Origin of the sequence: Hansschlegelia sp. (genome assembly GCF_035538955.1) — a bacterium.
Taxonomy (GTDB): Bacteria; Pseudomonadota; Alphaproteobacteria; order Rhizobiales; family Methylopilaceae; genus Methylopila.
In genome coordinates this window covers 224708-280343 of sequence record NZ_DATLJK010000017.1, presented here as the reverse complement: position 1 = coordinate 280343, position 55636 = coordinate 224708, and the positions used below count along the sequence as shown (strand labels likewise).

The following is a 55636-nucleotide window of genomic DNA, read 5'->3' as shown; positions in this document are numbered from 1 at the left end:
TTTCAGGCCGGCCGGCTGGTCATGGACCAGCTCCAGGAACTCGTAGATCCCGCCCTGCTCGACGACGAGCCGGCCATCCATGTAGAGCTCGCCAAGCTTGAGATCCGGATCAAGGACCAGAGCGAGCGCCGCCCGTCGATCGGCGAACCGGATGGCGACGGGGGCGCCCTGTCCGTTTCCGAAGGTGAGCGTTCGTCCGGAGGGCGCCCGGACAATCAGTGATCCACGTTCGACGAGCTGATCAAAGGCGAGCTTAAGCAACCAATCCATGATGACCCCTCCATCACGGCGCTATTATGTGCAGTTTCCGTGCCGCAAGCACTTCCCTTCCGGCAGGGCAGACGGCTACATATCGAAGCTCTCGCACCGTCGGCGAGCAGAGGTCAAAGCTTGACGACCGGCGCGTGCGTGGGCGACGGGATTGGGGGCGGCGGACCGCCCCCTTGCCGGCTCAGTCGGCGGAAACGTAGAGCGCGCCGCCCTGATTCAGGAACTCGCGCGACTTCTCCGCCATGCCCGCCTGCGCCTCCAAAGCTCGCGCCTCAGCCCGAAGTTCCTGGGTGATCTGCATCGAACAGAATTTCGGCCCGCACATGGAGCAGAAATGCGCCACCTTGTGCGCTTCCTTGGGCATGGTCTCGTCGTGAAAGGCGCGGGCGGTGTCGGGATCGAGCGACAGGTTGAACTGATCCTCCCAGCGGAAGTCGAAGCGCGCCCGCGACAGCGCGTCGTCCCTCAGCTTTGCGGCCGGGTGGCCCTTGGCGAGGTCGGCCGCATGCGCCGCGATCCGGTAGGTGATGACGCCGGTCTTCACGTCGTCCCGGTTCGGCAGGCCGAGATGCTCCTTCGGCGTGACATAGCAAAGCATCGCGGTCCCGAACCAGCCGATCATGGCCGCGCCGATGCCTGAGGTGATGTGGTCGTAGCCGGGCGCGACGTCGGTGGTGAGCGGGCCGAGCGTATAGAACGGCGCCTCGCCGCAGACGGCGAGCTGCTTGTCCATGTTCTGCTTGATCTTGTGCATCGGCACGTGGCCGGGACCTTCGATCATCACCTGGCAGCCCTTGTCCCAGGCGACTTTCGTGAGTTCGCCCAGGGTGTCGAGCTCGGCGAACTGCGCGGCGTCGTTGGCGTCGGCGATCGAGCCCGGCCTCAGGCCGTCGCCGAGCGAGAACGACACGTCGTATTTCCGCATGATGTCGCAGATGTCGCCGAAGCGCTCATAGAGGAAGCTCTCCCGGTGCCCGGCGAGGCACCAGCGCGCCATGATCGAGCCGCCGCGCGACACGATCCCGGTGACGCGGTTCGCGGTCAGCGGCACGTGGGCGAGCCGCACGCCGGCGTGGATGGTGAAGTAGTCGACGCCCTGCTCGGCCTGCTCGATCAGCGTGTCCTTGAACACCTCCCAGTCGAGCTTCAGCGGATCTCCGTCGACCTTCTCGAGCGCCTGGTAGATCGGCACCGTGCCGATCGGCACCGGCGAATTGCGGATGATCCAGGAGCGGATGTTGTGGATGTTCCGCCCGGTCGAGAGGTCCATCACCGTGTCGGCGCCCCAGCGGATCGCCCAGACAAGTTTTTCGACTTCCTCGGCGGCGCCGGAGGTGACGGCCGAATTGCCGATGTTGGCGTTGACCTTGACGAGGAAGTTGCGGCCGATCGCCATCGGCTCGAGCTCAGGGTGATTGACGTTGGCCGGGATGATCGCCCGGCCGCGCGCGACCTCGTCGCGCACGAATTCAGGCGTCACGAACTCCGGAATAGAAGCTCCGAAGCTGTCGCCGTCGGCATGGCGTTCACGCGCGCCGTCGCGCGCCGCCTCGCGGGCGAGGTTTTCGCGGTGGGCGACATAGATCATCTCCTCGGTGACGATCCCGGCCTTCGCGAATTCATACTGCGTGACCATCTGGCCCCGCGCCGCCTCGCGTATCAGGCGGGTCGCCGGGCATGGCGCGACCAGCCTGTCGGCGGAGACGTTGCCATTGTCCTCGGGCTTCACCGCACGGCCGGGCGCCACGTCGAGCCCGCGCGCCGCGATCCAGCTTTCGCGCACCGGCGGCAGCCCGGCGGCGAGGTCGATGCGGGCGGCGTCGTCCGTGTAGGGGCCGGACGGGTCGTAGACGCGGACCGGCTGCTCATTGGGATCGCTCAGTGTGATCTCGCGGAACGGCACCCGAAGTTCGGGATGCGACTTCGGCGCGGCGTAGACCTTGCGGGAGCCGGCGATCGGCCCGGTGGTGACGCTTTCGGGCGCGGCTTTGGCGTCCTTCGGCGGGATGTGGACGTTCATCGGGAATCTCCTCGAGCGCTTCTCGTTGGGAGATCCGGATTCTGACGAAATGTCAGGGAGACCGGGCGCGGACGCCCTTTGGCCTTCGGTTCCCGTCCCTTCGCCGGCATGACCCGGATCAGGTTCAAAGGGATCGGCCTCTGGCCATCTCAGCCCCGCATCGCAGCGGGACGCCCCTCGGAATGGGCGCAGGTTAGGAGCGATCGAGGGTGGTGTCGAGTGCGGAGGAGCGTCAGGCGTTGAAGGTAATGCGGCTCGCCAGGGCCTCGGCGTCGATCTCCTCGCCGTCGAGAATGTCGCCGAACGAGAAAGGGCTCTGCTTCGACGGTTCGCCCGGCAACGCTTCGCCGCGTCTCCGCAGAATGGTGCGGGCGTTGGCGACCGCGTGCCGCCAGACGCTGTGGACGTCCGACCGCTGGAGCATCGATGGCGTGACCGCGCTTTCGGCCTGCGACTTGAAGTTGTCGATCTCCTCAGCCCATTTGAGGCGAAGGTCAGGATCGGAAACGGCGGCCATCTTCAGAAGATGGACGAATACTTGTTTGACGTAACTCTCGAACGCCCGCTGTTCCGACCGCCCCACGCTTTCGATCTCCTCGGCGACGTTTTCGAGATCGAGTTCGTTCGGCAAACCCGATGCGCGAGTCTTGAGGTCGCGCAGCAGCGCGGCTTGGCGTTCTGACCAGAGCAGGATGTCGGTGTCGTAGTCGGCGACGTCACTCATGCGCCGAATGTCGCGCTGAGGTCTGGCGTTTGCAACTCGTCAGGCGCGGGACGACGGCTCCGCCAGATCGGCGGCCGGAAGGTTCGTCTTGACGAGACGCCGCCCGTCCTCGGCCAGCGCGTAGACTAAGGCCTGCGCGGTGCCGATGTTCACGTCCTCGATGGTCGCGGCGTCGATGCCGTCGAGGCGCATCAGCATCGAGCGCAGCGCGTTGCCGTGGCCGACGAGCAGCGCGCAGCCCCCCGCTCGCACGACCGGAGCGATCTCACGCTCGTAGAATGGCCAGACGCGAGCGGCCGTCATCGCCAGGCTCTCCCCGCCCTCCGGAACGGCGTCGTAGGATTTACGCCAGATCCTGACCCGCTCCGCCCCGAAGCGCTCGCGCGCCTGGCTCTTGTTCAGTCCTGCAAGGCCGCCATAGTCGCGTTCGTTGAGCGCGGCGTGCCTGCGCACCGGAAGATCGGATTGCCCGAGTTCGTCGAGGATCAGCTCCATGGTCTGGCCGGCGCGGGTCAGCATGCTCGTGAAGGCGTGCGTGAAGCTCAGCCCCAGGCGCCGCAGTTCCCGGCCCGCCGCGCGCGCCTCCTCCACGCCGCGGGGCGTGAGCGCCGGATCGCGGAGCCCGGAGAACAGATCCTGGGCGTTGTCCTCGCTTTGTCCGTGCCGGACGAGCACGAGCAAGCCACGGGCCGGCGTGGTCATAGGGTCTCCATCACCGGGGCAGCGCAAAGGCCCGTCATCCCGAAAATCCGCTCCTGGAATGGAAAAGGCCGGACGCTCCGGTCCGGCCTTTCCTGCCCTGCAATCGCGACGGCCGGAGGTCACAGCCCCCTGACGATCGCCTCCGTCATCTTCTTGGCGTCGCCGAACAGCATCATGGTGTTGTCGCGGAAGAACAGCTCGTTCTCGACGCCGGCGTAGCCGGAGCCCATGCCGCGCTTGATGAACAGCACGGTGCCGGCCTTCTCGACGTCCAGGATCGGCATGCCGTAGATCGCCGACGTCTTGTCGGTCTTGGCCGCCGGATTGGTGACGTCGTTCGCGCCGATCACGAAGGCCACGTCCGCGCCCGAGAACTCGGAGTTGATGTCCTCGAGTTCGAACACCTCGTCGTAAGGCACCTGCGCCTCGGCCAGCAGCACATTCATATGGCCCGGCATGCGGCCCGCCACCGGGTGGATGGCGTACTTCACCTCGACGCCCTCCTCCTTGAGCTTGTCGGCCATTTCACGCAGCGCGTGCTGCGCCTGCGCGACCGCCATGCCGTAGCCGGGCACGATGATGACCTTGGAGGCGTTCTTCATGATGAAGGCCGCGTCCTCGGCCGAGCCCTGCTTGACCGGCCGCTGCTCGACCTGTCCGCCGGCGCCTCCCGCCACCTCGCCGCCGAAGCCGCCGAGGATGACCGAGATGAAGCTGCGGTTCATGCCCTTGCACATGATGTAGGACAGGATCGCGCCCGACGAGCCGACCAGCGCGCCGGTGATGATCAGCGCGAGGTTGCCGAGCGTGAAGCCGATGCCGGCCGCAGCCCACCCCGAATAGGAGTTCAGCATCGAAACGACGACCGGCATGTCCGCGCCGCCGATCGGAATGATGATCAGGAAGCCGAAGACCAGCGCGACCAGCGTGATCAGCCAGAAGAGCGCGATGCTCTGGGTCAGCACGAACAGGATGACGAGCACCACCAGCAGGGCCGCGAGGCCGATATTGATGGCGTGCCGCATCGGCAGGATGATCGGCCGGCCGGACATGCGGCCGTCGAGCTTGGCGAAGGCGATGATCGAGCCCGAGAAGGTGATCGCGCCGATTGCGACGCCGAGCGACATCTCGACGAGGCTCTGCCCGTGGATGGCGTCCGGCGTTCCGATGCCGAAGGCCTCAGGCGCATAGAGCGCCGCCGCGGCGACCAGCACGGCCGCGAGGCCGACCAGCGAGTGGAAGGCGGCGACGAGCTGCGGCATGGCCGTCATGGCGATGCGCTTCGCCGTGACCGCGCCGACGGCGCCGCCGATGCCGAGGCCGAGCAGCACCAGGATCCAGCCGCCCGCGCCGTGCGGCGGCGAGACGAACAGCGTGGTGGCGATGGCGAGCGTCATGCCCGCCATGCCCATGTAGTTGCCGCGCCGCGACGAGGCCGGGCTCGAGAGGCCCTGCAGCGCCAGGATGAAGAGGACGCCGGCGACGAGGTAGAGGATCTGGACGAGGTCTGTCACCGGCCTCAGCCCTTCTTCTTGTACATGCCGAGCATGCGCTCGGTGACCAGGAAGCCGCCGAAGATGTTCACGCTGGCGAGCACGAGGGCGATGAAGCCGAAGGCGCGCGCCCACCAGGGGCCGGCGCCGCCGGCGAACTCGACGCCGACGGCGAGCAGGGCGCCGACGACGATGACGGAGGAGATCGCGTTGGTGACGGCCATCAGCGGCGTGTGCAGCGCGGGCGTCACGCTCCACACGACGTAGTAGCCGACGAACACCGCGAGCACGAAGATCGCGAGCCGGAACACGAAGGGATCGATCACGCCGCCCGTCGCGCCGTGCACGGCGACCCCGGCGGCGTCGGCGATCTGGTCCGCATAGGCCTGGGCGGCGTTGGCGGATTCACGGGCGGCCTCGGCCGCCGCGCGGGCGCGTTCGAGCGCCTGGTCGGGAGAGAGCTCGGCCATTTACTGGGCTTCCTGAACGGGCGAAACGTCAGAGGGCGCTTCCGCCGCAGGAGCGGGCGTCGGCGCGTCGGCTGGCTTGACGATCGGGTGAACCAGCGCGCCGTCCCGCGCGAGCGCGGTCGCCTTCACGAGTTCGTCGTCCCAGTTGATCGCAAGCTCCTTGGTCTCCTTGGAGACCAGCGTCTCGAGGAACGCCGCGAGGTTCTTGGCATAGAGCGCCGAAGAGGACGCCGCGAGCCGGCCGGCGACGTTCGCGTAGCCGACGATCTTGACGCCGTCGACCTCGACCACCTCGTCGGCCCTGGAGCCCTCGACATTGCCGCCGCGCTCCACCGCGAGGTCGACGATCACCGAGCCCGGCTTCATCGACCTCACCATGGCGGCGGTGACAAGCCGCGGCGCAGGACGCCCCGGGATCAGCGCGGTGGTGATGACGATGTCCTGCTTGGCGATGTGGCTTGCGACGAGCTCGGCCTGCTTGGCCTTGTAGGAGTCCGACATCTCCTTGGCGTAGCCGGCGGAGGTCTCGGCCTGCTTGAACTCGTCGTCCTCGACCGCCACGAACTTGGCGCCGAGGCTCGCGACCTGCTCCTTGGCGGCGGGCCGGACGTCGGTCGCCGAGACCACGGCGCCGAGGCGCCGCGCGGTCGCGATCGCCTGAAGGCCGGCGACGCCGGCGCCCATGACGAAGGCTCGCGCCGGAGGCACGGTGCCGGCGGCGGTCATCATCTGCGGGAAGGCGCGGCCGAACTCGGCGGCCGCGTCGATCACCGCGCGATAGCCGGCGAGGTTCGCCTGGCTGGACAGCACGTCCATGACCTGCGCGCGGGTGATGCGGGGCATCAGCTCCATCGCGAAGATCGAGACGCCGGTCCGCGCGAGTTCGGCGATCTCGGCGCCCTTGCCATAGGGGTCCATGATGCCGATGACGAGCGCGCCGGGCTTGAGGCCCTGGAGCCCTCCCGCCGCGGGGCGTCGGACGGTCAGGAAAACGTCGGCGCCCGACAGCGCCTCGCTGCGCGAGCCGGCGATGGTGGCCCCCGCTTCCCGGTAGGCCTCATCCGTGGCGCCGGCCGCAAGGCCCGCGCCGCTCTCGACCGTCACCTGAGCGCCTGTTCCCACGAGCCGCTTGACGACGTCTGGCGTCAGCGCGACTCGGGTTTCGGCAAGGTCGGTCTCTTTGGCGACGGCGATCCTCATCGCCTCAGCCGAACAGCACGTAGAGACCCAGGAGCACCACCCCGGCGATGGCCACCGGAACGACCGAGCCCTTAGGGGTCATGGCGCCGATCACGCCCGCCACGATGGCCATCACGATGCCGAAGCCGCAGAGCGCCCAGTCGCCCTTCACGCCGCCGATCGCGAGCGCGATCAGGATGACCACCAGATGGGCGGTGAACACCTTCGCAATCTTCAGAAAGGCGGTGTAGGTGCGCTCGTGCTCGGCGTAATCGTTGCCCGTCGCGGTGGCGTATTCAACGGCGTGCTCGGCCATGCTGGTTCCCCCTTGCGGCGTCTGGAAGCGTCGTTGTGTCGCCATGTACCGGAAAGGCGCGGATGCGGCAATTGCGCCGATAGTCTGGCATGCCACATACCAAACACGACGTTAGCAGCGTAGCGCCTAGAGCCCGACGGCTCCCAAAGCGCTCGCCTGGCGCTCCGCGACCTGCGCCACCGAAAAGCCCGCGATCGCCTCCCGGAATAGGGCCGAGAAGTTCAGCTCGGCCTGCAGGTGAAGGAATACGGCGCCGAGCCCGATCGCCGCCCGGTCCATGAACACGAACTCGCGCGGCACCGTGATCGGGCCCTTGCGCTTGAGCTCCTGCTGAACCTCGAAGGCCTGCTTGCGGCCATATTCGCCGGGCGAAACGCCGTCCGCGATCGTCCTCACCCGGTCATCGAGCAGCGGGCCGTAGATGAAGCGCGCCCAGATGTTCAGCACGTCGATCAGCTCGCGCTTCAGATTCTTGAAGCCCCAGACCTCATAGGCGTGGACCACCCGGGCGTCGTCGCCGTCGCGCAGGCCTTCGTAGAGATCGACCACGCCGCCGACGAAGGACGGCGGAAAGATCCGGATGCAGCCATAGTCGAGCAGGTTGATGCCCTGCGGCTCGCCGCCCTCGGCGAACGCCGTGTAGTTGCCGAGATGCGGGTCGCCATGGATGACGCCATGCGTCGAGAACGGGCCCCACCACGCCTTGAACATCGCGACCGCCAGCCGGTTGCGGATTTCGAGCGGCGCGTCCTTGTGGGCGAGCAGCCTTGTCCCCTCGAGCCAGTCGAGCGTGAGCAACCGGCCGGTCGAGAGCTCCGGCCGCACGCCCGGCACGCGCACCTCCGGGGTGCCTTTGAGCATCAGCCCGTAGAGCGCGGCGTTCTTCGCCTCGTGGCGGTAGTCGAGCTCCTCGCGGATGCGGGCGCCGATCTCCTCGACGATCTGGCTGGTGTCGATCGAGGCGTCGAACCGGCGGCGCAGGTCGAACAGCAGCCGGAGCTGGCCGAGATCGGCCTCGACGGTGGAGGCCATGTCCGGATATTGCAGCTTCACCGCGAGCGGCGCGCCCTTAAGGTCTGTGGCGCGGTGCACCTGGCCGAGCGAGGCGGCGGCGGCCGGCTCCTTTTCGAACGACCCGAACTTCTCCAGCCAGTCCGGCCCGAGCTCGGCGGCCATGCGGCGGCGCACGAAGCCATAGCCCATCGGGGGCGCGTCCGACTGGAGCTGCGCGAGCTCGGCGGCGTATTCGGGCGGAAGCGCGTCCGGAATGGTCGCGAGCAGCTGCGCGACCTTCATGATGGGACCCTTGAGGCCACCGAGCGCAGCCCGCAGATCCGCCGCCCGGTCGGCCCGTCCGGCGGCGCGCCCAAACAGCTGCGCCTGCGCGATCCTGGCCGCCACCCCGCCGACATTGACGCCGACGCGCGCATAGCGCCCCACGCGGGCGGAGAGGCGGTTACGTTCGAGATCGCGGTCTGAAGGCATGCCGGGCTTACGTCGTGCGCGTCTTGCCGGATGCAAGAGCGGCGACGCGACCCGACGTGGGCTCAGCGGAGTCTCTCAGAAGCAGATGATCGCTCCTCAATCGGGGAGCCCCCAGGTCGCCGCGGAGAAAGCTTCTGGAGGATCAAGCAGAGTTCGGAACGAAACGGGTGCGCGCTTCACCGTGACAGCGCTCAAGACCGTCCCATCTCCCCGCGACCAGGGCGCGCGCTTCAGCGTCACACCGTCCTTCGCAAGGCATCGTTTCTCCCCACCGTCCATCAGGCGCGGCGTCATGTCGTACCAGTCGCAGGGCTCTCTCAGGATGAGTTCCGAGCGACCGAGAGGAACCGGCTGCATAGTTGCTCCTGAAGCAGCCGACCCATCCCTCCTGAACAAGGCCGAGAACTGCAGATAAGTCCCATCCGACGCGATCTCGGCCGAAAGGAATGACCAAGCCGCCCCGTCCTTCAGAGTTATCCGCTGGCCGCCGTCGCCGTACTTTGAGAGGCTCAAAGTCCATGATCGGAAACGCTTTATCGTCTCACGAACTGGAAAGGTCTTGGCCGCCGCACCGGGCCGCTCAGCGACCAGGCTCACGACGGAGCCATCAGCGATCTCATCAGTGTCGGGCAAAGGCCAGTTGTCGCGATTCATCAAGCCAGGCGGCAGGTCCACCTCCCCCGACGCCACGCTCCGTCTATCAATCTTAACCGCCTCGTAGAGAGTGGGGCCGCCAGAGAACCCTCGCCAGAGCTCGATTCCGTCCGCCGTGACGCATCTGAGATCGACTATCTCGCTCACGCTGCTCTGGGAGCTCTCCCATATCTCGCAACGTTCACCGGCGATGACCTTGAATCGGCCGGTCCGAACGCTGCGACTGACGACTCCAACGGTCTGACGCCGACCTTGGGCATCGAAGTCTCTATCAATCGCCAAGCTCCTTAAGGCGCCGTCCTCGTGACGCCCGACTTGCACCAGCCTTGGCGCATTATAGTCGAAGTACGCCATTTGGATCCTTCCGGCGCGCACGGTGTCGATCCGAAGGCGGGAGCCTGAACGCGTCACCGTTCGCGACGCGTCGATCGGAGGCCCTGTTATCTCGAAGACCTTCAGCTGGACGACGTAGTCTGGAACCTGCGGCAATGGAGAGAATGGAGGTTCGTCCGCCAAAACTGAGGCAGGGGACACCAAGGCCGCCAAGACTAGGCCGCAGATCGACTTTGCCATCCGTCGTCACAGTCGATTGCAAGTTTGTCGATCGCAGTAACTTGCTATTCTCAGAGAGTCACCGCCGCTCCGACGCCTCGTAGGCTCAGCCGGCCCGCTTGATCCGGATCAGCTGGAAGAACGGCGCGGGGAAGATCGGCTGGACGTCGACCACCGCCATGTCGGGCGTGGTGGCGGCCCAGGCGCGCAGGCGCGACACCTTGAAGTCGGTCGACCAGCCGACCTTCTTCACGAGCGGCGCCAGCGCGGTCTCGAGCGTCATGCGCAGCCCGCCTTCCGCGCCCATCTTGGAGGCGACGATGATCTCGCCGCCCGGCCGCAGCACGCGGCGCATCTCGTCGAGCGCGCCTTCCGGGTCCGGCACCAGGGTGATGACGAAGGGCACCGTCACGGCGTCGAACGACGCGTCCGGCAGGCCAAGATTGCAGGCGTCCATGCAGACGAGGCCGCGGACCTGAGACAGGCCTTCGGTCACGACCTTCTCGCGCGCCTTTGCGAGCATGTGGGTCGACAGGTCGACTCCAACCACGCGGGCCTGCGGCGGGTAGTAGCGCAGCACCAGGCCGGTGCCGACGCCGACCTCGAGAATGTCCGGCCCGCACGCCGCGGCGGCCGCGGCCGCCTTGCGCTGCCCGTCGGCCAGGAACCGGACATAGACCTTGTCGTAGAACGGGGCCCAGCTCTCATAGGCCTTCTTCTGGCCCGCCAGATCGTACTGGACGCTCACGCCGCCGCCTCGCTCAGCCGCTTCTCCGGCCGCGCGCCGCTCGCGGCGGCTCGGATGATCCCGCCGCCGAGCACCCGCTCGCCGGTCGCGTCGTCGTAAAGCGCGCAGGCCTGGCCGGGCGCGACGCCACTCTCGCCGTCGAGCAGTTCGACCTCCGCCTCTCCCGCCCCCATCGGCCGCAGCCGCGCCGGCGCCGCGGCGCGGGTCGAGCGCACCTTCGCCCGGACCGCGAGCCCCTCCTCGGGCAGCGCCTCGAAGGGGCCGTCGCCGAGCCAGTTCAGATTGCGCAGACGGATCGTCCGCGCCGCCAGCGCGTCGCGCGGGCCGACGACTAGCGTCTTCGACGCGGCCTCGATGCGCACCACGAACAGCGGCTCGCCGCCATCATTGAGGCCGAGGCCGCGGCGCTGGCCGACCGTGTAGCGCAGCACGCCCTCGTGCCGGCCGAGCTCGCGTCCGTCGACGTGCAGGATCGGCCCCGGCTCGGCCGCGCCGGGCTTCAGCTTCTCGATCACGTCCGAATAGCGGCCCTGCGGCACAAAGCAGATGTCCTGGCTGTCGGGCTTGTCGGCGACCGTCAGCCCGAGTGCGCGCGCATGCGACCGCACCTCGGGCTTGGTCATGTCCCCGAGGGGGAAGCGCAGCATCGAAAGCTGCTGGGCCGTGGTGCCATAGAGAAAATAGCTCTGGTCGCGGTCGCCGTCCGCCGCGCGGAACAGGCCGCGGCCGCCGCCAGACAGCGCCCGGGAGGCGACGTAATGGCCCGTCGCGAGCGCCGCCGCGCCGAGATCGCGCGCCATGTCGAGCAGGTCGAGGAACTTGACCGTCTGGTTGCAGGCCACGCAGGGGATCGGGGTCTCGCCCGCCAGATAGCTCGCCGCGAAGGGCTCGATCACCGCCTCGCGGAACCGCGCCTCATAGTCGAGCACGTAATGCGGGATGCCGAGCCGGTCGGCGACGTCTCGCGCGTCATGGATGTCGCGGCCGGCGCAGCAGGCGCCTTTGCGCGCGGTCGCGGCGCCGTGGTCGTAGAGCTGCATCGTCACGCCCACGACGTCATAGCCGGCGCGCTTCAGCAGGCCGGCGACGACGGAGGAGTCGACGCCGCCCGACATCGCCACGACGACGCGGGTCGACCGAGGGTCGCCGGGGAGTTCGAGATCGAGCGTCATGGGGCTTGAAATGGCGGCCGCTATCCGGAAATCGAGGCGGTCTTAACCCGCGCGGCGGCGCGGCGAAAGCCCACGAGGTTCAGCTCTCCTCGATCAGCGTCAGCCGGGCCGGCTCGAAGCCCGCTCGCTTCTTCCAGGTCACGAGCCCGTCCCCGCCCTGCTCGGCCGCGCCGTAGAGCACCGCCCGCACGCCCTCGACGAGTGGGTCCTCGCGATCGAGCAGCCAACGCATGATCTCGAAATGCAGCAGCGCCATGACGTTCTCGTTCAGATGATCGCCATGGCCCATCAAGTCCGCATAGTGGATGAAGTCGCCGCGGCGGACGAGCTTCACATAGGCGACGAGCCGCTCGTCGACCGTGACGGCGCCCTGGGCGTGGCCAGGCTCGCTGACGAATACGCCCCACCACATCGTCCAGTGCCGCCGACAGGGCGGCGTCCGCCACGCGACCGGCTTCACGGCCGGTTTGCCGACGTCCTCAAGCCGCAGCAGCCAGTAGTCGAGAACCAGCCCGAAGGCGCGCCGCTTCATCGACGTCTTGACCGCATGGACGTCGTGGACGTGGCGCGCCAGCGGAAAACGCTTCGCCTGGTAGCCGAGCCGCTGCGCTCGGCGCACCTTCGGCAGCGTGCGCGAGGAGCGCTTTCTGACATAGCTCTCGAAGGCGGCGTTCGTCGGATAGCGATCGAGATCGACGATCAGCGGCGTCAACCGGGAGGGACGGCGGCGTACGCCGAGATAGCGCGCCACGACGCCTTCGATCCTGTGCGGGTCCGCCTTGCAGCGCGGCGGGCAGTCGCGGGCGCGCAACGCCCGGACGGCGATTTCCGGCGGCCAGGCCTCCCCTCGCCTCTCGAACATCGCCAGCCGCTTGCGCCGCCGCGCGAGCGCCGCGAGGGGCTCGACGGCGGCGTGATAGATTGCGAGCACGATTTGCTTGACGGTCCGCGGCATCCAGCCTCGCCGCGCGCGCTCAAGGATCCGGGCCGCGCTTCCAAGAAGCGGCGGACGCTACTTCAGGGCTCCCGCGCCCGCAATTCGCGATGGCTAGGACGCCGTGCGCACCGACTTCAGCGAGCCGAGCGGGATTCTCAGATCGCCCATCAGCAGCACCGCCTGGCCGGTCGACAGGTCCACGCCGTCGACGACGCCGCTAACCTCCGACGTGACCGTAACGGCGTTGCCCGCGACGTCATGGGCGTCGATGGAAATGCTGTAGAGGCCCCCCGTGGCGCGGGAGCCGTCGGCCTTCCGGCCGTCCCAGGTGAAGTCCTGATCGCCATAGGCGAGTTCGACCTCCTTGGTCGCGACCACCGAGCCGTTCGCGTCGCGGATGGTGATCGTGCCGGCGACGCCGTCCTTCGGCGCGTTGATCCGCCACTTGGCGGAATCGCCCGACAGCAGCGACGTGTCGCCTTCGGCGGTGATGGACTTGCCGACGAGGCCCAGCGCCGTGCCGGCCTGACTCGTCTGCGTCGCCGACAGCAGCGCCGTCAGCGTGTCGTTGGTCTTGAGCTGCTGCTCGACGCCGGCGAACTGCACGAGCTGCTGGGTGAACTGATTGGTGTCGAGTGGATCGAGCGGGTTCTGGTTCTTCAGCTGCGTGGTCAGCAGCGTCAGGAAGGTGTCGAAATTGCTCGCGAGGGTGGTGCGCGTCGTAGCGGTCGCGCTGCTCGTCGAGGCTGCGCCGGAGAGTGGATCGACCGCCATCAAACCTGTCCTCAGACCGTCATGTCGACGCCGCCGGCGCCTGTGCGCGCCGGCCGGTGATAGGGAGCGGGCGCGGCTTCTGAGCGCGCGTCAGGCGTGTCGACGACCCCCGCCGAACCGAACGACTGCGCAGCCTGCTGGTCGCGCCAGGAATCCTGCCGGCCGTCGCGAAGCTGGAACGAAAGACCCGCGTCAGGAAGCTGGAAACCCGCCTGCTCAAGCGTGCGGGTGAGCTCGCGCGCATCGTGGCGCAGCATGTTCAGCGTCTCGGGCCGGTCGACGATCAGCCGGGTCGCGACCCGTCCGTCATGGGCGATGTCGAGCCGGACATCGACCCGGCCGAGATCGTCCGGATCGAGCCGCACCTCGAAACGGGTCCGCCGGGCGCCGGCGTTCGCCGCGATGGCGTTGGCGACCGCCGCGACCGCAGCAGAGGCGACCTGGGGCGAGGCCGCCAGGCTCGGCGCCGGCGCGGCCGCGCCGGACGACGCGCCGACCGTTCGGTCGGGCGAGGCTGCGGGCGCGGTCGGCTCGCCGTGGCGCGCGGCGACCGGCTGCGCGACGTCCGGCGTCGCCGCGGCGGCGTCTGTCCCTGACGTCTCGGCCGCGTTTGCGGCGTCGGACGCAGGAGACGGTTTGGCTTTCGTCTGTGCGGCGACGGAGGCGGTTTTGGGAGAGAGCTCGCTCGTCGCCTGAGCCGCGTTCGTCGGCGGCTGCGGCGCGCCGCCGACCGCGCCCGCGAGCTCGGGCGCTCGCGGCTGCTCTGGACGCGCGATCGCGAGCGCGGCGGCCTGCGCGCCCTTCTGAATGGCCTCCGGGATCGTGGCAGGTTTGGCGTCGCCGCCCTCATCCGACGCCGCGGCGTCGGCCGCGTCCGACGGGACGGCTGTCGCGGCGTCCGGGGCGTCGGCGTCCGGCTTGGATTTGCCGGTGATGGCCTTGGCCGAGACCGCGAGCGCGGCCGCTACGGTGTTGCGGCCCTGGTCTGGCGTGGCGGCCGCAGCGGGCGCGGTCGCGACGGGCGCCTGCGCGGCGCTGGCGGGCGTCACAGGGATTTGCGGCGCGGCGCCGCTTGGGGCCGGAGCAGTCGCGCCGGACTGTGGCGGAGGCGCGGCGTCGGCGAGAGCTGGATCCGGGACGCCAGCCGCCCTCAGAAGCTCCTGCGTAAAGGAGGGGGCGGCGGAAGCCTGCTGCGAAGGCGCGGCGGCGGCGGGCGCGGCCGGCCCTTCCGATGCGATCGACCCGAGACCTCCGGCCTCGCCGGCGGCCATGAGTTCGGCCTCCCCATTGGGAACGGCCGCGGGGCTCGGCGCGGGGAACGGCGGCGGGACCACCATCGCCGCCGCTACCGGAGCGCCAGGGACGCCCGACGCCAGAGAGGCGACGTCCGGCGCCTCCCGCTCCGTCTTGCGACGGCCCGGGGTCGGCTCGATCGCCGCTTCGATCACGTCCGAGACCGCCGTCGAAGCCTCCAGAAGCGCGCCGAAGAGCGCAGCCGGCGCCGAGTCGGTCGGGCGCAGGGACGCGGCCGGCGTTAATGCGGCGAGGCTCGCAGCGGCGTTCGCGAGAATGACGGTCATTCTGGTCTCGGTGGTCGGACGCCTCTCAGCAGCAATCGACGTGCCACCGAAAACGCCTCAATTCAGAGGGCGTCAGCCCCTTTCGCGCCCGGCCGTTTCTGCCTGCGCGGGCAAATTCTGCCGCCTTCGAGAAGGTACTTGGGAGAGGCCGAAGATCATAAATCGTTAGTATTCAAATTACTCTCTCTTAACCTTTGGAACTTCCTCGAAAACAGCTTTTCCGCTTAGCCAAATGTTAAATCGAGGCTCGTAACGTCAGCGTGTAAGGGTCAGACGCGCGTGAGAGTATCGATGACCGAAGTGCATCGCGGACGAACCAAATACGTGATCGGACCGGACGGCAGTCCGCTCACGATCGCGGACTTGCCGCCGTCCGACACGAAGCGCTGGGTCATCCGCCGCAAAGCAGAGGTGGTCGCGGCGGTTCGCGGCGGCCTGTTGAGCCTTGAAGAGGCCTGTCAGCGTTACACGCTCACGGTCGAAGAGTTCCTATCCTGGCAGGCTTCCATCGACCGCCACGGCCTGGCGGGGCTCCGGACGACCCGCATCCAACAGTATCGCGCCTGAACAAGGCAAGCATTCGGAACCGTTAGCGCGCCGGCCCTCGTGGCCGGCGCGCTCGTTTCCGGCGCCGTCGCGGTCGTGGTTAACGCCCCGTTTACCATGCGCCGGGCAATTCTTGCCGGGCGCCGCCTTCCTCGGAGTCGCGGCGACGGGGGATTGCAGTTGACGGGTCTGCTCCAGTTCTTGCGCACGTTCGGTCCCGGCCGCATCGCAGCGATGGGCGCCGTCACGCTCGCGCTCATCGGCTTCTTCGCCTTCGTCATCATCCGCTTCACCACTCCGGAGATGGTCCCGCTGTTCACGGACCTGTCGCTCTCCGACTCCGCGGCGATCGTGCGGGAGCTCGACCAGCAGAACGTGCCTTACGAGCTCCGGCAGGACGGCGCCGGCATCCTGGTGCCCAAAGACCGCGCCGCGAAGCTGCGCATGCAGCTCGCCGAGCAGCGGCTGCCTTCCGGCGGCGGCGTCGGCTGGGAAATCTTCGACAAGGGCGATGGCTTCTCGGCCACGAGCTTCGTCCAGAACGTCAACCATTTGCGCGCGCTCGAGGGCGAGCTGGCGCGCTCGATCGCCTCGCTCGACCATGTCGCCTCGGCGCGGGTCCATCTCGTGGTGCCGGAGCGCCCGCTGTTCACCCGAGACGCGCCGAGCCCCTCGGCGTCGATCGTGATCCGCACCCGCGGCGAGCTCGGCGCCGGCGAGATTCGCGCGATCCGACACCTGATCGCGTCGGCGGTGCAGGGCCTCACGCCCGAGAAGGTTTCGCTGATCGACGACGCCGGCAAGCTTCTGGCCGACGGGGCGAGCTCGGAGGACCCTGCCGGCGCGGCCGACGACCAGGCCGCCGCGCTTGAAAAGCGCTTGCGCGACCGCGTCGAGGCGATCGTCGGCCGCGTCGTCGGCGCCGATCGCGCGCGCGTCGAGGTGCGGGCCGAGATGGATCGCACCAAGTCGACCCTCACCTCCGACACCTACGATCCGGAAAGCAAGGTCGTCCGCTCCACCCAGACGCGCGAGGAGACTTCGCAGTCGAGCGAACCCGCCGAGCAGGGCGTCACGGTCGCCAACCAGCTTCCGAACGCGCAGCAGAACCAGACGGCGCAGCAGACGAAGGACGCCTCCAACAAGAGCGAGGAGGTCGTCAATTACGAGATCTCCCGCACCACCCGCACGGAGGTCCGTGACGGCGGACGCCTCAAGCGGATCTCGGTCGCGGTGCTGGTCGACGGCGTCTATGCGCATGCGCCGAACGGCGACGTCAGCTATGCCCCGCGCCCTCAGGAAGAGCTCGACCGGATCGGCGCGCTGGTGCGGGCGGGCGTCGGCTTCGACCAGGCCCGCGGCGACACGGTCGAGGTCGTCAACCTCCGCTTCGCCGAGCTGCCGGGCGCAGGCGCAGGCGAGCTGCCGGCCCCCGGGATGTTCGATTTCACCCGCGATGACGTGATGCGCTTCGCGGAGCTCGCGGTGCTCGCCCTGCTGACGCTGCTGGTGCTGCTGTTCGTGGTCCGGCCGCTGATGCGCAAGGCGCTGTCGTCCGAGGTCTTCCTGCCTGCGCCGGCGGCGACCGACGCCGCGGCGGGCGGCGCCGCCGCGCCGCAGCTCGCGGCCGGATCGCCCGCCACGCTGGTGGCGGCGCCTCTCGGCGCGGAGGGCGCGCTGGCCGGCGACGGCAGCCCCGCCGCAGGCCGGCGGCTGACGGCGGCCGAGATCTCCGGCCGCAAGTCCGAAAACGTCGAGCGGCTCGGCGAGCTGGTCCGCGGCAACCCGGCCGAGAGCGTCGCGATCATTCGCCAGTGGCTGCAGGAGCCCGCCTGAGATGGCGTCTCGCGCTCTCACCGCCTCCTCCGGCCGCCGGCTCAGCGGCGTCGAGCGTGCGGCCATACTGATGCTGGCGCTCGGCGAGACGCATGGCGAGGAGGTCTGGAAGCTGCTCGACGACGACGAGATCCGCGACCTGTCCGCCGCCATGTCGTCGCTCGGCGCGGTGGAGGTCGAGACCGTCGAAGACCTGATGGTGGATTTCGCCACGCGGCTGTCGAGCAATGGCGGCATCGTGGGCGACGTCGACTCCACCGAGCGGCTGCTCAAGCAGTTCCTGCCGAAGGAGCGCGTCGGGTCGATCATGGAGGAAATCCGCGGTCCGGCCGGCCGCAACATGTGGGAGAAGCTCTCCAACGTTCCCGAGGCGGCGCTCGCGAACTACCTGAAGAACGAATATCCGCAGACCGTCGCGGTGGTGCTGTCGAAGATCCGCGCCGAACAGGCAGCCCGGGTGCTGGCGATCCTGCCGGAGGACTTCGCGCTCGACGTCGTCCGCCGCATGCTGGCGATGGAGTCCGTCCAGAAGGACATTCTGGAGCGCGTCGAGCAGACGCTGCGCTCGGAGCTGATGTCGAGCCTGTCGCAGACCTCGCGGCGCGACGCCCACGAGGTCATGGCCGAGATCTTCAACGCCTTCGACCGGCAGACCGAAACGCGCTTCCTGACCAAGCTCGAGGAGGCGGCGAAGGAGAGCGCCGATCGCATCAAGCAGCTGATGTTCACCTTCGACGACCTCGCAAAGCTCGATTCCGCCGGCATCCAGACGCTGCTCCGGGACGCGCCGCGCGACCGGCTGACCGTCGCCCTGAAGGGCGCGAGCCAGATGATGCGCGATTTCATCCTCGGCAATCTGTCCGGCCGCGCCGCCAAGATGCTGGCCGACGACATGGAGGCGATGGGCCCCGTGCGGCTCAGGGACGTCGACGAGGCGCAGGCGGCCCTCGTCAATCTCGCGAAGGACCTCGCGGCCCGAGGCCAGATCACGATCTCCAAGAGCAAGGGCGAGGATGAGCTTGTCTACTGACGCGATCCCCGCCTCGGCCCGGGAGGCCGCGCGATGAGCCGGCCGGTCCCGTTCCTGTTCGACCTGGACTTCGGACGGCCGACGCAGTCTGCGGCTGCGGGCGCCGCCGCGTCCGCTCCGGCGCCGGGTTCGGTTCCGCTCGACGAGCATGAGGCGGCGCTCGCCGAGGCCGAGGCCTCCGGCTACCGCCGCGGCGAGGCCGACGGCCGCCGATCGGCGCGCGAGGCGGAGGCCGCGCGGCTCGTCTCGGCCGTCGAAGCGCTGGGCGCGCGGCTCTCCGAAGTCTTCATGGAGGCGGACGCCAGAGCCGTCTCCGCCGAGCGTGAGGCGGTCGCGCTGGCGCTCGCCTTCGCACAGAAATTCGCCGCGGCCGCCGCGCGGCGCTTCCCGCTCGCGGAAATCCGGGCGGCGGCGGAAACATGCTTCGCTGAGCTGCGCAGCGCCCCTCACCTCGCGGTCCGGGTGGCGCCGGACTTCGTCGAGGCGGTGCGGGCGGAGCTGACTGCGGTCGCCCAGGAGCGCGGCTTCGCCGGCCGGCTGGTGGTGCTCGGCGATCCGGACGTCGCTGAAGGCGACGCGCGGCTCGAATGGGCGGACGGCGGCGTGGTCCGCGACAGCGCGGCGGTGGCGCGCGCCGTCGAGCAGACGATCGCGCTGCACTTCGAAACCCAGACCCTCCCGGCGGACGATGAAGGAGCTCAGCCATGAGCGGCGACAAATCGATGCCCTTGCCGGAGTTCGGCGCGGAGGACGGCGACCTCGCGATGCTGGAGGACCGGGCGCCGCCGGCCTCCGCCGAGGCGCGCAGCGCCGCTGACCTCGAGGCGGTGTTCGACGTGCCGGTCGCGGTCTCGGCCGTGCTCGGACGCGCCAGGGTCGAGGTTCATCAGTTGATGCGGCTGAAGCCCGGCGCGGTGATCGAGCTCGACCGCAAGGTCGGCGAGGCGATCGACATCTACGTCAACGACCGCCTCGTCGCGCGCGGCGAAGTGGTGCTCGTCGAGGACAAGCTCGGCGTCACCATGACTGAAATCATCAAGCCCGACAGGGCCTGAGACGGAGCGAGAGGAGAGCCCTATGCGCCTCACAATCGTCGGCCACCTGAAGGGCCAGCTCACGCAGGCCACCCGCATCGCGATGGACCGCGGGGCGGCCGTGACGCATGCCGAGAGCGTCGATCAGGCGATGCGAAGCCTGCGGGCCGGCCGCGGCGCCGACCTGATCATGATCGACGTCGCGCTCGACGTGCGGGAGCTGATCGAGGCCCTGGAGACGGAGCGCTTTCATGTGCCGGTGGTGGCCTGCGGGGTGGAGCACGACGCGCGCGCCGCGGTGGCTGCGATCCGCGCCGGCGCCAAGGAGTACATTCCGCTCCCGCCGGACCCGGAGCTGATCGCGGCCGTGCTGTCGGCGGTCGCCGACGACGCGCGCGACTTCGTGTTCCGCGACCCCGCGATGGTGTCGCTGATCAAGCTCGCGACCCAGATCGCGGCCTCCTCGGCGAGCGTGCTGATCACCGGCGAGAGCGGCTCCGGCAAGGAGATGCTCGCCCGCCACGTCCATTCCGCGTCGCCGCGCGCCAAGGCGCCGTTCGTCTCCGTGAACTGCGCCGCGATCCCGGAGCAGCTTCTGGAGAGCGAGCTGTTCGGCCATGAGAAGGGCGCCTTCACGGGCGCCACCGCCCGGCGCATCGGCAAGTTCGAGGAAGCCTCCGGCGGCACGCTGCTGCTCGACGAAATCTCCGAAATGGACGTGCGGCTGCAGGCGAAGCTGCTGCGCGCGCTGCAGGAGCGCGTGATCGATCGGGTCGGCGGCGGCAAGCCGGTGCCTGTCGACATCCGCGTCATCGCGACCTCGAACCGGACCCTTGCGGACGAGGTCCGCAAGGGGACGTTCCGCGAGGACCTGCTCTACCGCCTCAACGTCGTGAACCTGAAGATCCCGCCGCTGCGCGAGCGTCCAGCGGACATCATCGAGCTCGCGACCCACTTCGCCAAGAAATATGCGGTCGCCAATGGCCTGCCGGTGCGGCCGCTCGCAGCGGAGGCGCGGGTCGAGCTCGCGCGCGGCCGGTTCCCCGGCAATGTCCGCGAGCTCGAGAACACCATCCATCGGGCGGTGCTGCTCGCGACCGGGGCCGAGATCGGGGCCGAGGCGATCCGCACGCCCGACGGGTCGCCGCTCGACGCGACGCCGCGCGGCGCCGCGGCGCGCGCGGCCGAGACCGCCGAGACCGTGGCGCGCGGCTTTGTCGGCCGCACGCTCGCGGACGTCGAGCGCGACCTGATCATCGACACGCTCGGGCACACCCGCGGCAACCGCACCCATGCGGCCAACATTCTCGGCATCTCGATCCGGACGCTGAGGAACAAGCTCAACCAGTATGACGACGAGGGCTTCCCGGTGCCGCCGCCGCAGGCCGGCGTGGCGGCCGCCTGAGCTTTCCGCGCCTCAGCCGGCAGGCGAGCGCCGGGGTGCCGTTTCGCCGATGACGCGATTCCGGCCGAGGCGCTTGGCCTGGTAGAGGCGCTGGTCGGCCCGGTCCAGCAGGCTGCGCAGGTCGCCGCCGCCGAACGCCGAACTCGCGACTCCGACGCTCACCGTCACGGCCTCCCCGCTCATCGAGCGGACGTCCGAGGCTACGGTGCGCCGCAGGCGCTCCGCGAACGCCATGGCCTCGTCGGGAGAAAGCCCCTTGAGCACCAGCGCGAACTCCTCGCCGCCATAGCGGAACACGAGGTCGCCGGCCCGCATGTTCGCCTCCAGCGTCCGCCCGACGCTGCGCAGCACCTCGTCTCCCGCCGCATGCCCGAGGCCGTCATTGATCGCCTTGAACCGGTCGATGTCGATCATCGCCAGCGTCACCGCCTGGCCGTCGGGCGCCTGGCGGGCGAGCCAGTCGCGGCAGGTCTGCTCGAAGGCGCTGCGGTTGCGGACGCCGGTCAGTTCGTCGATCAGCGACCGCCTCAGCAGGTCTTCGTAGCGGTTGCGGTAGGTCAAGGTCTCGAACACGTCGCGGATACGGCGCGAGCCGCGCCCTTCGCCGTCCGGCTCGACCCAGCGCAAATAGACCCCGATCAGGAGACTGTAGAGCGCCGCCGCGCCCATCTTGGCCACCCAGCCTCCGGTCAGGGCGGAGAATGGCACGCCGCTCGTGATCCTGAGGGCGGGATAGAAGGCGATCTGGTCGAAGCTCAGCACCGCGGCGGCGCTGAGGAACGCCGCCAGCACGGCGTTGCGCCCGAGCCGGCGCGCGAACTGCTCGTAAAGCAGGATGAGCGCGATGCAATCGATGAAGAGCAGCAGCGTGCCCCACACCATCAGCACGCCCATCTGGTCGACGAACTGCAGGTTCGGCCCGTCGCCCGGCAGGTGCACCACAGTGGTGTGAAGCCTCAGGATCAGCGCCAGCACGACCAGCAGCAGATTGCCGATGAACAACCCGTAGATCGGCTGCCGCACCGTCTCCGCGTCTTCGCGGATGTAGAGCAGCAGGAACATCATCAGTTTGCCGGAGAACAGCACGGTCGAGCCCGGCGACAACAACCCGAACGGCAGCTCGATGAAGAACACCGCCGCCAGGTAGGTCTCGAGGAAGTGCATCACGCCGAGCGCGCAGACGAACAGGCCGACGCCATAGACCCGACGGGCGCGGAGCAGCGCGGCCATCACGCCGAAATAGACGGTCGCCTGAAGCGCCAGGAGAGCGACGCCGCCCATCCGCACTCCCTCCCAAGCCGGCTTCCGGCGCGGAGGCCGCGCCGCGTTCCAAGCCCTTGCGGCGGTCAGATGGACCGATTCGCAGCTGAGATCACAGAGCCCGGTGGTGTGTCATAATGAGACGGAGGGCGTCTGCCGGCGTTCTCGCCGCAACCTGAAGGCGAGCACGAGCAGGAAAGCTCCGAAGGCGAGTGCATACCCGGCGAACCACCAGGTCAGCACGACGGCGCCGATGAGCGGCGCGATCAGCAGCGCCACGCCGAACAGGATCGAGACCACGCCGGACAGGATCATCCACCAGCGCCCGTGCGCAGGCGTCAGCGCGAAGGCGGAGGCGAGCAGCAGGGCGCCGGTCGCCAGCGCCCAGAAGGCCGCGAGCAGCGCGAACGCCACCACGGCGGCGAGCGGGAAGAACGCCGCCACCACGCCGATCACAAGGTTGAGCGCGCCCTCCGCGAGCAGCAGGCCCCAGCGTTCATGTTTCTGCGCGGCCCAGATCGCCCCGGCGACGCCGAACAGGCCGTCGGCGATCAGATAGGCGGCGAACATCAGCGCAAAGGACAGCAGCGCGACGCCTGGCGCGGCGAGCGCGATCAGTCCGACGACGATCGCCAGGACGCCGCGCAGCGCCATGGCCCACCAGTTCTTCGCGAGCAGATCGCTCATCTCGCGGTTTTCAGTCAGTGCGCCGGCCATTCCTGCCTCCCTCCCCTCGGCCGCAGCTCACGCCGAGCGGCGGCGCCGGATCCTGATTGCGACGTAGAGCGCTGCGGCGCCGATCAGAGAAAAGAACACGATGTTGAACCAGGGAACCACCGTGTCCGCCGGGTCCCAGCGCCGCACGCTCGTGACGTTCGGAAACATCGAGAAGACAGTCAGCCGCCAACCGTATTTGGTGATCAGGGCGATGCCTTTCTCCGACGCGATCGAGGACGCCACGGCCTGGACGTCCGCGCTGTTGAACTTGAAGTAGAACGGGAAGCCCCAGCCGGTGTCCTCGTTACGGTAGACGTGCGGTTTCTTGGTCTCGATGTCCTCGGCGTAGATGTAATAGACGTCCGCGCCGGGCTCTCGCTGGTCGCCGACCGAACCGCCTCGCGGATCGACGCGCTTCACCTCCGTATTCACGATCCGGACCACATCGTGCCGCGGCAGCACGTAGTCCAGGAACAGCACGCAAGGCAGCGCGACCAGGCAGAGAACGACGACATAGGCGCGCAGCGACATCGAGGGCGTTCTCCAGCTTTCGCGACCGAGCGGGCGCATTATACACGCCGCGATAGATGGTGCGGCGCGTTCGAGTAGCGAAGGGGAACGCCTTGGAGAGCTGGAGGCGACATGGACTGCGCCTGGCGTGCTGCACGGCGGTCGGACTGCTCGTCGGCGCCGGCGCCGGGCTGATCGCGCCGCCCGAGGCGGCGGCCGTGACGGGATGGGACGCCGGCGCGCTCGCCTATACGGCGCGGGTCTGGTGGACGCTGCTGCCGGCCTCGGCCAGCGAGGTTCAAAGCTGGTCGGCGCAGGAGGACGAAGGGCGCTGGGCCCTGATGCTGATCCTGACGGCGGCCGTCGCGGCGAGCTTCGTCGCGATCTTCTCGATCGTGTCCGACAAGTCGAGCCCGATCATCCTCTCGCTTGCGGCCTTCACGATCGCATGCTCGTGGACCCTGCTGCACACGGCCTTCGCCGCGCATTACGCGCACCGCGCCTTCAGAGATGGGCCGAAGGAGCCCGGCATCGATTTCCCGGGCGACGAGCCGCCGCGCTTCACCGACTTCGCCTATTACGCCTTCACGGTCGGCATGACGTTTCAGGTGTCGGACACCGACACCCGGTCAAGCGACATGCGCCGCCTGACGCTCGTCCACGGCGTGATCTCTTTCGTGTTCAACACCGTGATCATCGCCTTCAGCGTCAGCGTCGGCTCCAGCCTGCTGAGCGGCTAGACGTCAGCCGCCCGCCGCCGAGGCGAGCCGCGCCCGGCGACCTTGCGTCTCGGGCGCGCAGATATTGGGCGCGGCGAAGGAGGTCGCGTCTTCGAGCTTCACCTGCCCGGGCGTGCCGTCTCCCAGAGGATCGAAGCGCAGCGCGCCGTCCATGTCGGCGGCGAAGATCGTGTCGGACGGAAAGTGCATGTAGGGCCCCTGAGCGAGCGCTCGGACAAAATTCCCGGAGTCGGGCGGATAGCCATAGGCCGCCAGCAGATCCTGCGTCCGATAGACGCCAGGCTGCATCGCCGCATGCATGTAGCCGGTCCGGAGATAGACCGGCGCGGCGCGCGGCAGCGCCGCGATGTCCTCCGGCACGTCGAGCACCACGTCGTGCGCCTTCCTGCCCGCGAAAGCCTCGATCGCCTCGCGCTCCTCCGGCAGGCTTGCGCCGCGAAGCTCGACGCCGTGTCCTCCGGTGACGCTGACGCCCTCCGGGGTCTCGCAGCACCACATAGCCGTCGCTCCAGGCGGACACGAGCTCCGGCATGCTGGTGTAGGCGGTCCTGCGCCCCTCCGGGTCGAGCGCGCCGATGGCGTAGACCCCGTCCGACAGCGCGAGCACGTTGAACAGGTCGTCCGGCGCCGTGTTGCCAGCGGCGACGAAGACCGGCACGCCGGCGCGCCGCAGCCGGCTCAGCTGGCGGTCGATCTCCGCATAAGGGTTGCCGGGCGCCCCGTCGTCGGTCACCAGCGCGCGCAGTTCTCCGCGGCGGGCGGCGACGTCCGAAGCGGAGAACCGGCGTGCGGCGGCCACGCGCGCATTCGCCTCGCCAAGCGAAACGGGCAGCACGATCGAGCTCACCACGGCGGCGGGTCTTGCGATCCGGCCGGCCTCGAGATCGTCCGCCAGCCGGCCGAAGTCGCGCGCGAGCGTCCGCACGTTGAACACCGGATCGATCTGATACGGCGCGATCGCGGGGTGCGACGCCGAGACGATCGCCGCAACGACGTCGCCATGGCCGATCCGCGCCTCGCCGGCGTCGTTCCGCGCATCGATCTCGTCGTCGATGTTGACTGGCTTCAGGAAAGCGAAGGTGTCGAGCACCACAAACGGCGCGGACGACGCACAGGCCGTCCTTACGGTCCGCTCGGCGTCGGCGGAGGCGTAGCGCGACGCGGAGGAATCCGGCTGCTCGCTCGCGTCCCCCCTCGGAATCCAGATCAGCGCCGCCGCAATGGCGGCGGCGAGCGCTCCGAAAACGACAAGTCTGGAGCTCGAGCTTCCCGCCATGTCCGACCTGCTCCGGGTGAGGGCGAGAGCCCAGGAGAAGGAGTCTTGTCGCGAATGCTGCGGGACGAACCGGACTTATGCAACTCTCAAACTCGCCGCCGGCCCGGCGCTGCGCACGCCCCTATCGCCACCCCGCGGCAATCACGTCCCGGCGCCGTTAACCTCCCGCTAACCATGCGCTCGGCAGTTTCTGCCTAGCAGGTCGCAGGATGCGGGGGCGTGGATGTCGGACGTGACGATCGTCGGCGGGGCGAAGACGCCCGCCGCGAGGAGTTCGGGCGTCACGTTCCCGGCCGGCCTCGCAAAAGCGTGGGACGTGGTGCGCCGCGGCGACATCGGGCTTGCGGTCGGCGTCCTCGTCATCCTGTGCGTCCTGATCGTCCCGCTGCCGGCGATCCTGCTCGACCTGCTGCTGGCGATCTCGATCATCCTGTCCGTGCTGATCCTGATGACCGCCCTGTTCATCGAGAAGCCGCTGGAGTTCTCGGCGTTCCCGACGGTGCTGCTGGTGGCGACGATGCTGCGGCTGGCGCTCAACCTCGCCTCCACCCGCCTGATCCTGGCGCACGGCCATGAAGGAACGGACGCCGCCGGCCACGTCATCGAGGCCTTCGGCGCCTTCGTGATGGGCGGGAATTTCGTCATCGGCATCATCGTGTTCGCGATCCTGGTGATCGTGAACTTCGTGGTCATCACCAAGGGCTCCGGCCGGATCGCCGAGGTCGCGGCGCGCTTCACCCTCGACGCCATGCCGGGCAAGCAGATGGCGATCGACGCGGACCTGTCCGCCGGCCTGATCGACGAGACCACCGCCAAGACGCGCCGCAAGGAGCTCGAGGACGAGAGCACCTTCTTCGGCGCAATGGACGGCGCCTCCAAATTCGTGCGCGGCGACGCCGTCGCCGGCCTGCTGATCGTTTTCGTCAACGTGCTCGGCGGCATGATCGTCGGCATCGCGCAGAACGGGCTTGGCTTTGCGGCGGCCGCGCATTCCTACACGCTGCTCTCGGTCGGCGACGGCCTCGTCAGCCAGATCCCTGCCCTGGTGGTGTCGACCGCCGCCGGCATGCTGGTCTCGAAGGCCGGCGTGTCCGGCTCGGCGGACCGGGCGCTGGTGCGACAGCTCTCGAGCTACCCCAAGGCGCTGGCGCTCGCCGCCGCCGTTATGGGCGTGATGGCGCTGCTGCCGGGCATCCCGCTGATTCCGTTCGGCGGACTGGCGGCGGGCGCCGGCTGGCTCGCCTACCGCGCCGAGCGGGCGAACCGCGCCGCCGAGACCGAGCGCGTGGCGAAGATCGCCCGGGACGCCACGGGCGGCGCGACGGCCGAGGAGCCGATCGCCGCCGCGCTGCGGATGGACGACCTCAAGATCGAGCTCGGCTACGCGCTGCTGCCCCTGGTCGACGCCTCGGACGGGCCGGACAAGCTCACCGAGCAGATCAAGGCGCTGCGGCGGACGATCGCGGGCGACATGGGCTTCCTGATGCCGCAGGTGCGGCTGCTCGACAATCTGCAGCTCGCGCCGAACGCCTATACGGTCAAGGTCAAGGAGGTCGAAGCCGACGCCGGTTCCGTCTATCCGAGCCAGTTCATGGTCATGGATCCGTCGGGCGGACAGGTCGACCTGCCGGGCGTCCACACCGTCGAGCCAACCTTCGGCCTGCCGGCCACCTGGGTCGACGCCTCGCTGCGCGAGGAGGCCAATATCCGCGGCCATACCGTCGTGGACGCCACCACGGTGCTCTCGACGCATCTCAGCGAGATCATCAAGGCCAACATGCCGGACCTGCTGTCCTACGGCGAGGTGGCGAAGCTCCTGAAGGAGCTGCCGCAGGAGCAGCGCAAGCTGGTCGACGACCTGATCCCCAGCCAGATCTCGACCACCGTCGTGCAGCGCGTGCTGCAGCTGCTGCTGGCCGAGCGGGTCTCGATCCGCGATCTCGGCGCGATCCTCGAAGGCGTGGCGGAGGCGGTCGGCTACACGCGCGCGCCGGCCCAGATCGTCGAGCATGTGCGCTCGCGCCTGTCGCGCCAGCTTTGCGCCCAGCACCAGTCCTTCGGCGGCTACCTGCCGCTGATCGCGCTGTCGCCCGCCTGGGAGCAGGCCTTCGCCGAGTCGATCGTCGGAACCGGCGAGGAGAAGAGCCTCGCGATGGCGCCTTCCAAGCTGCACGAGTTCATCGCGACGGTGCGCGACCGCTTCGAGGACGCGGCGAAGATCGGCGAGTCGCCGGTGCTGCTGACTTCGGCCGCCGCCCGGCCGTTCGTGCGCTCCATCATCGAGCGTTTTCGCGCTCAGACGCCGGTGATGTCGCAGAACGAGGTGCATCCGCGGGCGCGGCTGAAGACGGTCGGGAGCGTGTGAGCGGGGCGCCTCACGCCGGCCCCGCCCGCGTCTCCCCCTCCGTCAGCGCGAGCGCGGCGGCGGCGATGACCGCAGGGGCGATGAAGCAGAACGCCGGCTGCCAGGCGTAGAAGGCCGCTCCCAGCGCGCAACCGACCGCGAAGGTGACGACGGCGAAGGCCATGCGCTTCAGTCGGCCTCTGGCGAGCGCGCGCGCCTCGGGACTCATTCCGCCATGCATCAGTTCGCCGACATCGATCATGATCTGCGTCGTGGTGCCGGTCATGATGGTGGTCGGGGGCAGCGCCGACATGTGGATGCGCTGCGCCGCGTTCTGGATCGCCATGGCGGCGATCAGCGCGCCGCCCATCATCAGCGCGCGCGGCGCGTCGCCGTCCGGAAACGGCGCGAGCTGGAGCGACAGCACGGCCGAGCCGATCAGGAAGACGAGTTCGAGCGCCAGCATCGCGCTCAGGCCCGGGACCCTCAGCCGGACGAAGAGTTTTCCGAGCAGCGTCACCAGCGTGACCACCACGCAGAACAGCGGCAGCGCGAGCAGCTTGGCGAGCGCGCCCGAGGTGCCGAGGACGAGCGCCGCGCCGAGCGTCACGAAGTTGCCCGTGACGTGGGTGGTGAACAGCCCGTGCAGGGCGAGAAAGCCCGCCGTGTCGACGTAACCGGCGATCAGGCTGAGCAGGGCCGGCAAGGCAGGTCGCATGCGCACGCGCTCCGGCGGGCGCGCCAGCCCCTCCAGCGCGCGCAGCGCCGGGACGAGGCGGACGCGTCGCCCCGCCGCGACCCGCCCTACCGCCAAGCTTCAGAGGTTGAGCTGGTAGGTCAAGGGCAGCCAGCGATAGGCCGCGCCGGCGCGCTCCACATAGCCGGCTGACGGAAAGGACGTGTGGTAGCCGATCACCGGCAGCCGCTCCGTCGCCGCCATGTCGTAGATCCGCTTCCGCGTCGCCGCGCCCTGCTGCTTGTCGGTGTCGAAGAAGGCGCTCCATTCCGGATGGGCGAGCGAGGCGACCTCATGGTGGGCGCAGTCGCCCCAGATCAGCATCCGACGGCCGTCGCTCTCGACATGGTAGGCGAGATGTCCGGGGGTGTGCCCGAAGGCGGCGATCGCGTGGACGCCCGCCGCGACCTCCTGTCCGGGCTTGAGGAACGTCGTGCGGTCCGCGAACGGGGCGACGTTGCGGCGGAACATCTTGGCCGAGGCCAGTTCGTTGCCGCCCTCGGGCGCCTGCAGCCGCTCCTCCTTCGACCAGAAGGCGTGCTCGTCGGCGCCGACCACATAGCGGGCGTTCGGGAATACTGGTTTGCCGCCTTCCATCAGGCCGCCCATGTGGTCGGGGTGGCAATGCGTCAGGGCCACCACGTCGATCTGCTCTGGCCTGAGACCCGCCTGCGCCATCGACTCGGCGAGCCGTCCGCCGGCCGGGCGCGGCACGAAGCCGTCAGGGCCGTTGCCCGTGTCGAACAGGATCAGCTCCCGGCCGGTGTTGACGATCGTCGGGGTGAAGCCGGGCTGAAAGCGCTTCTCGGGCAGCAGATTGTCCCGCATCAGCGCCTCGACTTCCGCCGCGGGACGGTCTTCCCCGACGATCGGCCACGGCCCGTCGATCATCGCCGCGGCGTCCGACAGGGTGGTGACCTCGAACGCGCCGAGGCGGAACCTGAGATAGGCGGCCGACGCGGGGCCGGAGAGCGGCGCCTTGGCGTCCGCCGGAGCGACGAGACCGCGCAGGAGCGCAGGCGCGGCGAGCGCGGCGGCGGCGCAGGCGACAGCGCCTCTGCGGGTCATGATGATCTTCTGGCGAAACATCGTTAGCGTCCCTCTCGTCGCCGGCTCATCCGGCGGACGCGAGGTTAGGAACGGCGGAGGCGCGGCGCTTGTACGGACCTGCTGCGACAGGCGAGGCCCCGCTCGCTCCGCTCTGGCGGCTCGACGCCGGGCGGACGCTGTTCATCGGCTCGCTCGACCACAACGCCTTCCACCAGCACGGCGCGCCGGTGTTCCTGTCGAGCCTTGGCGGCCCGTTCGGGCTGCGTCTTCCGGGCGGGCGCTGGCAGGCCTGCGAGGCCGCCATGATTCCGGCCGGCCGCCTGCATGAGCTTCATCTCGGCGGCGACCCGCTCGCGGTGTTCTATGTCGAACCCGACGTGGCCGGCGCGGGCGAGCTCGCGCCGCTGCTCGGCGACGCGCGGGAGGTCGACGGCGCTCTGCTCGGCCGCTCGCGCGTGATCCCGCTGATGCGCGAGCTTTACGAGGACCGGGCGAGCCTCGGCTGGGCCGACGCCGCGCTGGACGATCTGATCGCCTATTCCGCCCCCAGAGCGCGCCGCAGCATCGACCCGCGCGCCAGCCGCGCGGTCGCCGCATTGTCCGCAGTTCCCGAGGACCGCCTCAGCGTGCCCGAGCTCGCGCGGCTCTGCGGATTGTCGACGTCGCGGCTGCAGCACCTGTTCGCGGCGGAGATCGGCGTGCCGATCCGTCGCTACCGCGCCTGGCGACGGATGCGGGCCGCGATTGCGGAGATCGTCGCCGGGGCGAGCTTCACGCACGCGGCCCATGCGGCCGGCTTCGCCGATCAGGCCCATTTTGCGCATGATTTCCGCCGAACCTTCGGCGCGGCCGCCTCACGCAGTCTGCGCGGCGTCCGACGGTGAACCGACCGGCCGCGCGGCGCGTAAGCCCGCCGGTCAGCAGCTTCGACTGCCGACCATCCGCGGCTGCGCTCGCCCCCTAGCAGCCGCACCAGGAGGGCGAACGTGTCTCAAGGAGCGTTCGCCCTCCTGAGGAGCTTTGGGCGATCGCCCGCAGAAATGCGGTTTGATTCTGACGGAGCCACGCTCTGGCCGCATTTCGGAGCGACCAAGGCGGCTCGCGCGGCGACGTGGGGACGGGGACTTGAAGGCAACTCTGACGGGGGTCGCGCTTGCGGTCGCATGCGCGTCGAGCGCTCAGTGCGGCGAGACCGCGGCTCCGGCGCAGTACGACGCCATCATCGCAAAGCACGCCCGGGCGAACGCCGTTCCGGAATCGCTCATCCGCCGCGTCATCGTACGCGAGAGCAAATACAATCCGAAAGCCATGCATCGCGGCCATTACGGCATGATGCAGATTAAGCCCGCGACCGCGCAGGCTATGGGCTACCGGGGGTCCGCGGCGGGCCTGCTCGACGCCGACACCAACCTCGCCTACGCCGTGCGCTACCTGGCTGGCGCCTACAAGGTCGCCGGCGGCGACAGCGACCGCGCGGTCCGGCTCTACGCCAGCGGCTATTATTACGACGCCAAGCGGAAAGGCATGCTGGCGCAGGTCGGGCTCGGCCGCGATGGCAAGTTCTCGCCGGCGCCGATCACGCCGGCAGCCGGCTCCTTCGAGCTCGCAAGCGCAGAGCCCGCGGCCGCCGCAGCCGTTCCGCTGCCCCCCGTGCGGGACGTTCCGCAGGTCGTAGCACAGGCCGCGCCGGCGCCGCGCAAGGGCTTTGTCCTGTTCGGCCGCGCCGAGCCGGCGCAGGGTCCGGCGGTCGCGCCAGCCCCTGCCCCCGTCGAAGTCGCGAGCGCCGCAGTGCCGCTGCCGCCGGTCCGCGACGCCGCCGTCGCTTCGCCGACCGGCGCCGGGCCGAGGGTCGCCATGGCGGCGGCTGTGCCGCTGCCGCCCGTGCGGCAGGCTCCCGCCTCGCCCGCCTCGTCTCAGATCAGCCCGATCGTGACCGCCGCCGCAGCTCCGGGCGTTCCGCTGCCGCCGACCCGCGTCGCCCCGGCCAAGCCTGCCGCTCCCGTCGCGGTCGCGACCGCAGCGCCGGTCAAGCCGCGCGTCATCTCCGCCGACGCCGCGCCAGTGCTGGCTTCGGCCGGCCCGGTCGCGCCCGCGCAGCCCCGCCGTCCGGCGACGCCCGAGGCGCCTGCGCTGGCCTTCACCGGCGCGTCGACCCCGCCGCTGCCGCTCGCGCGTGACGAGGTCACCGGCAGCATCAGCGGTTCACTGCGGCCCAGCGCGCGATAACGCGTCCGCTGCCTCGGATTTGACGGATAGGGTTGCGCGCGGCTGCGACACAGGGCTCCGCGGCATAGCCGCGGCAGCCGGACCTGTTTTGTGGGCGTCAGCTTGCGCGGAGCGCGGTGCGCTCGGCGCCAATCCGGTCCATCTCGGCCTGATCGCGCGCGGCTTCGGCGATCCGCTCGCGGGCGCCATCGCGCTCCTCGAGCAGCTCCACCTTCTTGAGCTCTTCGAAGGCTTCGGCGAGCGCATCCTGCGCCTCGGCGAGCTGCCCGGCGAGTTCCGCCGCCGAGCGCTTGAGGTTGTCGCGCCGGGTCATCGCGGCCTTGGCATAGGTCGGATAGGCGTAATGCGCGACGTCGTGGATTCCGGCTTTCTCCTGCTCGTGCAGGATCTCACGGTCTAGCTCGGCCGCCATGCGTTCGAATTCGGCGACCATCGTTTCGATCTGGACGACCTGACGACGTTTCTCGTCGACCTGGAACCGCTTGAGCCGAAGAAGGGTGTCTCTGGACTTCATGTCGGTCATTTACGCACACGCGGGTTAGCGTCCGGTTTCCGGAACGTCTAAGATCGAACGCAGTCGCGCGTAGCTTTCCTCGAGTCGCGTTGCTTCTTCCTTACCCTGCGACAGAAACCGCTCGAACGCGCCGTTGAGCGCGATCGCCTCATCGACCTCCGCGCTGGATCCTGCGCGGTAGGCGCCGAGACGGATGAGCTCCTCCATGTCCGCATAGGTCGCCATGATGCGGCGGGCGCGCTGCAGCACCGGCCGCTCCTCCTCCGGGGCCGCGCCCGGCAAGGTGCGCGAGACCGACTTCAGGATGTTGATCGCCGGATAGCGGCCGCGCTCCGCGATCGCGCGCTCCATCACGATATGGCCGTCCAGAATGCCGCGCACCGCGTCCGCGACCGGCTCGTTGTGGTCGTCGCCGTCGACCAGCACGGTGAACAGACCGGTGACGGTCCCCTGCCCGGCCCCGGGTCCCGCCCGCTCCAGCAGCCGCGGCAGTTCGGCGAACACTGTCGGCGTGTAGCCCCGCGCGGTCGGCGGCTCGCCGGTCGACAGGCCGATCTCGCGCTGGGCCATCGCGAAGCGCGTCACGCTGTCCATCATGCACAGCACGTCGTCGCCCTGGTCGCGGAAATACTCGGCGAGCGCGAAGGTCAGGTAGGCCGCCTGGCGCCGCTTCAGCGCCGGCTCGTCGGAGGTCGCGACCACAACCACGGAACGGGACAGGCCCGCCTCGCCGAGATCGTCCTGAAGGAACTCCTGCACCTCCCGGCCGCGCTCGCCGACGAGGCCGATCACCGCCACGTCGCTTGCGGCGTTGCGGGCCAGCATCGCGAGCAGCACCGACTTGCCGACCCCTGAGCCGGCGAAGATGCCCATGCGCTGTCCGCGGCAGCAGGTCAGGAAGGTGTTGAGCGCCCGCACGCCGAGATCGAGCGGCGGCCCGACGCGCCGGCGCGCGTGAGCCGGCGGCGGCGACGCGCGGAAAGGATAGACCAACGGCCCGTCTTCGATCGGCCCCTTGCCGTCGATCGGGACGCCCATCGCGTCGACCACGCGGCCAAGCCAGGCGCGGCTCGGCCGCACGCCCGGCTCCGCCGCCCCGACCGTCGCGCGGCAGCCCCGACGGACGCCTTCGAGCGGACCGAACGGCATCAGCAGCGCGCGCTCGCCCTCGAAGCCGACCACCTCGCATGCCGTCGGCCGACCGCCGGCGCCCTCGATCACGACGCGCCCGCCGATCGCCATTGCGCCGAGCGGGCCGGCGACCTCGACGAGCAGGCCGCGCACGCCCACCACCCGGCCGTAAACCTCAAGCTCCGGCGTGGCTTCGACGCTCTGCAGCAGCCCTCGCATCGCGCTCATCGCGAATCCCTAGCGAATCGTGACCGGGGAACCGTCACCGTAACGCTTCATTTACCCCCTCGGCCAATTATGGACGCATCGGTAAAGAGATCGGAAACCGTAGCTTGTCGCGAAACGATGAGTCTTGAGAGTCGGTTAGCTCATTTTGTTAAACATGTTCCAGAGCATGCGACTTTCGTAAAAATCGTTTGGTTTCAGCTGGTTACTATAATTTTACGAAACATCGAGATCGAGCTTGCGACGCAGAATCAGATTCTGTTAACCTTTCGTCGTTAAGCTTGAATCGGACTGGAAACGATCGGTTCACCGTGGAGCCCGGCCCTTGTGGCAGGTCACGCGGGCATCGGTGGAGGCTCGCATGCGCGTTCTTCTTATAGAAGACGACAAATCTACTGCTCAGAGCATCGAGCTGATGCTCAAGTCCGAGAGCTTCAACGTCTATACGACGGAGCTGGGCGAAGAGGGCATCGACCTCGGCAAGCTCTACGACTACGACATCATCCTCCTCGACCTGAACCTGCCGGATATGTCCGGCTATGAAGTGCTCCGTGCGCTTCGGCTGGCGAAGATCAAGACGCCGATCCTGATCCTGTCTGGCCTCGCCGGCATCGAGGACAAGGTTCGCGGGCTCGGCGTCGGCGCCGACGACTACATGACGAAGCCGTTCCATAAGGACGAGCTGGTCGCCCGCATCCACGCCATCGTCCGCCGCTCCAAGGGTCACGCGCAGTCGGTGATCACGACCGGCGACTTGATCGTCAATCTCGACACCAAGACCGTCGAAGTCGGCGGCGCCCGGGTCCATCTGACGGGCAAGGAATACCAGATGCTGGAGCTGCTCAGCCTCCGCAAGGGCTCGACGCTCACCAAGGAGATGTTCCTCAATCATCTCTACGGCGGCATGGACGAGCCGGAGCTCAAGATCATCGACGTCTTCATCTGCAAGCTGCGCAAGAAGCTCGCCAACGCCACCAACGGCAAGAACTACATCGAGACCGTCTGGGGCCGCGGCTACGTGCTGCGCGAGCCTTCCGAGGACGAGGCCCGGGCGATCGCCTGACCCCTCCCCTTTGGCCTGATACGAAAAACCCCGCGTCGGCGACGCGGGGTTTTTTCGTTGGCGGCGACTTCGCGATCAGATCGCGGCGGAGAGCGCGCCCGGAAGCCGCGGCGCGGGCACGTTGAGCAGCCGGTGCTGCGCGTGCGGCCCGAACGGCGCGCCGGTCCCGACGAGCGATTCCGCCGAGCCGAGCACCAGATAGCCGTCGGGCGCCATCTGACGCGCGATCCGCGTGAGGATGTCGGCCTTGGTGGCCTCCTCGAAATAGATCAGCACGTTGCGGCAGAACACGATGTCGAACCGGCCGAGCGCGGAGAAGTCGCGCAGCAGGTTGAGCGTGCGGAACTGCACCCGGGCGCGCAGCGCCGCCGAGATGCGCCAGCGGTCGCCCTCCTGCACGAAGTGCTTCAGCAACTGCCGGATGGGCAGGCCGCGCTGCACCTCGAACTGGCTGAACAGGCCGGACCGGGCGCGCTCGACCACCTCGCTCGAGAGGTCGGTCGCGACGATCTCGACGGTCCAGCCGGCGAGCCGCGCCGCCCAGTCATCGAGAAGCATGGCGAGCGAATAGGCCTCCTGGCCGGAGGAGCAGGCCGCCGACCAGATCCTGATCCGGCGCTCCCTGGCCCGCCGGACGAGCAGCTCGGGGAGCATCACGTCGGTGAAGGCCGTGAACGGGCCGCTGTCGCGGAAGAAGAAGGTCTCGTTGGTCGTCATCGCCTCGATGACGAGGCGCTGGCTCTCGAGATCGCCAGCCGAGACGCGTCCGACCAGATCGGCGACCGTCGCGAGGCCCAGCCGGCGGGCGAGCGGCCCGAGCCGGGCCTCAACCAGATAGCGCTTGTCCTCGCCGATCGCGATGCCGGAGCGCTCCTTCAGGAACTGGGCGAGATACGCGTACTGGGCCGGCGTCAAGAACGTTCCCCCACGATTACGCGCGCGATGCGCGGGCCCATCTCGGAGAGCGGCAACACGGCGGAGCAGGCGCCGGTCGCCACGGCCGCTCCCGGCATGCCCCACACGACGCTGCTCGCCTCGTCCTGCGCGAACACGCGACCCCCGGCGGCCGCCACCACCGGCGCGGCGCTCGCGCCGTCGGACCCCATGCCGGTCAGGATCACCGCCAACAGTCCGGCGCCGTAAACCTCGGCGGCCGAGCGGAACAGCGGATCGACCGACGGCTTGCAGAAATTCACCGGCGGGCCGTCCTCGACCTTCGCGACGACCTGCGCGCCGGAGCGTGCGACTGAAAAGTGCTTGCCGCCGGGCGCGACATAGATCGCCCCGCCGGTGAGCGGCTCCCCGTTCTGCGCCTCGCGCGCCGGAATGCCGCTTGCGGCGGCGAGGTGATTGGCGAGCGCGGCCGTGAAGCCGACCGGCATATGCTGGGTCACCAGAACCGGCACGCGGCCGGTGACCGGTCCCACCGCCTTGAGCACGGCGGAGAGCGCCTGCGGGCCGCCGGTCGAGGAGCCGATCGCAAGCGCACGGACAGGGTTCCACGATGCGGCCCCGGTGCGCACCGAACGGGCGGCGTAGCGCGCGAGCGCCGCGGCCTCGTTGGCGACGCGTGACGCGGCCGCGGAGCGGCGCCACGCGACCTCGCCCAGCGCGCGCACCTTTCCGATGAGCTCGCGCCGGTAGTCCTCGGACTGCGCCTGGTCCTTCGTCGGCTTGGCGAGCACGTCCATCGCGCCGAGCGCCAGGCAGCGCAGCGACAGGTCGGCGCCGCGGGTCGTGTAGCTCGAGGCCATCACGACCGCGAGCCCGGGCTTCGCCCGCAGCAGCAGCGGCAGCGCCTCGACGCCGTCCATCTCCGGCATCTCGACGTCGAGCACGACCACGTCGGGCCGCGCCCAGGCGATGCTCTCCACCGCCTCCCGGCCCGACCGGCAGGTGGTCACGACCTCGAGCCCGGGCTCATCCTGGAGCCAGCGCGAGGTCAGGTTCCGCGCCACCACGGAGTCGTCGACGATCATCACGCGGACCCGCTCGGCGAGCCCCATGTCAAGCGCGGCTGTCACCGGCTTTCTCCCGCGGTCCAGGGTTTCAGAGAAGCCCGACCTCGGCGAATTTCGACGTGATGATCTCCTTGTCGAAGGGCTTCATCACATACTCGTCGGCGCCGGCCCGCATTGCGCGCGCGATGTGCGCGACGTCGTTCTCGGTCGTACAGAACACCACCTTCGGCGCGTCGCCCCCGGGCAGCGAGCGAAGCTCGGCGAGGAAGTCGAAGCCGTCCATCACCGGCATGTTCCAGTCGAGCAGGATGCCGTCCGGCATCGCCTGCTTGCACAGCGCAAGCGCGCTCTGGCCGTTCTCGGCCTCCGAGATGCGGAGGTCGTGGCCTTCGAGGATGCGGCGGGCGACCTTTCGGATGACGCTCGAATCGTCGACGATCAGGCAGTGTTTCATCGCATTCGGCTCCGGATGGCGCGCCAGCGGCGGACGCAGCCCTTCTCAAATGTCTTCAGGCGGCGATCGCGGCGGCGGCGGGCGGCTCCAGCGCGCGATCGACGTCGAGCACCAGCAGGAGACGTCCGTCCAGCCGATGCACGCATTCGGCGACCGCCGCCCAGCGCGGCGCAAGCGTCGCGGGCGTGGTCTCCCGTCGGCTTTCCGACAGTTCCAGGACGTCGCCCACGGAGTCGACGAGCAGCGCGAAGGCTTCCTGCTTGTGGTCGATGCCGATCGCCATCGGGCGCAGTTCGGGCGCGCGCGGCGGCAGGCTGAGGCGCAGCCGCATGTCGATCGCGGTGACGATGCGGCCGCGCAGATTGAGCACGCCGGCGACGTCGGGCGGCGCCAGCGGCACATGCGTCAGGCGGTCGGGAAGGAACACCTCCCTGACCCGCTCGATGGCGATGCCGAAGATCTGGCCCGCGACATCGACCGTGACATAGCTGCGGGTTTCGACGCTCTCGGTCATGCGGCGTTCCTGTAGCCTGGCGCGAAATGCTGGAGGGCGGCGATCAGGCCGGGGCGGTCGAACTTCGCGACATATTCGCTGAAGCCGGCCTGCCGGGCGCGCTGGACGACCGCTGCGCCGGTCAGGGACGACAGCGCGAGGATCGGGATGCCGGCGGCGAGCGGCTCGGCGAGCAGCGCCTGGGCGAGCGCGAAGCCGTCCATCTCGGGCATCTCGATGTCCGAGACGATCACGTCGAAGCGGCGCCCGCGGCCGAGCAGGTCGAGCGCCTCGGCGCCGCCGCCGGCGCAGGTGACCCGGTAACCCGCGGAGGTCAGCACCGGCGTCAGCATGTTGCGGAAGAAGGCGCTGTCATCGACCAGCAGCACGCAGGGCTGCGAGACCGACTCGGTCGGCCGGTCCTTGCGCTTCAGCCAGTCGTCGAAGGCGAGCGTCAGGTGATGGCCGACGTCGAGGATCTCGGTGGCGCGGCCGGCGATCACGGCCGTGCCCAGCACGCCCTGCGCCATCGAGGCGACGCCGATCTCGATGCGCTGCTCGACGATGTCGATGATCTCGTCGACGATGAAGCCGCAGGAGCGGCCCTCGTCGCAGAACACCAGCAGCGGCTGGTCGCCGCTCTCCTTGAGCTGGACGCCGGGACCGGCGGGCACGAGCGGCATCAGCGCGCCGCGATACTGCACCATCGCGCGGCCGTCGGCGATCTCGACTGAACTCACGTCGATCATCTCGAGACGGGTGACGAGGGCGAGCGGCGCGGCCTTCGGCGCGGCGCCGCCGGCGCGGAACAGCAGCAGCGGCACGACCGAACCGGTGTCGGCGGCTTCGGCGCCCTCCTCCTTGTCGAGGCCGGAGTCGTGGGCGCTCGCCGGACCCGCGGCCTGGGCGACGCCGTTCGGATCGAGGATCAGCACCACCGAGCCGTCGCCCAGTATCGTGGTGCCGGCGAACAGCGTGATCTCCTTGAGCCGCGAAGCCATTGGCTTGACGACGATCTCCTCGGTGTGGAGCACGTCGTCGACCACGAGGCCGAAAGCGTCGTCGCCGGACTGCAGCACCACCACGAAGGCGTCGTCGTCCTGTTCGGCCTCGGGCTGCGACAGGCCGAGCAGGCCACGCAGCCGGACCAGCGGCAGCAGACGGTCGCGCAGCCTGAGCAGCGGCGCGTCGCCGATGCGCTCGATGCGCTGCTCGCCGCCCGGACGGGCGCGCACGAGCTCGAGCACCGCAAGCTGCGGGATCGCGAAAATGTCCGAGCCGAGCGTCACCATCAGGGCCGACACGATGGCGAGCGTCAGCGGAATGCGGATCACGACGGCCGAGCCCTTGCCGGGCGTCGAGCGCAGATCGACCGAGCCGCCGATCAGCTCGATGTTGGCGCGGACTACGTCCATGCCGACGCCGCGGCCGGAAACGCTGGTCACCGCCGCGGCGGTCGAGAAGCCGGGCGCGAAGATGAACCGGTAGATCTGCGCGTCCGACATCTTCTCGATTTCGGACTCGGTCGCGAGCCCGTTGGCGATCGCTTTTCGCTTGATGCGGTCGAGGTCGAGGCCGCGCCCGTCATCGGCGATCTCGACAATGATGCAGCCGCCCTGGTGGTAGGCCGAGAGGCGGATGACGCCCGCCTCCGGCTTGCCGGCCGCGACGCGTTCCGCCGGCCCTTCCAGGCCGTGGTCCGCGCAGTTGCGGACCATGTGGGTCAGCGGGTCCTTGATGAGGTCGAGCACCTGCCGGTCGAGCTCGGTCTCGGCGCCCTCGGTCACGAGCTCGATCTTCTTACCGAGGTCGGCCGCGAGGTCGCGCACGAGCCGCGGCAGGGCGCGCCAGGCGGCGCCGATCGGCTGCATGCGCGTCTTCATGACGCCTTCCTGCAGTTCGGCCGTGACATGGCTCAGCCGCTGCAGCGGCAGCCCGAAATCGCTGTCGCCCTGGCGGCGCACGGTGTCGAGCAGCTGATTGCGGGTCAGCACCAGCTCCGACACCATGGTCATGAGCCGGTCGAGCGTGTCGACCCCGACCCGGATGGTCTGGCCGGCGATCGCGCTTTCGCCGCGGCCGGTTTCCTCGGCGGGCGCGGCCGCCGGGAGCGGCGCGACGGCCGCGACAGGCTTCGGCGGCGGCGGAAGATCCGGGCCCGGCGCCTCGCGGAAGGCGCGCTCGAGCTCCTCCATCGAGACTTCGCCGGGACGGAGCTCGCGCGCGGGAACGTCGTTGGCGGGCGGCGGCGGCGCCTCGACGGCGGGCGCGGCCTTCACGGCCGCGGAGACGCGCTCGAGCTCCTGGACCAGATCGCTGTCGTCGCCGTCGGGCTCGACGCCCGCGCGCTCCAGAGCCGCCAGAATGTCCTTGATGCGGTCGATCGCCGCCAGGATGAGGGTCACCGCGTCCGGGGTCGCCATCGCGCCCGAGCGGAACTCGCCCATCAGGGTCTCGGCGGCGTGCGCGAGCGCCTCTAGCCGCGGCAGGCCGAGGAAGCCGCACGTCCCCTTCACGGTGTGAACGAGACGGAAGATGTTGCCGAGGATCTTGGCGTTCGCCGGTTCCTGCTCGAAGCGGACCAACTCCACGTCAACGAGATCGAGGTTTTCCGCCGTCTCGGTCAGAAAGTCGCGCAGCAGGTCGTCCAACGCCAAGCCCCCACATGGCGCGCCAAGCGGCGCAGGGGGATGATGGCTGACAAACCATAACGGATGGTTGCGGGAGCGCCCCCGACAACCGCCTCAGGCGGCGGAGCGCGCCCAGGTGACGATGCGCTCGCCCTCGACCTCGGCCTCGATCGTCACGGCCATATTGGCGGCGCGCGCGACCAGCCCGGCGTAGAACGGCTGAATCACATGCGCGTCGATGCGGTCGTCCGGCGCCCGGCCGGCAAGCAGGTCCAGCACATTGGCCGGCACCCGCGCATGCGGCCCTTCGGTCGTGAGCTTGAACTCGGTGGCCTCGCCCTCGCCCGTCGCCGAGACCGTGATGACGCCGCCGCGCGGGATGGTGGTCGCCGCCACCAGCACGAGGTTCAGCAGCAGCTTCACCTTGTTCTTCGGCAGCAACTGCCGCGGCGCCTCCCAGAGGAGCTTGGTCTTCTGGTCCTCGACGAAGCCGCGCGCGACCTGCTCGGCGTCGCCGAGATCGAGCATCGCGGCCGCCGAGCCCGCCGCGCCGAACGCGATGCGGCAGAACTGCAGCCGGGCCGAAGCCTGGGCGGCGCTCTTCTTGATCAGGTCGAAGGCGAAGCCGCGCATGCCTTCGTCCTTCTCATCCTCGAGAATCTCGAGGCCGTTGACGATGGCGCCGACCGGGCTGATCACGTCGTGGCACACCCGGCTCGCGACCAGGGCCGCAAGATCGAGGCTGTCGAGCGTGATGAGGCCGGAGCCTGGAATCTCGTCGGAGGTTGACATCAGGGCTCCTGCCGAGGCTTGAGTGCGGCGTTCCGAGCGCTTGGTCCCGCACGCCTCGCGAGTCGGTTCTTCCTGCAGCGAGCATGCCTGATACACGCTGGCGTATCGCGCCTCAAGGCGAGACCTGCGCCGCGCATTCTGGGAGCCACTGATGACGCCCGACGCGGTCGACGCGCGCCTGTTGAACGAGCTTGCCCGACTCTGCGTCGAGGCGGGTCGGACGATCCTTGACGTGTACGAGGCCGAGAGCATTGCGGTGCGGGCCAAGGACGACCGCAGCCCGGTGACGGAAGCCGACGAGCGGGCGGAGGCCATCCTGATCTCCGGGCTCGCGGCGCTGTTTCCGCATGTCCCGGTGATCGCCGAGGAGGCGGCTTCGCGCGACGGCGCGCCGACCAGCGCGCCGGAGACCTTCCTGCTGGTCGACCCGCTCGACGGCACGCGCGAGTTCATCGCCCGCAACGGCGAGTTCACGGTGAATGTCGGGCTGGTCTCAGGGGGCGTTCCTGTCGCGGGCTGCGTGCACGCTCCCGCGCTCGGCGCGACCTGGATCGGCGCGGCCGGCCTCGGCGCCAGCGTCGCCCGCGCGGCGTCGCGCGAAATACCCGCCGCATCCGCCTTCCAGCCGATCGCGGTGCGGGCCCCGTCGCCGGAGGGGCTCTGCGCGGTGGCGAGCCGCAGTCATGCGGATCCGCAGACGGAGGCCTTTCTGGCGACGCTGCCGGTCTCGCACCGGCGCTCGGCCGGCTCGTCGCTGAAGTTCTGCCTGGTCGCCGAGGGTGAGGCCGACGTCTATCCGCGCTTCGGGCCCACCATGGAGTGGGACACGGCGGCCGGCCATGCGGTGCTGGCGGCGGCGGGCGGGTCCGTCACCAGCCCCGACGGCGGCGCGTTCCGGTACGGCAAGGCGGAGGCCGGCTTCCGCAATGGCGGCTTCGTGGCGTGGGGCCGGCGCGGCGGCTGATCCGGCTCAGTTTTCGATCAGCTGACGGCGCAGCTTCGGCCAGGCGGCGTCGGCTTCCCGTACGTCGGCCGCGGCGTCCCGGTCCTCAGGGCTGCGGAACAGGTAGAGCCGGTCGCCGCTGATCCGGAACAGCAGCGGATGGCCAGCCGCCGGAACGCCCTTCGCCACCGCGAGCGGGTCATAACCGCCATAGCGCGGCACATAGGCCTCGGGCGCCGACAGGAAGGCGGCGCGGTTCGCCTCGCTCTCGAAGCGCCAGGCGGCCCCGCCCCACTCGACCTCGAGGTCGCGCCGGCCAAGCACCGGCCGGCCGTCGGTGAAGTAGGCCACCGGGTCGTAGCCGTAGATCGCGATGCCGGTCGCCGGATCGGACACGATGCGCTCGGTCAGCCCGGGCGTCGCTGCGGCCGTTCCGACGGTGACGCCGAAGCAAGCAGCGGCGAGGAGCGGCGCGAAGAGGCGCGATGTTCTCATAGTCCCGACTGTCCCCGGCGGCGCCCGATGCGGCGGCCTTTGCGTCCCCTCCCCTGTAATCCGGGCGCGTTCACCTTCCGGTAAAGCCGATCGCTCAAATTAGATCGAATCGGCGCGACTCCCGCGGTTCGGCCGCTCGCGACGCGCCATCCGAGAGAAGGAACGCAGCGATGATCCTGAGAGCGCTCGTCACGAGCCTCGCGCTCGGCGTCGGCGTCATGGGCGCCACGACGGCCTCGGCCCAGTACTACAATCAGCCGCGCGCCGAGAGCGCCGCCTATTCGCGGGACGACGAAGGACCCCGCCGAACCTATTCGGTCAGCGAGATCGTCGACCGCGGAAACTCATTCTTCGGTTCGACCACCCGCGGCCTCGCCGGCATCGTCGAGAAAGCCACCAGCATCTGGGGCGAGCCCAACGCCTACATCCTTGGCGAGGAAGGCTCCGGGGCGTTCGTGGGCGGGCTGCGCTACGGCGAGGGCAAGCTGTTCACCCGCGACGGCGGCCCCGACAACCGGGTGTACTGGCAGGGCCCTTCGCTCGGCTTCGACTTCGGCGGCGACGGCGCCCGGACGATGATCCTGGTCTACAATCTGCGCTCGCCGAACGCGCTGTTCAGCCGGTTTGCCGGCGTCAACGGCTCCGCCTATCTGGTCGGCGGCTTCGGCATGACCGCGCTCAAGGATTACGACACGGTGCTGGTGCCGATTCGGACCGGCGTCGGCGCGCGGCTCGGCGTCAATGTCGGCTACCTGAAGTTCACGCAGCGCTCGACCTGGAACCCATTCTGAGGCCCGAGCCCCGCCCGATCGCTTGGCGGGGCGGTGGCGCTGTGCCATGTTGGCTGCGGGCAGGACGACCTGCGGCCTGTGCTGCAGGCTCGCGGGCAAAAAGAACGGCGAAAGCGCCAAGCGAGCCTGAATGGTCGAGCCCATCCTCTACGCATCCTTCGGCTTTCTGCTCGCCACGCTGCTGTGGCTGCTGTTCCTGCCGGCGTTCTGGCGCCGCGCCGTTCGGCTCACCGCCAAGCGGCTGGTGAACCGCCTGCCCGTCTCGGCCTCGGAGATCATCGCCGCGCAGGATCGGCTGCGCGCCGAACACGCCATGGCGCTGAGAGCGGTCGAGCGGCGCGCCGAGCAGGAGGCCGCGCTCGCCGCGCAGGCCCAGATCGGCGCGGCGCGCGCGCACGCCACCGAGCTTCGCCAGCGCGCCGACATCGCAGAGCTCAAGGAGCGGATTTCCGCGCTCGAAGCCGAGGCGGCGGCGCTCCGCGCTAATCTCCAGCGAAGCGAAAGCCGCGCGGCGGCGGCGCAGGCGGAGCTCGACGCCGCCCGCGCCGCGGCGACGTCCGAGATCGACGCCGAACGCGTCGAGCCGACGCTTCGCAGCGTCGAGGCGCTCTCTCTGCGCGCTCAGGCCTCCGCCGGCGAGCATTCCGAAGCGGAGACCACGTCCCGCCCCCGCCAGGCCGCGCTGTCGGCGGCCGACGCCGAGGCGCTACAGGCGCTGCGACTGCGTCTCGACGAGGTGGCGGACGCGATCGTGCGCGCCGCAGGCGAGAGTAAGCCGGACGAGCCCCAGACGCGCGGAACCCCGGAACGGGACCGCGTCAGGCTGGTTTCGCCCGTCAGCTGAGCAGGTCGCGCCGGACGCCCGGCGCCGCCTCCTCAGGCCGGCTGCGGATCGTTTCTGCTGTAGAAGGGCTTGAGGTCCCGCGCGAAGTACTCGTCCAGCGGCGAGCCCGGTATCTCCACGAAATCGATCACGTCGGAGGGCCGCGCGGCTTTCTCGAGCACCTCGCCGACCCGGTCCAGGACGTCGTCGACGTCGCCATCCACGGCGAGCCCGATGACCAGCCGTCGGACGCCCTCGGAGTCCGCGAACACCGCCTGCCCGATATGCGCCTTCTTCACCTGCGGGATCGTGGCGAACAGCGCAGCGAGCGGGGCGGTCAGATGGGTCGGCGCCGGCGACGGCTCGCCGACCAGCAACGGGGGCTCGTTCTCGGCCGTCTCGCCGTCCTCGTCCGCATCCTCGAAACCCTCGGCCGCGCGCTCGAAATCCCCGTCGAGCATGCAGGCGACATCCTCGGCCATCAGCTCGCGGCCGTAGTCCGAGCCAGGGTTCAGGACGAAATTTGCGTCGTCGATCTGTTCGAGGATCTGCCGGAAGGTCTGCCGCACGACCTGCAGCTTCTCATCCCCGAACATCGCGTGGACCCGGGTCTGCGAGCTGAAGACCGGCACGAAGGACAGATCGTCATGGCTGACCTCCGGCACGACGTAGCCCTCGCGGGCGTTGCCGGTGTCGAGGAGCGCGAAGGCGAGTTCCGCGTCGAGCAACTCCTTCAGGAAAGCGGCGCGGTGCTCCGGCTGCTCGGCCGCGCGGACCAGCGAGCGCTCGAGGTCGTTCTCAGGGATGAACATCGGGCGCTCTCCGGTTTGCTTGCCTCAGCCGCGAACGCGGCTGAGGGACGTCACGCGGCCTTGGCGAGGCTCGGACGCAGTTCGGCGAAGGCCCAGTCGAGCCATTCCGTCAGGGCGGCGAGGTCGGACGTCTCGACGGTCGCGCCGCACCAGATGCGCAGTCCGGGAGGCGCGTCGCGATAGGCGCCGAAATCATAGCCGGCGCCACGCGCCTCCAGCAGACCGACCAGTTCGTTCGCGAACGCCTTCTGCTCCGCGACCGGCAGCGCCAGCACCGCGGGATCCACGATCCGGAGGCAGACGCCGGTGTTGGCGCGGGTCTTCGGGTCCTGCGCGAGATTTTCGAGCCAGGGCGTGCGGTCGACATAATCCTGGATGACCGACGCATTGCGGTTCGCGCGCGCGGTCAGGCCCTTGAGGCCGCCGACAGACCTGCCCCACTTGAGCGTGTCGAGATAGTCCTCGACGCAGAGCATCGACGGCGTGTTGATCACGTCGCCCTCGAAGAGGCCCTCGTCGAGCCTGCCCTCATGCGTCATGCGGAACAGCTTCGGCAGCGGCCAGGCCGGCGTGTAGCTCTCCAGCCGCTCGACCGCGCGCGGCCCGAGGATCAGCACGCCGTGAGCCGCCTCGCCGCCCATGATCTTCTGCCAGGAGAAGGTCACGACATCGAGCTTGGCGTAGTCGAGCTCCATGGCGAAGGCGGCCGAGGTGGCGTCGCAGATCGTGAGCCCCGCGCGGTCAGCAGGGATCCAGTCGGCGCTCGGGACGCGCACGCCGGCGGTCGTGCCGTTCCAGGTGAACACGACGTCATTGTCGAAATCGACCGCCGACAGGTCAGGCAGCTTGCCGAACTCCGCGACGGTGGCCTTCACGTTCGGCAGGCGCAGCTGCGCAACAGCGTCCGTCACCCAGATCGCGCCAAAACTCTCCCAGGCCAGAACCTCGACGCCGCGCGCGCCGAGCAGCGACCACATCGCCATCTCGACCGCGCCGGTGTCCGAGCCGGGCACGATCGCGATGCGATGGCTCGTCGGCACCTCGAGCACCTCGCGCGTGAGGTCGATCGCCTCCTTGAGCTTGGCCTTGCCGAGCGGGGAGCGATGCGAGCGGCCGAGCGCGGCGTCCTTGAGGGCGTCAAGCGACCAGCCGGGCCGCTTGGAGCAAGGGCCGGACGAGAAATTCGGGTTTTGGGGCCGCACGCGCGGGGCGACGTTCGTCATTGCTGCATCCTCACGGACCGAGCCCCTCGAACGGACGCGGCTCGGAGCGTTCCGTATCAGCCGGAGCCTCTCGCGCGTCAAGCCGACGAGACCCCCTCAGGCGCAAGGCCGCCGGTCAAATGGTCGCCGGGGGGCGCGGACGCGAAAAGGGCGGCGTCATTCCGACGCCGCCCTCTGCTTGATGCAGATCGCGTTGAAGATCAGTCGAGCAGGTAACGGAAGCCGACGCGGAACTCATGCGCCTGGATGTCGTCGACCTTGACCTTGCCGCTGGAGCCGGCGGCCGGGATCGACTTGGTCTTCACCTTGCCGAGGTCGACGAAGCGGTAGTTCGCGTCGATGACGAGGTTCTGCGAGACCTGGAAGCCGACGCCGCCCGTCACGTTCCAAGCGAAGTTCCAGTCGCTGTCGCCCTTGTAGGACGGGTTGCCGGCCGAATTCGAATGGTAGTGGTCGATGTCGAGATAGGCCGCGCCGATGCCGCCGCCGACATAAGGCGTGAAGCCGTAGAAGGTGCCGATGTCGAAGTAGCCGTTGGCGAAGATCGTGACTGCGTCGATCTTGGCGCTTTCGCGGGTGGTGCCGGCGCCGCAGGCGCCCGGGCAGAAGAGACGGCCGTGGAACTTCGACGGGGTCTCGTAGTCAGCGGTGACGTCGCCGCGGAACCAGTCGTTGAACTTGTAGCCGACGCCGCCGCCGATGACCGCAGCGTTCCCCATCTTCTCGCCGCTGAAGTCACGGTTGCCGTCGAAAGCGGCGGCCGGATTGCCATAGCTGGCCTTGGGATCGCGGTAGACCTTGTAGCCGACGTCGCCGCGCAGATACCAGCCCGAGCCGAATTCAACGGGCTCGGGGGCCGGCTCAAGCAGCGGCGGTTCGGGGAGATCAGCCGCGCGGCTCGCGACCGGCGCGAGCGCGAATAAAACCGCGCCGGCAAGCGCGTAGGTCGAGAGCTTGGCCATCCTGCCATGTCCTTGATCTGCGGCGCCCGCAACTTGCGAGGCAGCGCATGTTCATCTCACAGAAGGCAGACTGGCACGCATTCCTTAATGAGCGTTTAACCTTAACCTTTAACCGTCGCGGCTCGACTTGACGGTAACTGTTGCGGCATTCCGGCAACAGAATTCGTCTGCAGCCGGCGCAGTATCGCGGGATGAAGCTGGTTGACGGTCAGGCGGCGGCCCGGGTGATCACGTCGACGACGTCGTCGACGACCGTCGCCACGAGGTCGTGATCGTCGCCTTCGGCCATGACGCGGATCACCGGCTCGGTGCCGGACGGCCGGATCACCAGCCGCCCCTGCGCGCCGAGGCGCGCCGTCGCGTCGGAGATCGCGGCGCGCACCTTGTCGTCATCGAGCGGCCGGCCGGATTTGTAGCGCACGTTCTTCAGGATCTGCGGCAGCGGCTCGAAACGATGGCAGATCTCCGACACCGGTCGGCCGAGCTTCTGCACCACGGCGAGAAGCTGCAACGCCGCGACCAGTCCGTCGCCGGTGGTCGCATAGTCTGACAGCACGATGTGGCCCGACGGCTCGCCGCCGACATTGTAGCCCTGCGCGCGCATCCGCTCGACGACGTAGCGGTCTCCGACCGGCGTGCGCTCGAGCGTCAGTCCGATCGAGGCGAGATAGCGCTCGAAGCCTAGATTCGACATCACGGTCGAGACCAGACCCGGCGCGCTCAGCCTGCCCTCCTCCGCCCACGACGACGCCACCACCGCCATGAGCTGGTCGCCATCGACGATCTGCCCCTTCTCGTCGACGATGATCACCCGGTCGGCGTCGCCGTCGAGCGCAATCCCGATGTCGGCGCGGGTCTCCCGCACCTTGGCGATCAGCGCGGAAGGCGCGGTCGAGCCAACCTCGCGGTTGATGTTGATTCCGTTCGGCTCCACGCCGATCGCGACCACTTCGGCGCCGAGCTCCCACAGCGCCTCGGGCGCGACCTTGTAGGCGGCGCCGTTGGCGCAGTCGACGACGACGCGCAGCCCCTCCAGCGACAGGTTGCGGCTGACCGTCCGCTTGGCGAATTCGATATAGCGGGCCTGGGCGTCGTCGATCCGCTTGGCGCGGCCAAGGCCGGCGGAGGCGGCGAGCTTCGGGCCAAGGTCGGAGTCGAGCAGCGCCTCGATCTCGCTCTCGACCTCGTCGGAGAGCTTGTAGCCGTCCGGAGCGAAGAGCTTGATGCCGTTGTCGTCGAACGGGTTGTGCGACGCGGAGATCATCACGCCCAGATCGGCGCGCATCGAGCGGGTGATCAGCGCGACCGCCGGCGTGGGCATCGGGCCGACCAGCAGCACGTTGACGCCGACCGAGGTGAAGCCCGCCTGCAGCGCGCTTTCGATCATGTAGCCGGAAAGGCGGGTGTCCTTGCCGATGACCACGCGGTGCCGGTGGTCGCCGCGGCGAAACGCGATGCCGGCCGCCATGCCGACCTTCATGGCGAAGTCGGGGGTGATCGGGAACTTGTTGGCGCGACCGCGGATGCCGTCGGTGCCGAAATACTTGCGCGTCATCGAGCGCTCCTGAATCGCGCGGCCGACTGCGCGCTTCTCATATTCTGTCATAGGCGAGGATACAGCATCGCGGTTCAAAAAGGATGAGCGCCCTCACCAAGGCGTCGGGCCGCTGCGGAAGAGCCAGCCGGGCGGCTCTCGCCCGGGTTTGGCCCGTGTCACGCATCAAGCAAATTGTCTTCCAGTATATCCCGGCGGATTTGGAAGCACTTCCATTGATCAGGGCTTTCGTTTGGCCCCCGCTTGCAATGCCGCCAGGAACGGCGGCTGGACTGCGGCTCGCCCACAAAAAAGCCGCGGCGAAAACGACGCAAAGGGGAGATGACGCCATGACCAAGACTTTGGCCGCTGTATTTTCGGCTCTGATGTTCTCCGGCACGGCCGCGGTCGCCGCCGGCTGGCCGGCCTTCAGCACGCTCGACACCGACGGCAGCGGTCGGATCAGCCGCGTGGAGTGGGAGAAGAGCGTCGGAAAGCTCAATCTCGATCCGGCGCCGACCTTCACGGCGATGGACGCCGACAACAACAACGGCGTCGACGAGGAGGAATGGGCGGCTGCGGAGAAGTTGACGAAGGGTTATTCCGAGCGGTGCCGGGAAGCCACTTCCTCGTGGTGCAAGGACCTGAAGTAGCCAGTTCTCAAAACCCAGAGCGCGGGCGCAAATCCGCGGGCGGATTTCGGCCCGCGAACCGTCAGCTGCCTAAGAGGGCGCTCAATCTGGCGATCACGCGCTCCGCGCCATCCTCCGACAGGCGCCGAGCCTGACGCTCGCGGCGGCGCCGGACGGCCCGACGCAAAAAAGAAGGCCGGGCAAAAGCCCGGCCTTCTGGATTTTTACGCCTGCGGCTGCGGCTCCAGGCCCGGATCGGGCCGCGGCCGCGGCTTGCCGGCGGAGGGCACCGCGGAGCCGCGCGGGGTCGGCGGCTCGTCGGTGGCGTCCCGCACCGGCGGCTGGCCCGCGAGCAGGTTCTTGATCTCCTCGCCCGTCAGCGTCTCGTATTCGAGCAGCGCCTTGGCGAGAGCCTCCATCTGGTCGCGGTGCTCGGTGATGATGCGCTTCGCCGTCTCGTACCCTTCGTCGATGAAGCGTTTGATCTCGTTGTCGATCTTCAGCATCGTCGTGCCAGAGACGTTCTGCTGGCGCGCGACCGACATGCCGAGGAACACCTCGTCCTGGTTCTCGCCATAAGCGACCGTGCCGAGCTCTTTTGAGAAGCCCCAGCGCGTCACCATCCCGCGGGCGATGTTGGTCGCCATCTGGATGTCAGACTGGGCGCCGGCCGTCACCTTCTCGTCGCCGAAGAAAACCTCCTCCGCGACGCGGCCGCCCATCGCCATCGCGAGCCGCGAGGTCAGCTGCTCGTAGGAGATCGAGATCTGGTCGCGCTCCGGCAGGTACTGCACCATGCCGAGGGCGCGGCCGCGCGGGATGATCGTCGCCTTGTGGATCGGATCGTTCGCCGGCGTGTAGAGCGCGACGATGGCGTGGCCGGCCTCGTGATAGGCGGTGACCCGCTTCTCCTCGTCCGTCATCACCATGCGGCGCTCGGCGCCCATCATGATCTTGTCCTTGGCGGCGTCGAACTCGGCGGACGTGACCATCCGCTTCGACCGGCGCGCGGCCAGCAGCGCGGCCTCGTTGACGAGGTTCATCAGATCGGCGCCCGAGAAGCCCGGCGTGCCGCGCGCGACGGTCTTGAGATCGACGTCCGGCGCCAGCGGCACCTTGCGGACGTGGACCTTCAGGATCTTCTCGCGGCCGATGATGTCGGGGTTCGCGACCACGACCTGGCGGTCGAAACGGCCCGGACGCAGCAGCGCGGGATCCAGCACGTCGGGACGGTTGGTCGCGGCGATCAGGATGATGCCCTCGTTCGCCTCGAAGCCGTCCATCTCGACGAGCAGCTGGTTCAGGGTCTGCTCGCGCTCGTCATTGCCGCCGCCGAGGCCGGCGCCGCGATGGCGGCCGACCGCGTCGATCTCGTCGATGAAGATGATGCAGGGCGCGTTCTTCTTGGCCTGCTCGAACATGTCGCGGACGCGGCTCGCGCCGACGCCAACGAACATCTCGACGAAGTCGGAGCCCGAGATCGTGAAGAACGGCACATTGGCTTCGCCGGCGACCGCACGCGCGATCAGCGTCTTGCCGGTGCCGGGAGGGCCGACGAGCAGCACGCCGCGCGGAATCCGGCCGCCGAGGCGCTGAAACTTCTGCGGGTCGCGCAGGAACTCGACGATCTCCTCGAGGTCGCTCTTGGCCTCGTCGACGCCGGCGACGTCGTCGAACGTCACCCGGCCATGCGCCTCGGTGAGGAGCTTCGCCTTCGATTTGCCGAAGCCCATCGCCTTGCCGGCGCCGCCCTGCATCTGGCGCGACAGGAACACCCAGACGCCGATGAGGGCGATGAAGGGCAGCCACTGCAGCAGCAGCGCGACGAACCACGGCATGTTCTCGCCCGGCGGCCGGGCCGTGATGGCGACGCCCTTGCCGTAGAGGCGCTGCACCAGCGACGGATCGTTCGGCGCGTAGGTCTGGAACTGCGCGCCGTCGGTGTACTGGCCGGTGATGTTCTGGCCTTCGATGACGACGCCGCGGACGCGGCCGTTATCGACCTCGTTGAGGAGCTGGCTGAACGAGATGTCGTTCGTCTGCGCGCGCTGCCCCGGGTTCTGGAACAGGGTGAAAAGCGCCAGCAACAGCAGGACGATGATCACCCACAGGGCGAAGTTCCGGAAATTCGGGTTCATTGCGGGCCTTTCGCGGCGGCGGCGTGGATTGAGGACGCGCCGCACCGTTCGCGAATGTAGGCGCGCGGCCCGCCGCTGCCAAGACGAAGGAACGACACGCATTCGGCCCGGCCACGCTGTTGCGCCACATTTCGCAGGTGTAATCATCGTCGGGGCGCGGACCGGCTGGGCGGACGGGGCGCGCGGCGCTCGAGGATCTTGCGATGACCACCTTCGATACGCGGGAACGGGCCATGGAGGCCATGTTCGTCCATGACGAGGAAATGAAGTTCTGCGCCTATGCGCGGCGCAACAAGCTGCTCGGGCTATGGGCCGCCGAGAAGCTCGGCAAGCGCGGCGCGGAGGCCGAGGCCTACGCCAAGTCGGTGGTGATGGCCGACTTCGAGGAGGAAGGCGACCACGACGTGTTCCGCAAGGTCCGCCGCGACTTCGACCGCGCGAAGGTCGAGCAGTCCGACCACCAGATCCGCCGGACCATGGACGAACTCCTGGCGACCGCCGTCGAGCAGCTAAAGACCGAGCGGTGAGCCAGACGATCCACAGCCAGCGGGGCTGCGCTTGAAGGCGTCGGAGTCGCGGCCGGGGGCGTTCCCTGCGGCGTCGCTGGAGTTCGGCGGGCCGCATTTCAACGGCTGGCTTTTCCTCACCTCTCCGCTGGTGGTCGAGACTGTCGCGCGGGCCGGCTTCGCCTCGGTGACGCTCGACGCCCAGCACGGCTTCGCGACCTTCGACAGCATCGTCGAGGGCGTCGCGGCGGCGGCGCTCGCCGGCGCGCCTGCGCTGGTGCGATTGCCGGCCGGCGATTACGCGCTCGGAGCCAGGGCGCTCGATGTCGGCGCCGCGGGGCTGATCGCGCCCATGATCGAGAACGCCGCGGACGCCCGCGCCTTTGTCGAGGCGGTGCGGTTTCCGCCGGTCGGCCGCCGCAGCTGGGGGCCGAGCCGCGCCATGACCCTGCTCGGCCTCGACCGCGACGCCTATCTGGCGAACGCCAATGACCTGACGCTCGCGCTGGCGATGATCGAGACCGAGCGCGGGCTCGCGAATGTCGACGAGATCGCCGCGACCGAGGGCATTGACGGGCTCCTGATCGGCCCGAACGATCTCAGCGTGTCGCTGACGCACGGCGCCGCCATCGACGTCGGCCATCCCAAGGTCGTCGAGGCGCTCGGGCGCGTGCTCGCCGCCGGCCGCCGGGCCGGAAAGCCGGTCGCCGTGTTCGCCAACTCGCCCGCGATCGCCTCCGACTATGTCCGGCGCGGCTTCCCCATGATCGCCCTCGGGCCGGATCTCGCCTTCCTGTCGGCCGGGGCTGAGCGGGCGCTCTCGGACGTCTTCGACGCGCCTGCGATCGGCGCTTCGGCGGGAGGCTGAGGGTCCGCGGCGATCCACGCAAGGCTCAACGCCGTTCCGCGCAGGCGATGGTCCAAGCGGAACAGCCGTGGCGGCATGAGGCTTGAACGGATTGTCGCGATTGTGCGTTTCGCATCCTGGATCGCGCGCACTCTGCGCCAGCGCGCGTAAGACACTTCGGCCGGGGCGGACGGAGCTCGACGAACGGCGCATTCGGAAGTCAGGAGTTCGACGCCATGACCCCACTGCTCAGAACCTTGCTCGCCAGCGGCGCCTTGCTCGTCACGGCCGGCGCGGCGCACGCGGACACCGCGATCGCCACGACGGCCCTGAACGTCCGGGCCGGGCCCGGCACTGGCTATCCGGTGGTCGATACGATTCCCGAGGGCGAGGCCGTCAACGTGCTCGGCTGCACCGGTGCGTGGTGCGAGATCAGCATGGGAGCTGACGGCACCGGCTTTGCGAGCGCCAGCTATCTCGACCGCGCCGGCGGGCCTTCGCCGCGGTCGACGGTGGTGATCGACGAATACGAGCCCGAAGTGATCACAGGGCTCTCGATCGGCGGTTACTGGGACAACCGCCCCTATTACTATGATGACGGATTCTACTACTGGGGCGGCCGCTGGTACTCCGAGCGGCCGGGACGTCACGGCTGGGAGCGCTCCTGGCGGCGCGATCATCACCGCGGCGGACACGGCCGCGGCGGCTGGGACCGTCCGCGCGGCGGCGGCGGCCCAGGTTGGCCCGGACGTGACCACGACCGTGGGGATCGCGGAGATCGCGGAGATCGCGGAGATCGTGGCGACCGCTGGGATCGCGGAGATCGTGGGGATCGTGGGGACCGCGGCGACAGGGGCGACCGCGGCGAGAGGGGCGGACGCGGCGCTGATCGCGGCGGGCGCGGCGGCGGCGACATGTTCGGCGGCGACCGTGGCGACCGCGGCGGCCGCGGGGGCGGCGACATGTTCGGCGGCGATCGGGGCGGCCGCGGCGGCGGAGACCGTGACGGCGGCCGCGCGGGCGGGGGCGATCGCGGCGATCGCATGGGCCTCGACCGCGCCGGCGGCGGCGGCCGCGGGATGATCGGCGCCGGAGGCGGCGATCGTGGCGGCGGCGACCGTGGCGGCGGCGGCGGCCGGGACCGCTAAGACGAAGAGTTCAAACGGGCGGCGCAAGCCGCCCGTTCCGCTTCAGGCGTCAGCCGCCAAACACCCGGGCGAACACGGCGTCCACGGCCTTGAAGTGGTAGCCGAGGTCGAAGGCCTCCTCGAGCTCGCTCTCGGACAGGAAGCCGCGCACCTCCTGGTCCGCCTTGAGCAGAGTGAGGAAGTCGCCCTCGCCGCGCCAGACCGGCATCGCGTTGCGCTGGACAAGCCGGTAGGCGTCCTCTCGCGATGCGCCCTTCTGAGTGAGCGCCAGCAGCACTCGCTGCGAATGCACAAGGCCGCCGAGGCGGTCGAGATTGCTCTGCATCCGATCCGGATAGACCAGAAGCTTCTCGACGACGCCGGCGAGCCGGTTGAGCGCGAAGTCGAGCGTCACCGTCGCGTCCGGGCCGATCATGCGCTCGACCGAGGAGTGCGAGATGTCCCGCTCGTGCCACAGCGCGACGTTCTCCATCGCGGGCAGCGCATAGGAGCGCACCATGCGGGCGAGGCCGGTGACGTTCTCCGTCAGCACCGGGTTGCGCTTGTGGGGCATCGCCGATGAGCCCTTCTGGCCCTCGGAGAAGAACTCCTCCGCCTCCAGCACCTCGGTGCGCTGCAAATGGCGGATCTCGGTCGCCAGCCGCTCGCAGGACGACGCCACCACGCCGAGGGTGGCGAAGAACATGGCGTGCCGGTCGCGCGGGATGACCTGCGTCGAGACCGGCTCAGGCGTCAGGCCGAGCTTTTCGGCGACATGCGCCTCAACCGCCATGTCGACATTCGCGAAGGTGCCGACCGCGCCGGAGATCGCGCAGGTCGCGATCTCCTTGCGGGCCGCGATCAGGCGCTCACGGGCGCGCTGAAACTCGACATAGTAGCCGGCGAGCTTCAGCCCGAAGGTCGTGGGCTCCGCATGGATGCCGTGGCTGCGCCCGATGGTCGGCGTCAGCTTGTGCTCGAGCGCGCGGCTCTTGAGCGCGGCGAGCAGGCGGTCGACGTCCGCGATCAGCAGATCGGCGGCCCGCTTGAGCTGCACTGCGAGGCAGGTGTCGAGCACGTCGGAGGAGGTCATTCCCTGATGCACGAAGCGCGCGTCGGGGCCGACGAATTCCGCGAGATGGGTCAGGAAGGCGATGACGTCATGCTTGGTGACGCGCTCGATCTCGTCGATCCGGTCGACGTCAAACGTCGCGGCGCCGCCCTTTTCCCAGATGGTCCGCGCCGCCTCTTTCGGGATCACGCCAAGCTCGGCCAGCGCGTCGGCGGCGTGCGCCTCGATCTCGAACCAGATGCGGAAGCGCGTCTCGGGCGACCAGATCTCGGTCATCTCGGGACGGGAGTAGCGGGGGATCATTCTCGGCGTCTCCAGGTGCAACGGGGGGCGCATAGCACAGAAGCTCAGGCGCGACGCCCCATCTCTTGCAGAGCGGCGACGAAGGCCTGCTTGTCCCCTGCGGGGTGCGTCAGCCCCATCTGCTCGCGCTCCGCGGAAGCCAAGTAGTCGACGATCTCGGCCGCTGGCCTTCCCCGGACGGCCATGCCCCACGCGACGAGCAGATACGTGTCGTACTCGTCGGCCGGCATCCGCGACGGGTCGCGCTCGGACGCAGAGGCGGCCATCGGGATCCCGATCGGGTTCCACGACTCTGCGCACAACCGCCGAAGCGCCTCGCGCGGGACCTTCATGCGGGCTTTGGGAGAACGGCCCTCGGCTTTCGGCAACTTTCAGCTCT

At 69.2% G+C, this 55636-nt stretch carries 55 protein-coding genes and 1 riboswitch (1 of these 56 only partly in view); of the genes, 18 read left to right on the top strand and 37 right to left on the bottom strand.

What is annotated here, in order from left to right:
- The 15 genes from VM780_RS17360 to VM780_RS17290 all read right to left on the bottom strand — a co-directional run.
- Positions 1 to 270: the 5' portion of a cyclopropane-fatty-acyl-phospholipid synthase family protein gene (locus VM780_RS17360; RefSeq protein WP_325449623.1), read on the bottom strand. 1005 nt of this gene lie to the left of the window's left edge; only the first 270 of its 1275 coding nucleotides appear in the window; it begins with the start codon at positions 268 to 270; its stop codon lies beyond the left edge, outside the window.
- Between the two features lie 181 nt (positions 271 to 451).
- Positions 452 to 2290 (bottom strand): phosphomethylpyrimidine synthase ThiC, encoded by a 1839-nt coding sequence (thiC, locus tag VM780_RS17355; protein WP_325449621.1) that lies wholly within the window; start codon positions 2288 to 2290, stop codon positions 452 to 454.
- A gap of 78 nt (positions 2291 to 2368) precedes the next feature.
- Positions 2369 to 2478: riboswitch (TPP riboswitch) on the bottom strand.
- A 44-nt stretch (positions 2479 to 2522) separates the two neighbouring features.
- Positions 2523 to 3014, bottom strand: a complete 492-nt coding sequence (locus VM780_RS17350) for a DUF29 domain-containing protein (RefSeq protein WP_325449619.1) — start codon at positions 3012 to 3014, stop codon at positions 2523 to 2525.
- 39 nt (positions 3015 to 3053) lie between these two features.
- Positions 3054 to 3716 (bottom strand): 2,3-bisphosphoglycerate-dependent phosphoglycerate mutase, encoded by a 663-nt coding sequence (locus tag VM780_RS17345; protein WP_325449617.1) that lies wholly within the window; start codon positions 3714 to 3716, stop codon positions 3054 to 3056.
- A gap of 119 nt (positions 3717 to 3835) precedes the next feature.
- A complete protein-coding gene (locus VM780_RS17340; protein ID WP_325449615.1) occupies positions 3836 to 5230 on the bottom strand; it encodes an NAD(P)(+) transhydrogenase (Re/Si-specific) subunit beta in 1395 nt (464 codons plus the stop codon).
- Between the two features lie 5 nt (positions 5231 to 5235).
- Positions 5236 to 5679, bottom strand: a complete 444-nt coding sequence (locus VM780_RS17335) for an NAD(P) transhydrogenase subunit alpha (protein WP_325449613.1) — start codon at positions 5677 to 5679, stop codon at positions 5236 to 5238.
- Complete coding sequence (locus tag VM780_RS17330) at positions 5680 to 6879, bottom strand: Re/Si-specific NAD(P)(+) transhydrogenase subunit alpha (RefSeq protein WP_325449611.1); 1200 nt, start codon at positions 6877 to 6879, stop codon at positions 5680 to 5682.
- 4 nt (positions 6880 to 6883) lie between these two features.
- Positions 6884 to 7174: an aa3-type cytochrome c oxidase subunit IV gene (locus VM780_RS17325; RefSeq protein ID WP_325449609.1), complete on the bottom strand. Its 291-nt coding sequence runs from the start codon at positions 7172 to 7174 to the stop codon at positions 6884 to 6886.
- A gap of 126 nt (positions 7175 to 7300) precedes the next feature.
- A complete protein-coding gene (locus VM780_RS17320; protein ID WP_325449607.1) occupies positions 7301 to 8659 on the bottom strand; it encodes an AarF/ABC1/UbiB kinase family protein in 1359 nt (452 codons plus the stop codon).
- Between the two features lie 96 nt (positions 8660 to 8755).
- Positions 8756 to 9667: a hypothetical protein gene (locus VM780_RS17315; RefSeq protein WP_325449605.1), complete on the bottom strand. Its 912-nt coding sequence runs from the start codon at positions 9665 to 9667 to the stop codon at positions 8756 to 8758.
- 304 nt (positions 9668 to 9971) lie between these two features.
- Positions 9972 to 10613, bottom strand: coding sequence for a class I SAM-dependent methyltransferase (locus VM780_RS17310; RefSeq protein WP_325449603.1), 642 nt, complete (start codon positions 10611 to 10613; stop codon positions 9972 to 9974).
- Complete coding sequence (gene mnmA / locus VM780_RS17305; protein WP_325449602.1) at positions 10610 to 11785, bottom strand: tRNA 2-thiouridine(34) synthase MnmA; 1176 nt, start codon at positions 11783 to 11785, stop codon at positions 10610 to 10612. The genes VM780_RS17310 and mnmA overlap by 4 nt, the downstream gene beginning before the upstream one ends.
- Before the next feature lie 79 nt (positions 11786 to 11864).
- The gene (locus VM780_RS17300; protein WP_325449600.1) at positions 11865 to 12740 is read right to left on the bottom strand and encodes a hypothetical protein; all 876 of its coding nucleotides are present in this window, start codon (positions 12738 to 12740) and stop codon (positions 11865 to 11867) included.
- Between the two features lie 93 nt (positions 12741 to 12833).
- Entirely contained in the window at positions 12834 to 13496 is a 663-nt protein-coding gene (locus VM780_RS17295) for a flagellar hook assembly protein FlgD (RefSeq protein ID WP_325449598.1), read from the bottom strand.
- An 11-nt stretch (positions 13497 to 13507) separates the two neighbouring features.
- A complete protein-coding gene (locus tag VM780_RS17290) occupies positions 13508 to 15076 on the bottom strand; it encodes a flagellar hook-length control protein FliK (protein ID WP_325449595.1) in 1569 nt (522 codons plus the stop codon).
- 291 nt (positions 15077 to 15367) lie between these two features.
- On the opposite strand from VM780_RS17290, the gene VM780_RS17285 reads away from it, so the two are divergent.
- The 6 genes from VM780_RS17285 (at position 15368) to VM780_RS17260 (ending at position 20927) form a co-directional block, all read left to right on the top strand.
- Complete coding sequence (locus VM780_RS17285; protein WP_183395453.1) at positions 15368 to 15643, top strand: DUF1153 domain-containing protein; 276 nt, start codon at positions 15368 to 15370, stop codon at positions 15641 to 15643.
- Between the two features lie 159 nt (positions 15644 to 15802).
- A complete protein-coding gene (gene fliF, locus VM780_RS17280) occupies positions 15803 to 17458 on the top strand; it encodes a flagellar basal-body MS-ring/collar protein FliF (protein ID WP_325449592.1) in 1656 nt (551 codons plus the stop codon).
- A 1-nt stretch (position 17459) separates the two neighbouring features.
- Positions 17460 to 18488 (top strand): flagellar motor switch protein FliG, encoded by a 1029-nt coding sequence (gene fliG / locus VM780_RS17275; RefSeq protein ID WP_325449590.1) that lies wholly within the window; start codon positions 17460 to 17462, stop codon positions 18486 to 18488.
- 33 nt (positions 18489 to 18521) lie between these two features.
- Positions 18522 to 19196, top strand: coding sequence for a FliH/SctL family protein (locus tag VM780_RS17270; RefSeq protein WP_325449588.1), 675 nt, complete (start codon positions 18522 to 18524; stop codon positions 19194 to 19196).
- The gene (gene fliN, locus VM780_RS17265; protein ID WP_414652847.1) at positions 19193 to 19543 is read left to right on the top strand and encodes a flagellar motor switch protein FliN; all 351 of its coding nucleotides are present in this window, start codon (positions 19193 to 19195) and stop codon (positions 19541 to 19543) included. Before VM780_RS17270 ends, fliN begins: the two co-directional genes overlap by 4 nt.
- Before the next feature lie 22 nt (positions 19544 to 19565).
- A complete protein-coding gene (locus VM780_RS17260) occupies positions 19566 to 20927 on the top strand; it encodes a sigma-54 dependent transcriptional regulator (RefSeq protein WP_325449586.1) in 1362 nt (453 codons plus the stop codon).
- A 12-nt stretch (positions 20928 to 20939) separates the two neighbouring features.
- On the opposite strand, the gene VM780_RS17255 is transcribed toward VM780_RS17260, so the two are convergent.
- From VM780_RS17255 to VM780_RS17245, 3 genes are all read right to left on the bottom strand, one after another.
- Complete coding sequence (locus VM780_RS17255) at positions 20940 to 22208, bottom strand: GGDEF domain-containing protein (RefSeq protein ID WP_325449583.1); 1269 nt, start codon at positions 22206 to 22208, stop codon at positions 20940 to 20942.
- A gap of 111 nt (positions 22209 to 22319) precedes the next feature.
- Positions 22320 to 22904, bottom strand: a complete 585-nt coding sequence (locus VM780_RS17250) for an HdeD family acid-resistance protein (protein ID WP_325449582.1) — start codon at positions 22902 to 22904, stop codon at positions 22320 to 22322.
- A gap of 27 nt (positions 22905 to 22931) precedes the next feature.
- On the bottom strand, positions 22932 to 23435 hold the full coding sequence (locus VM780_RS17245) for a DUF1523 family protein (RefSeq protein ID WP_325449580.1): 504 nt from the start codon (positions 23433 to 23435) through the stop codon (positions 22932 to 22934).
- A gap of 92 nt (positions 23436 to 23527) precedes the next feature.
- On the opposite strand from VM780_RS17245, the gene VM780_RS17240 reads away from it, so the two are divergent.
- Positions 23528 to 24154 (top strand): DUF1345 domain-containing protein, encoded by a 627-nt coding sequence (locus VM780_RS17240; protein WP_325449578.1) that lies wholly within the window; start codon positions 23528 to 23530, stop codon positions 24152 to 24154.
- A 3-nt stretch (positions 24155 to 24157) separates the two neighbouring features.
- Here the strand turns inward: VM780_RS17240 and VM780_RS17235 are convergent, their stop codons facing one another.
- A complete protein-coding gene (locus tag VM780_RS17235; protein ID WP_325449576.1) occupies positions 24158 to 24652 on the bottom strand; it encodes a hypothetical protein in 495 nt (164 codons plus the stop codon).
- Between the two features lie 1001 nt (positions 24653 to 25653).
- Between VM780_RS17235 and flhA the strand changes: the two genes are divergently transcribed.
- A complete protein-coding gene (gene flhA / locus VM780_RS17230; RefSeq protein ID WP_325449574.1) occupies positions 25654 to 27795 on the top strand; it encodes a flagellar biosynthesis protein FlhA in 2142 nt (713 codons plus the stop codon).
- Between the two features lie 10 nt (positions 27796 to 27805).
- Here the strand turns inward: flhA and VM780_RS17225 are convergent, their stop codons facing one another.
- Both VM780_RS17225 and VM780_RS17220 read right to left on the bottom strand, forming a co-directional pair.
- Complete coding sequence (locus tag VM780_RS17225) at positions 27806 to 28492, bottom strand: YoaK family protein (RefSeq protein WP_325449573.1); 687 nt, start codon at positions 28490 to 28492, stop codon at positions 27806 to 27808.
- 99 nt (positions 28493 to 28591) lie between these two features.
- On the bottom strand, positions 28592 to 29578 hold the full coding sequence (locus VM780_RS17220) for an MBL fold metallo-hydrolase (protein WP_325449571.1): 987 nt from the start codon (positions 29576 to 29578) through the stop codon (positions 28592 to 28594).
- Positions 29579 to 29667: 89 nt separating this feature from the next.
- Here VM780_RS17220 and VM780_RS17215 point away from each other — a divergent pair, with 89 nt between their 5' ends.
- Complete coding sequence (locus tag VM780_RS17215; protein ID WP_325449569.1) at positions 29668 to 30444, top strand: AraC family transcriptional regulator; 777 nt, start codon at positions 29668 to 29670, stop codon at positions 30442 to 30444.
- A 241-nt stretch (positions 30445 to 30685) separates the two neighbouring features.
- On the top strand, positions 30686 to 31786 hold the full coding sequence (locus VM780_RS17210) for a transglycosylase SLT domain-containing protein (RefSeq protein WP_325449567.1): 1101 nt from the start codon (positions 30686 to 30688) through the stop codon (positions 31784 to 31786).
- A 97-nt stretch (positions 31787 to 31883) separates the two neighbouring features.
- Here the strand turns inward: VM780_RS17210 and fliJ are convergent, their stop codons facing one another.
- On the bottom strand, positions 31884 to 32300 hold the full coding sequence (fliJ, locus tag VM780_RS17205) for a flagellar export protein FliJ (protein ID WP_325449728.1): 417 nt from the start codon (positions 32298 to 32300) through the stop codon (positions 31884 to 31886).
- A gap of 24 nt (positions 32301 to 32324) precedes the next feature.
- Complete coding sequence (fliI, locus tag VM780_RS17200) at positions 32325 to 33650, bottom strand: flagellar protein export ATPase FliI (RefSeq protein WP_325449726.1); 1326 nt, start codon at positions 33648 to 33650, stop codon at positions 32325 to 32327.
- Positions 33651 to 34017: 367 nt separating this feature from the next.
- Between fliI and ctrA the strand changes: the two genes are divergently transcribed.
- Positions 34018 to 34719, top strand: a complete 702-nt coding sequence (gene ctrA / locus VM780_RS17195) for a response regulator transcription factor CtrA (protein WP_325449565.1) — start codon at positions 34018 to 34020, stop codon at positions 34717 to 34719.
- Between the two features lie 75 nt (positions 34720 to 34794).
- Here ctrA and VM780_RS17190 read toward each other — a convergent pair whose 3' ends face one another.
- The 6 genes from VM780_RS17190 to chpT form a co-directional block, all read right to left on the bottom strand.
- Positions 34795 to 35634, bottom strand: coding sequence for a protein-glutamate O-methyltransferase CheR (locus VM780_RS17190; protein WP_325449563.1), 840 nt, complete (start codon positions 35632 to 35634; stop codon positions 34795 to 34797).
- Positions 35631 to 36725 carry a chemotaxis response regulator protein-glutamate methylesterase gene (locus tag VM780_RS17185; protein ID WP_325449724.1) on the bottom strand — a complete coding sequence of 365 codons (1095 nt, stop codon included), beginning with the start codon at positions 36723 to 36725 and terminating at the stop codon, positions 35631 to 35633. The genes VM780_RS17190 and VM780_RS17185 overlap by 4 nt, the downstream gene beginning before the upstream one ends.
- Positions 36726 to 36768: 43 nt before the next feature.
- Positions 36769 to 37134: a response regulator gene (locus VM780_RS17180; RefSeq protein ID WP_325449561.1), complete on the bottom strand. Its 366-nt coding sequence runs from the start codon at positions 37132 to 37134 to the stop codon at positions 36769 to 36771.
- A gap of 55 nt (positions 37135 to 37189) precedes the next feature.
- On the bottom strand, positions 37190 to 37648 hold the full coding sequence (locus tag VM780_RS17175; protein ID WP_325449559.1) for a chemotaxis protein CheW: 459 nt from the start codon (positions 37646 to 37648) through the stop codon (positions 37190 to 37192).
- Positions 37645 to 40278, bottom strand: a complete 2634-nt coding sequence (locus tag VM780_RS17170; protein WP_325449557.1) for a hybrid sensor histidine kinase/response regulator — start codon at positions 40276 to 40278, stop codon at positions 37645 to 37647. The genes VM780_RS17175 and VM780_RS17170 overlap by 4 nt, the downstream gene beginning before the upstream one ends.
- Before the next feature lie 93 nt (positions 40279 to 40371).
- Positions 40372 to 41049 carry a histidine phosphotransferase ChpT gene (chpT, locus tag VM780_RS17165; protein ID WP_325449556.1) on the bottom strand — a complete coding sequence of 226 codons (678 nt, stop codon included), beginning with the start codon at positions 41047 to 41049 and terminating at the stop codon, positions 40372 to 40374.
- A gap of 151 nt (positions 41050 to 41200) precedes the next feature.
- On the opposite strand from chpT, the gene cysQ reads away from it, so the two are divergent.
- Positions 41201 to 42013, top strand: a complete 813-nt coding sequence (gene cysQ / locus VM780_RS17160) for a 3'(2'),5'-bisphosphate nucleotidase CysQ (protein ID WP_325449554.1) — start codon at positions 41201 to 41203, stop codon at positions 42011 to 42013.
- Positions 42014 to 42019: 6 nt separating this feature from the next.
- Here cysQ and VM780_RS17155 read toward each other — a convergent pair whose 3' ends face one another.
- Entirely contained in the window at positions 42020 to 42487 is a 468-nt protein-coding gene (locus tag VM780_RS17155) for a YHS domain-containing (seleno)protein (RefSeq protein ID WP_325449552.1), read from the bottom strand.
- Positions 42488 to 42657: 170 nt separating this feature from the next.
- On the opposite strand from VM780_RS17155, the gene VM780_RS17150 reads away from it, so the two are divergent.
- Together VM780_RS17150 and VM780_RS17145 are read left to right on the top strand one after the other, a co-directional pair.
- Entirely contained in the window at positions 42658 to 43278 is a 621-nt protein-coding gene (locus VM780_RS17150) for a DUF1134 domain-containing protein (RefSeq protein ID WP_325449550.1), read from the top strand.
- Positions 43279 to 43408: 130 nt separating this feature from the next.
- A complete protein-coding gene (locus VM780_RS17145; RefSeq protein WP_325449549.1) occupies positions 43409 to 44122 on the top strand; it encodes a hypothetical protein in 714 nt (237 codons plus the stop codon).
- A 32-nt stretch (positions 44123 to 44154) separates the two neighbouring features.
- Here the strand turns inward: VM780_RS17145 and VM780_RS17140 are convergent, their stop codons facing one another.
- The 4 genes from VM780_RS17140 to glmM form a co-directional block, all read right to left on the bottom strand.
- A complete protein-coding gene (locus VM780_RS17140; RefSeq protein WP_325449547.1) occupies positions 44155 to 44913 on the bottom strand; it encodes an enhanced serine sensitivity protein SseB C-terminal domain-containing protein in 759 nt (252 codons plus the stop codon).
- Positions 44914 to 44963: 50 nt separating this feature from the next.
- Positions 44964 to 46136, bottom strand: a complete 1173-nt coding sequence (locus tag VM780_RS17135) for a phosphoserine transaminase (RefSeq protein WP_325449545.1) — start codon at positions 46134 to 46136, stop codon at positions 44964 to 44966.
- Positions 46137 to 46336: 200 nt separating this feature from the next.
- A complete protein-coding gene (locus tag VM780_RS17130; RefSeq protein ID WP_325449543.1) occupies positions 46337 to 47098 on the bottom strand; it encodes an outer membrane protein in 762 nt (253 codons plus the stop codon).
- 208 nt (positions 47099 to 47306) lie between these two features.
- Positions 47307 to 48653 carry a phosphoglucosamine mutase gene (gene glmM / locus VM780_RS17125; RefSeq protein WP_325449541.1) on the bottom strand — a complete coding sequence of 449 codons (1347 nt, stop codon included), beginning with the start codon at positions 48651 to 48653 and terminating at the stop codon, positions 47307 to 47309.
- A gap of 329 nt (positions 48654 to 48982) precedes the next feature.
- Between glmM and VM780_RS17120 the strand changes: the two genes are divergently transcribed.
- Positions 48983 to 49285, top strand: a complete 303-nt coding sequence (locus tag VM780_RS17120) for a hypothetical protein (RefSeq protein ID WP_325449539.1) — start codon at positions 48983 to 48985, stop codon at positions 49283 to 49285.
- Between the two features lie 203 nt (positions 49286 to 49488).
- On the opposite strand, the gene ftsH is transcribed toward VM780_RS17120, so the two are convergent.
- Positions 49489 to 51402, bottom strand: coding sequence for an ATP-dependent zinc metalloprotease FtsH (ftsH, locus tag VM780_RS17115; RefSeq protein WP_325449537.1), 1914 nt, complete (start codon positions 51400 to 51402; stop codon positions 49489 to 49491).
- 203 nt (positions 51403 to 51605) lie between these two features.
- Between ftsH and VM780_RS17110 the strand changes: the two genes are divergently transcribed.
- The 3 genes from VM780_RS17110 (at position 51606) to VM780_RS17100 (ending at position 53903) form a co-directional block, all read left to right on the top strand.
- Positions 51606 to 51929 carry a DUF1476 domain-containing protein gene (locus tag VM780_RS17110; RefSeq protein WP_325449535.1) on the top strand — a complete coding sequence of 108 codons (324 nt, stop codon included), beginning with the start codon at positions 51606 to 51608 and terminating at the stop codon, positions 51927 to 51929.
- 31 nt (positions 51930 to 51960) lie between these two features.
- Positions 51961 to 52776 (top strand): HpcH/HpaI aldolase family protein, encoded by an 816-nt coding sequence (locus tag VM780_RS17105; protein WP_325449533.1) that lies wholly within the window; start codon positions 51961 to 51963, stop codon positions 52774 to 52776.
- A 215-nt stretch (positions 52777 to 52991) separates the two neighbouring features.
- Entirely contained in the window at positions 52992 to 53903 is a 912-nt protein-coding gene (locus VM780_RS17100; protein ID WP_325449531.1) for an SH3 domain-containing protein, read from the top strand.
- A gap of 49 nt (positions 53904 to 53952) precedes the next feature.
- Here the strand turns inward: VM780_RS17100 and purB are convergent, their stop codons facing one another.
- Positions 53953 to 55257: an adenylosuccinate lyase gene (gene purB / locus VM780_RS17095; protein WP_325449529.1), complete on the bottom strand. Its 1305-nt coding sequence runs from the start codon at positions 55255 to 55257 to the stop codon at positions 53953 to 53955.
- 44 nt (positions 55258 to 55301) lie between these two features.
- Entirely contained in the window at positions 55302 to 55625 is a 324-nt protein-coding gene (locus tag VM780_RS17090) for a hypothetical protein (protein ID WP_325449527.1), read from the bottom strand.
- Positions 55626 to 55636: the final 11 nt, after the last annotated feature.

Coding starts and splice junctions, on each gene's coding strand:
- flhA (WP_325449574.1), top strand. CDS start 25,654: ATGTCGGACGTGACGATCGTCGGCGGGGCGAAGACGCCCGCCGCGAGG.
- VM780_RS17260 (WP_325449586.1), top strand. CDS start 19,566: ATGCGCCTCACAATCGTCGGCCACCTGAAGGGCCAGCTCACGCAGGCC.
- VM780_RS17225 (WP_325449573.1), bottom strand. CDS start 28,492: ATGCGACCTGCCTTGCCGGCCCTGCTCAGCCTGATCGCCGGTTACGTC.
- VM780_RS17345 (WP_325449617.1), bottom strand. CDS start 3,716: ATGACCACGCCGGCCCGTGGCTTGCTCGTGCTCGTCCGGCACGGACAA.
- purB (WP_325449529.1), bottom strand. CDS start 55,257: ATGATCCCCCGCTACTCCCGTCCCGAGATGACCGAGATCTGGTCGCCC.
- ftsH (WP_325449537.1), bottom strand. CDS start 51,402: ATGAACCCGAATTTCCGGAACTTCGCCCTGTGGGTGATCATCGTCCTG.
- VM780_RS17180 (WP_325449561.1), bottom strand. CDS start 37,134: ATGAAACACTGCCTGATCGTCGACGATTCGAGCGTCATCCGAAAGGTC.
- mnmA (WP_325449602.1), bottom strand. CDS start 11,785: ATGACGCTCGATCTCGAACTCCCCGGCGACCCTCGGTCGACCCGCGTC.
- VM780_RS17120 (WP_325449539.1), top strand. CDS start 48,983: ATGACCAAGACTTTGGCCGCTGTATTTTCGGCTCTGATGTTCTCCGGC.
- VM780_RS17290 (WP_325449595.1), bottom strand. CDS start 15,076: ATGACCGTCATTCTCGCGAACGCCGCTGCGAGCCTCGCCGCATTAACG.
- VM780_RS17130 (WP_325449543.1), bottom strand. CDS start 47,098: ATGGCCAAGCTCTCGACCTACGCGCTTGCCGGCGCGGTTTTATTCGCG.
- VM780_RS17110 (WP_325449535.1), top strand. CDS start 51,606: ATGACCACCTTCGATACGCGGGAACGGGCCATGGAGGCCATGTTCGTC.
- VM780_RS17220 (WP_325449571.1), bottom strand. CDS start 29,578: ATGACCCGCAGAGGCGCTGTCGCCTGCGCCGCCGCCGCGCTCGCCGCG.
- fliI (WP_325449726.1), bottom strand. CDS start 33,650: ATGCGAGGGCTGCTGCAGAGCGTCGAAGCCACGCCGGAGCTTGAGGTT.
- fliN (WP_414652847.1), top strand. CDS start 19,193: ATGAGCGGCGACAAATCGATGCCCTTGCCGGAGTTCGGCGCGGAGGAC.
- fliG (WP_325449590.1), top strand. CDS start 17,460: ATGGCGTCTCGCGCTCTCACCGCCTCCTCCGGCCGCCGGCTCAGCGGC.
- cysQ (WP_325449554.1), top strand. CDS start 41,201: ATGACGCCCGACGCGGTCGACGCGCGCCTGTTGAACGAGCTTGCCCGA.
- VM780_RS17140 (WP_325449547.1), bottom strand. CDS start 44,913: ATGTTCATCCCTGAGAACGACCTCGAGCGCTCGCTGGTCCGCGCGGCC.
- VM780_RS17320 (WP_325449607.1), bottom strand. CDS start 8,659: ATGCCTTCAGACCGCGATCTCGAACGTAACCGCCTCTCCGCCCGCGTG.
- VM780_RS17335 (WP_325449613.1), bottom strand. CDS start 5,679: ATGGCCGAGCTCTCTCCCGACCAGGCGCTCGAACGCGCCCGCGCGGCG.
- VM780_RS17245 (WP_325449580.1), bottom strand. CDS start 23,435: ATGTCGCTGCGCGCCTATGTCGTCGTTCTCTGCCTGGTCGCGCTGCCT.
- glmM (WP_325449541.1), bottom strand. CDS start 48,653: ATGACGCGCAAGTATTTCGGCACCGACGGCATCCGCGGTCGCGCCAAC.
- VM780_RS17145 (WP_325449549.1), top strand. CDS start 43,409: ATGGTCGAGCCCATCCTCTACGCATCCTTCGGCTTTCTGCTCGCCACG.
- VM780_RS17150 (WP_325449550.1), top strand. CDS start 42,658: ATGATCCTGAGAGCGCTCGTCACGAGCCTCGCGCTCGGCGTCGGCGTC.
- VM780_RS17270 (WP_325449588.1), top strand. CDS start 18,522: ATGAGCCGGCCGGTCCCGTTCCTGTTCGACCTGGACTTCGGACGGCCG.
- VM780_RS17135 (WP_325449545.1), bottom strand. CDS start 46,136: ATGACGAACGTCGCCCCGCGCGTGCGGCCCCAAAACCCGAATTTCTCG.
- VM780_RS17185 (WP_325449724.1), bottom strand. CDS start 36,725: ATGGGGCTCGCCGAGCGGGTCCGCGTGATGATCGTCGACGACTCCGTG.
- VM780_RS17235 (WP_325449576.1), bottom strand. CDS start 24,652: ATGTGGTGCTGCGAGACCCCGGAGGGCGTCAGCGTCACCGGAGGACAC.
- thiC (WP_325449621.1), bottom strand. CDS start 2,290: ATGAACGTCCACATCCCGCCGAAGGACGCCAAAGCCGCGCCCGAAAGC.
- VM780_RS17350 (WP_325449619.1), bottom strand. CDS start 3,014: ATGAGTGACGTCGCCGACTACGACACCGACATCCTGCTCTGGTCAGAA.
- VM780_RS17100 (WP_325449531.1), top strand. CDS start 52,992: ATGACCCCACTGCTCAGAACCTTGCTCGCCAGCGGCGCCTTGCTCGTC.
- VM780_RS17285 (WP_183395453.1), top strand. CDS start 15,368: ATGACCGAAGTGCATCGCGGACGAACCAAATACGTGATCGGACCGGAC.
- chpT (WP_325449556.1), bottom strand. CDS start 41,049: ATGTCAACCTCCGACGAGATTCCAGGCTCCGGCCTCATCACGCTCGAC.
- VM780_RS17255 (WP_325449583.1), bottom strand. CDS start 22,208: ATGGGCGGCGTCGCTCTCCTGGCGCTTCAGGCGACCGTCTATTTCGGC.
- fliJ (WP_325449728.1), bottom strand. CDS start 32,300: ATGAAGTCCAGAGACACCCTTCTTCGGCTCAAGCGGTTCCAGGTCGAC.
- VM780_RS17325 (WP_325449609.1), bottom strand. CDS start 7,174: ATGGCCGAGCACGCCGTTGAATACGCCACCGCGACGGGCAACGATTAC.
- VM780_RS17155 (WP_325449552.1), bottom strand. CDS start 42,487: ATGAGAACATCGCGCCTCTTCGCGCCGCTCCTCGCCGCTGCTTGCTTC.
- VM780_RS17175 (WP_325449559.1), bottom strand. CDS start 37,648: ATGACCGAGAGCGTCGAAACCCGCAGCTATGTCACGGTCGATGTCGCG.
- VM780_RS17250 (WP_325449582.1), bottom strand. CDS start 22,904: ATGGCCGGCGCACTGACTGAAAACCGCGAGATGAGCGATCTGCTCGCG.
- VM780_RS17295 (WP_325449598.1), bottom strand. CDS start 13,496: ATGGCGGTCGATCCACTCTCCGGCGCAGCCTCGACGAGCAGCGCGACC.
- VM780_RS17315 (WP_325449605.1), bottom strand. CDS start 9,667: ATGGCGTACTTCGACTATAATGCGCCAAGGCTGGTGCAAGTCGGGCGT.
- ctrA (WP_325449565.1), top strand. CDS start 34,018: ATGCGCGTTCTTCTTATAGAAGACGACAAATCTACTGCTCAGAGCATC.
- VM780_RS17330 (WP_325449611.1), bottom strand. CDS start 6,879: ATGAGGATCGCCGTCGCCAAAGAGACCGACCTTGCCGAAACCCGAGTC.
- VM780_RS17300 (WP_325449600.1), bottom strand. CDS start 12,740: ATGCCGCGGACCGTCAAGCAAATCGTGCTCGCAATCTATCACGCCGCC.